General features: G+C 51.6%; 52 protein-coding genes, 1 tRNA gene and 3 pseudogenes (1 of these 56 cut by a window edge). 23 read left to right on the top strand and 33 right to left on the bottom strand.

Annotation, left to right across the window (positions count from 1 at the left end; all coding sequences use genetic code 11):
* From DTHIO_RS17140 to DTHIO_RS20110, 3 genes are all read right to left on the bottom strand, one after another.
* Positions 1–249, bottom strand: a 249-nt coding sequence (locus DTHIO_RS17140) for an Rpn family recombination-promoting nuclease/putative transposase (RefSeq protein WP_040418913.1), incomplete at its 3' end; no start/stop codon positions are given.
* 411 nt (positions 250–660) lie between these two features.
* Positions 661–1,671, bottom strand: a complete 1,011-nt coding sequence (locus tag DTHIO_RS17130) for an Rpn family recombination-promoting nuclease/putative transposase (RefSeq protein ID WP_008871514.1) — start codon at positions 1,669–1,671, stop codon at positions 661–663.
* A gap of 200 nt (positions 1,672–1,871) precedes the next feature.
* Positions 1,872–2,873, bottom strand: coding sequence for an Rpn family recombination-promoting nuclease/putative transposase (locus tag DTHIO_RS20110; protein WP_008871513.1), 1,002 nt, complete (start codon positions 2,871–2,873; stop codon positions 1,872–1,874).
* 187 nt (positions 2,874–3,060) lie between these two features.
* On the opposite strand from DTHIO_RS20110, the pseudogene DTHIO_RS22540 reads away from it, so the two are divergent.
* Positions 3,061–3,324 (top strand): annotated as a pseudogene (locus DTHIO_RS22540) (site-specific integrase); the annotation flags it as partial.
* Here DTHIO_RS22540 and DTHIO_RS17120 read toward each other — a convergent pair.
* The 9 genes and pseudogenes from DTHIO_RS17120 to DTHIO_RS22530 form a co-directional block, all read right to left on the bottom strand.
* Positions 3,243–3,632, bottom strand: coding sequence for a tyrosine-type recombinase/integrase (locus tag DTHIO_RS17120; protein WP_040418908.1), 390 nt, complete (start codon positions 3,630–3,632; stop codon positions 3,243–3,245). The pseudogene DTHIO_RS22540 and the gene DTHIO_RS17120 sit on opposite strands and share 82 nt — an antisense overlap.
* A gap of 623 nt (positions 3,633–4,255) precedes the next feature.
* Positions 4,256–4,423 carry a hypothetical protein gene (locus tag DTHIO_RS21510; protein ID WP_153305078.1) on the bottom strand — a complete coding sequence of 56 codons (168 nt, stop codon included), beginning with the start codon at positions 4,421–4,423 and terminating at the stop codon, positions 4,256–4,258.
* A 130-nt stretch (positions 4,424–4,553) separates the two neighbouring features.
* On the bottom strand, positions 4,554–4,835 hold the full coding sequence (locus tag DTHIO_RS17115) for a hypothetical protein (protein WP_008871512.1): 282 nt from the start codon (positions 4,833–4,835) through the stop codon (positions 4,554–4,556).
* Positions 4,836–4,883: 48 nt separating this feature from the next.
* Entirely contained in the window at positions 4,884–5,570 is a 687-nt protein-coding gene (locus DTHIO_RS17110; protein WP_008871511.1) for an Rpn family recombination-promoting nuclease/putative transposase, read from the bottom strand.
* A 202-nt stretch (positions 5,571–5,772) separates the two neighbouring features.
* Positions 5,773–6,027, bottom strand: a complete 255-nt coding sequence (locus tag DTHIO_RS23025) for a PIN domain-containing protein (protein ID WP_050775232.1) — start codon at positions 6,025–6,027, stop codon at positions 5,773–5,775.
* A gap of 117 nt (positions 6,028–6,144) precedes the next feature.
* Positions 6,145–6,414 (bottom strand): PIN domain-containing protein, encoded by a 270-nt coding sequence (locus tag DTHIO_RS23125; RefSeq protein ID WP_492207316.1) that lies wholly within the window; start codon positions 6,412–6,414, stop codon positions 6,145–6,147.
* Between the two features lie 2 nt (positions 6,415–6,416).
* Positions 6,417–6,677 carry a UPF0175 family protein gene (locus tag DTHIO_RS17100; RefSeq protein ID WP_008871510.1) on the bottom strand — a complete coding sequence of 87 codons (261 nt, stop codon included), beginning with the start codon at positions 6,675–6,677 and terminating at the stop codon, positions 6,417–6,419.
* Positions 6,678–7,004: 327 nt separating this feature from the next.
* Positions 7,005–7,280, bottom strand: a pseudogene (locus tag DTHIO_RS22535) (flagellin); the annotation flags it as partial.
* A gap of 1,599 nt (positions 7,281–8,879) precedes the next feature.
* A pseudogene (locus tag DTHIO_RS22530) lies at positions 8,880–9,416 on the bottom strand (flagellin N-terminal helical domain-containing protein); the annotation flags it as partial.
* Positions 9,417–9,728: 312 nt separating this feature from the next.
* Here DTHIO_RS22530 and DTHIO_RS17085 point away from each other — a divergent pair.
* Complete coding sequence (locus DTHIO_RS17085; RefSeq protein WP_008871508.1) at positions 9,729–10,097, top strand: four helix bundle protein; 369 nt, start codon at positions 9,729–9,731, stop codon at positions 10,095–10,097.
* An 849-nt stretch (positions 10,098–10,946) separates the two neighbouring features.
* On the opposite strand, the gene DTHIO_RS17075 is transcribed toward DTHIO_RS17085, so the two are convergent.
* The 4 genes from DTHIO_RS17075 to DTHIO_RS21505 form a co-directional block, all read right to left on the bottom strand.
* The gene (locus DTHIO_RS17075) at positions 10,947–11,177 is read right to left on the bottom strand and encodes a DUF433 domain-containing protein (RefSeq protein ID WP_008871507.1); all 231 of its coding nucleotides are present in this window, start codon (positions 11,175–11,177) and stop codon (positions 10,947–10,949) included.
* A gap of 166 nt (positions 11,178–11,343) precedes the next feature.
* Positions 11,344–11,625, bottom strand: coding sequence for a hypothetical protein (locus DTHIO_RS17070; protein ID WP_008871506.1), 282 nt, complete (start codon positions 11,623–11,625; stop codon positions 11,344–11,346).
* A complete protein-coding gene (locus DTHIO_RS17065) occupies positions 11,610–11,876 on the bottom strand; it encodes an AbrB/MazE/SpoVT family DNA-binding domain-containing protein (RefSeq protein ID WP_208596433.1) in 267 nt (88 codons plus the stop codon). The genes DTHIO_RS17070 and DTHIO_RS17065 overlap by 16 nt, the downstream gene beginning before the upstream one ends.
* Before the next feature lie 130 nt (positions 11,877–12,006).
* Positions 12,007–12,366 carry a hypothetical protein gene (locus tag DTHIO_RS21505; protein ID WP_153305077.1) on the bottom strand — a complete coding sequence of 120 codons (360 nt, stop codon included), beginning with the start codon at positions 12,364–12,366 and terminating at the stop codon, positions 12,007–12,009.
* A 250-nt stretch (positions 12,367–12,616) separates the two neighbouring features.
* Between DTHIO_RS21505 and DTHIO_RS17055 the strand changes: the two genes are divergently transcribed.
* From DTHIO_RS17055 to istB, 4 genes are read left to right on the top strand one after another with little or no spacing between them, the layout of a single operon-like run.
* A complete protein-coding gene (locus tag DTHIO_RS17055; protein WP_008868686.1) occupies positions 12,617–13,006 on the top strand; it encodes a helix-turn-helix domain-containing protein in 390 nt (129 codons plus the stop codon).
* The gene (gene istA, locus DTHIO_RS22525) at positions 13,003–13,707 is read left to right on the top strand and encodes an IS21 family transposase (RefSeq protein WP_244156393.1); all 705 of its coding nucleotides are present in this window, start codon (positions 13,003–13,005) and stop codon (positions 13,705–13,707) included. The genes DTHIO_RS17055 and istA overlap by 4 nt, the downstream gene beginning before the upstream one ends.
* A complete protein-coding gene (locus DTHIO_RS22520) occupies positions 13,590–14,477 on the top strand; it encodes a Mu transposase domain-containing protein (protein WP_244156392.1) in 888 nt (295 codons plus the stop codon). Before istA ends, DTHIO_RS22520 begins: the two co-directional genes overlap by 118 nt.
* On the top strand, positions 14,474–15,235 hold the full coding sequence (istB, locus tag DTHIO_RS17040; RefSeq protein ID WP_008871504.1) for an IS21-like element helper ATPase IstB: 762 nt from the start codon (positions 14,474–14,476) through the stop codon (positions 15,233–15,235). Before DTHIO_RS22520 ends, istB begins: the two co-directional genes overlap by 4 nt.
* A gap of 420 nt (positions 15,236–15,655) precedes the next feature.
* On the opposite strand, the gene DTHIO_RS17035 is transcribed toward istB, so the two are convergent.
* The 5 genes from DTHIO_RS17035 to DTHIO_RS17015 all read right to left on the bottom strand — a co-directional run bounded on the left by DTHIO_RS17035 (position 15,656) and on the right by DTHIO_RS17015 (position 18,483).
* A complete protein-coding gene (locus DTHIO_RS17035) occupies positions 15,656–16,156 on the bottom strand; it encodes a ribonuclease toxin HepT-like protein (protein WP_008871503.1) in 501 nt (166 codons plus the stop codon).
* Complete coding sequence (locus tag DTHIO_RS20100; RefSeq protein ID WP_161598698.1) at positions 16,125–16,514, bottom strand: nucleotidyltransferase family protein; 390 nt, start codon at positions 16,512–16,514, stop codon at positions 16,125–16,127. Before DTHIO_RS20100 ends, DTHIO_RS17035 begins: the two co-directional genes overlap by 32 nt.
* Positions 16,515–16,572: 58 nt before the next feature.
* Complete coding sequence (locus tag DTHIO_RS17025) at positions 16,573–16,794, bottom strand: YgiT-type zinc finger protein (protein ID WP_008871501.1); 222 nt, start codon at positions 16,792–16,794, stop codon at positions 16,573–16,575.
* A 1,036-nt stretch (positions 16,795–17,830) separates the two neighbouring features.
* A complete protein-coding gene (locus DTHIO_RS17020) occupies positions 17,831–18,040 on the bottom strand; it encodes a hypothetical protein (protein WP_008871499.1) in 210 nt (69 codons plus the stop codon).
* Complete coding sequence (locus DTHIO_RS17015; RefSeq protein WP_008871498.1) at positions 18,037–18,483, bottom strand: PIN domain-containing protein; 447 nt, start codon at positions 18,481–18,483, stop codon at positions 18,037–18,039. The genes DTHIO_RS17020 and DTHIO_RS17015 overlap by 4 nt, the downstream gene beginning before the upstream one ends.
* A gap of 661 nt (positions 18,484–19,144) precedes the next feature.
* On the opposite strand from DTHIO_RS17015, the gene DTHIO_RS17010 reads away from it, so the two are divergent.
* Positions 19,145–19,480, top strand: a complete 336-nt coding sequence (locus DTHIO_RS17010) for a hypothetical protein (protein ID WP_244156391.1) — start codon at positions 19,145–19,147, stop codon at positions 19,478–19,480.
* Positions 19,481–19,575: 95 nt separating this feature from the next.
* Positions 19,576–20,034 (top strand): toxin-antitoxin system TumE family protein, encoded by a 459-nt coding sequence (locus DTHIO_RS17005; protein ID WP_244156390.1) that lies wholly within the window; start codon positions 19,576–19,578, stop codon positions 20,032–20,034.
* A 129-nt stretch (positions 20,035–20,163) separates the two neighbouring features.
* Here the strand turns inward: DTHIO_RS17005 and DTHIO_RS20095 are convergent, their stop codons facing one another.
* The gene (locus DTHIO_RS20095) at positions 20,164–20,790 is read right to left on the bottom strand and encodes a coiled-coil protein (protein WP_008871495.1); all 627 of its coding nucleotides are present in this window, start codon (positions 20,788–20,790) and stop codon (positions 20,164–20,166) included.
* A 583-nt stretch (positions 20,791–21,373) separates the two neighbouring features.
* Here DTHIO_RS20095 and DTHIO_RS16990 point away from each other — a divergent pair.
* From DTHIO_RS16990 to DTHIO_RS23020, 3 genes are all read left to right on the top strand, one after another.
* Positions 21,374–23,308: a tetratricopeptide repeat-containing sulfotransferase family protein gene (locus DTHIO_RS16990; protein WP_008871493.1), complete on the top strand. Its 1,935-nt coding sequence runs from the start codon at positions 21,374–21,376 to the stop codon at positions 23,306–23,308.
* A gap of 944 nt (positions 23,309–24,252) precedes the next feature.
* Positions 24,253–24,486 (top strand): addiction module protein, encoded by a 234-nt coding sequence (locus DTHIO_RS16985; protein ID WP_008871492.1) that lies wholly within the window; start codon positions 24,253–24,255, stop codon positions 24,484–24,486.
* Positions 24,476–24,769, top strand: a complete 294-nt coding sequence (locus DTHIO_RS23020) for a type II toxin-antitoxin system RelE/ParE family toxin (RefSeq protein WP_008871491.1) — start codon at positions 24,476–24,478, stop codon at positions 24,767–24,769. The genes DTHIO_RS16985 and DTHIO_RS23020 overlap by 11 nt, the downstream gene beginning before the upstream one ends.
* A 78-nt stretch (positions 24,770–24,847) precedes the next feature.
* Here the strand turns inward: DTHIO_RS23020 and DTHIO_RS16975 are convergent, their stop codons facing one another.
* Positions 24,848–25,384 carry a PD-(D/E)XK nuclease family protein gene (locus DTHIO_RS16975; protein WP_008871490.1) on the bottom strand — a complete coding sequence of 179 codons (537 nt, stop codon included), beginning with the start codon at positions 25,382–25,384 and terminating at the stop codon, positions 24,848–24,850.
* A 113-nt stretch (positions 25,385–25,497) separates the two neighbouring features.
* Between DTHIO_RS16975 and DTHIO_RS16970 the strand changes: the two genes are divergently transcribed.
* Positions 25,498–25,797: a type II toxin-antitoxin system HicA family toxin gene (locus DTHIO_RS16970; RefSeq protein ID WP_208596432.1), complete on the top strand. Its 300-nt coding sequence runs from the start codon at positions 25,498–25,500 to the stop codon at positions 25,795–25,797.
* Complete coding sequence (locus tag DTHIO_RS16965) at positions 25,794–26,123, top strand: type II toxin-antitoxin system HicB family antitoxin (RefSeq protein ID WP_008871488.1); 330 nt, start codon at positions 25,794–25,796, stop codon at positions 26,121–26,123. Before DTHIO_RS16970 ends, DTHIO_RS16965 begins: the two co-directional genes overlap by 4 nt.
* Before the next feature lie 327 nt (positions 26,124–26,450).
* Here DTHIO_RS16965 and DTHIO_RS16960 read toward each other — a convergent pair whose 3' ends face one another.
* Together DTHIO_RS16960 and fliD are read right to left on the bottom strand one after the other, a co-directional pair.
* Complete coding sequence (locus DTHIO_RS16960) at positions 26,451–26,831, bottom strand: hypothetical protein (protein WP_008871487.1); 381 nt, start codon at positions 26,829–26,831, stop codon at positions 26,451–26,453.
* A gap of 308 nt (positions 26,832–27,139) precedes the next feature.
* The gene (fliD, locus tag DTHIO_RS16955) at positions 27,140–28,873 is read right to left on the bottom strand and encodes a flagellar filament capping protein FliD (RefSeq protein WP_008871486.1); all 1,734 of its coding nucleotides are present in this window, start codon (positions 28,871–28,873) and stop codon (positions 27,140–27,142) included.
* Positions 28,874–29,180: 307 nt separating this feature from the next.
* Between fliD and DTHIO_RS16950 the strand changes: the two genes are divergently transcribed.
* Positions 29,181–30,242 (top strand): IS110 family RNA-guided transposase, encoded by a 1,062-nt coding sequence (locus DTHIO_RS16950; protein WP_008871485.1) that lies wholly within the window; start codon positions 29,181–29,183, stop codon positions 30,240–30,242.
* A 593-nt stretch (positions 30,243–30,835) separates the two neighbouring features.
* Here the strand turns inward: DTHIO_RS16950 and DTHIO_RS16945 are convergent.
* From DTHIO_RS16945 to DTHIO_RS16930, 4 genes are all read right to left on the bottom strand, one after another.
* Complete coding sequence (locus DTHIO_RS16945) at positions 30,836–31,891, bottom strand: glycosyltransferase family 9 protein (protein ID WP_008871484.1); 1,056 nt, start codon at positions 31,889–31,891, stop codon at positions 30,836–30,838.
* Positions 31,878–32,912 (bottom strand): glycosyltransferase family 9 protein, encoded by a 1,035-nt coding sequence (locus DTHIO_RS16940; protein ID WP_008871483.1) that lies wholly within the window; start codon positions 32,910–32,912, stop codon positions 31,878–31,880. The genes DTHIO_RS16945 and DTHIO_RS16940 overlap by 14 nt, the downstream gene beginning before the upstream one ends.
* Before the next feature lie 35 nt (positions 32,913–32,947).
* Positions 32,948–33,544: a D-glycero-alpha-D-manno-heptose-1,7-bisphosphate 7-phosphatase gene (locus DTHIO_RS16935; protein WP_008871482.1), complete on the bottom strand. Its 597-nt coding sequence runs from the start codon at positions 33,542–33,544 to the stop codon at positions 32,948–32,950.
* 102 nt (positions 33,545–33,646) lie between these two features.
* Positions 33,647–33,739 (bottom strand) — tRNA-Ser (locus DTHIO_RS16930).
* A 187-nt stretch (positions 33,740–33,926) separates the two neighbouring features.
* On the opposite strand from DTHIO_RS16930, the gene DTHIO_RS16925 reads away from it, so the two are divergent.
* The 4 genes from DTHIO_RS16925 (at position 33,927) to DTHIO_RS16910 (ending at position 38,322) form a co-directional block, all read left to right on the top strand.
* Positions 33,927–35,096, top strand: coding sequence for an aminotransferase class I/II-fold pyridoxal phosphate-dependent enzyme (locus tag DTHIO_RS16925; protein WP_008871481.1), 1,170 nt, complete (start codon positions 33,927–33,929; stop codon positions 35,094–35,096).
* A gap of 30 nt (positions 35,097–35,126) precedes the next feature.
* Entirely contained in the window at positions 35,127–36,425 is a 1,299-nt protein-coding gene (locus DTHIO_RS16920; protein ID WP_008871480.1) for a homoserine dehydrogenase, read from the top strand.
* Positions 36,426–36,685: 260 nt separating this feature from the next.
* Positions 36,686–37,882, top strand: a complete 1,197-nt coding sequence (locus DTHIO_RS16915; RefSeq protein WP_008871479.1) for a cofactor-independent phosphoglycerate mutase — start codon at positions 36,686–36,688, stop codon at positions 37,880–37,882.
* Positions 37,879–38,322 (top strand): acyl-CoA thioesterase, encoded by a 444-nt coding sequence (locus tag DTHIO_RS16910; RefSeq protein ID WP_008871478.1) that lies wholly within the window; start codon positions 37,879–37,881, stop codon positions 38,320–38,322. The genes DTHIO_RS16915 and DTHIO_RS16910 overlap by 4 nt, the downstream gene beginning before the upstream one ends.
* A gap of 14 nt (positions 38,323–38,336) precedes the next feature.
* On the opposite strand, the gene DTHIO_RS16905 is transcribed toward DTHIO_RS16910, so the two are convergent.
* Together DTHIO_RS16905 and DTHIO_RS16900 are read right to left on the bottom strand one after the other, a co-directional pair.
* Positions 38,337–38,561, bottom strand: a complete 225-nt coding sequence (locus DTHIO_RS16905; protein ID WP_008871477.1) for a hypothetical protein — start codon at positions 38,559–38,561, stop codon at positions 38,337–38,339.
* 162 nt (positions 38,562–38,723) lie between these two features.
* Positions 38,724–39,125: a PilZ domain-containing protein gene (locus tag DTHIO_RS16900; RefSeq protein ID WP_008871476.1), complete on the bottom strand. Its 402-nt coding sequence runs from the start codon at positions 39,123–39,125 to the stop codon at positions 38,724–38,726.
* Between the two features lie 265 nt (positions 39,126–39,390).
* On the opposite strand from DTHIO_RS16900, the gene DTHIO_RS16895 reads away from it, so the two are divergent.
* From DTHIO_RS16895 to DTHIO_RS16880, 4 genes are all read left to right on the top strand, one after another.
* A complete protein-coding gene (locus DTHIO_RS16895) occupies positions 39,391–40,449 on the top strand; it encodes a hypothetical protein (protein ID WP_008871475.1) in 1,059 nt (352 codons plus the stop codon).
* Positions 40,450–43,110 carry a cytochrome ubiquinol oxidase subunit I gene (locus DTHIO_RS16890; protein ID WP_008871474.1) on the top strand — a complete coding sequence of 887 codons (2,661 nt, stop codon included), beginning with the start codon at positions 40,450–40,452 and terminating at the stop codon, positions 43,108–43,110.
* 246 nt (positions 43,111–43,356) lie between these two features.
* Positions 43,357–43,908 (top strand): peroxiredoxin-like family protein, encoded by a 552-nt coding sequence (locus tag DTHIO_RS16885; RefSeq protein WP_279614635.1) that lies wholly within the window; start codon positions 43,357–43,359, stop codon positions 43,906–43,908.
* A gap of 119 nt (positions 43,909–44,027) precedes the next feature.
* Positions 44,028–45,695, top strand: a complete 1,668-nt coding sequence (locus DTHIO_RS16880; protein WP_008871472.1) for a two-component system sensor histidine kinase NtrB — start codon at positions 44,028–44,030, stop codon at positions 45,693–45,695.
* Positions 45,696–45,964: 269 nt separating this feature from the next.
* On the opposite strand, the gene DTHIO_RS23015 is transcribed toward DTHIO_RS16880, so the two are convergent.
* Together DTHIO_RS23015 and DTHIO_RS16865 are read right to left on the bottom strand one after the other, a co-directional pair.
* Entirely contained in the window at positions 45,965–46,315 is a 351-nt protein-coding gene (locus DTHIO_RS23015; RefSeq protein WP_040418893.1) for a transposase, read from the bottom strand.
* Positions 46,316–46,646: 331 nt separating this feature from the next.
* Positions 46,647–49,352 carry a bifunctional acetate--CoA ligase family protein/GNAT family N-acetyltransferase gene (locus DTHIO_RS16865; protein WP_008871471.1) on the bottom strand — a complete coding sequence of 902 codons (2,706 nt, stop codon included), beginning with the start codon at positions 49,350–49,352 and terminating at the stop codon, positions 46,647–46,649.
* A gap of 557 nt (positions 49,353–49,909) precedes the next feature.
* Between DTHIO_RS16865 and acs the strand changes: the two genes are divergently transcribed.
* On the top strand, positions 49,910–51,805 hold the 5' portion of the coding sequence (gene acs, locus DTHIO_RS16860; RefSeq protein ID WP_008871470.1) for an acetate--CoA ligase. It continues 132 nt past the right edge of the window; the window shows 1,896 of its 2,028 coding nt (coding positions 1–1,896); the start codon lies at positions 49,910–49,912; the stop codon falls past the right edge of the window.

Here is a 51,805-nt window from a genome sequence, read left to right as displayed (position 1 = left end):
TTTGTGCTCCAGGAGAAAAAATACCTTGGCTACATATGAACCGCACTTGGTCGGCACGCTGACAACCAGGTCGGAATAGTAACCCTGCAGGCTCTTGGGCAGATATGAGTCCTTCTCGTAATAAATCTTATTAAAATCAAGCTGTTTCACAATTTTTTCAGGAAGCATGGATTTTAATAAGCTGATGGCATTCAGCCGATCCGACAAAAAGTACTTGATGGTGCTGTCGTGAATATTTGTCGTGCTCATGCTGGTATAATACTCCCTTCAAGGCAGGCTGGCAAGCACTTTCACAAAGATCTCAACTTAGGATCTGTTACGATATAAGTGTTATATTTGTCTTATTGTTCCCACGCTCTGCGTGGGAACATTCCCTGGACGCTCAGCGTCCACAATGACCGCAGGAGCGGTCGGGCTACGCTCTCCCGCCCTGGCGGGACAGAGCGTGGGAGCGATAAACCCCCAGATTATGCAAGCATTATGTAACACTTATTTTATGACAAACCCTTACCAAAAATTGACATTCGGCAAAACCTTCCACAAAAAAAGGGCCGGGGAGGCCCGGCCCTTTTTGGGTAAAAGTTTGTCTGGTTTTGGTTTAGCCCATGAGTTGCATGGCCATCCGGGGCAGGGTGGCGGTTGCGCCCTGGGCACAGGTTATTACTGCGCTGCCTGATTTACGAGCTCGGTAAATTCTTCAAGGGACCGGGTTCTGATCACCTTTCTATTCAGAGCCCTTAAGTTCTCCAGAGATCTGATGGATTTGATCTTTTCGTAGAGTGACCTGGGTAAAGGGCCGTATTGCTCGGTGGCGGCATCTACAAGGGTTTCTTGCGTGGCCTTGAGTTCGGCTTGCCTCTCCCATTTATCCTTTTCCTGCCTGAACTCGTTATACGCCTCTTGCCTTATCTGCTGTGCTGCTGTCTGCATGGCTTCGTCACCTCCCGGCAATCGCCTCGTGTACTCACCAAGCCTTTCAAGGCTTATGGGGCCTTGTACGGCTACGTACTGAACAATTGCCTGTAAATATTGCTTAACCTTATCCTTGTCCGGGATAGTCTCCAATAAATCATATATTTCCTGTAGCTTGGTTTCAAGCTCAGGGTAGTGAATATACTTAAAGAGCAAGTGAAAAATCTCCAAAATGGCGGTCGTCTTAAACTCATCATCCTCCATGGAGGAGATGTCGTGGATCATGTGCTTGAATTCCGGTACAAATGGCCTGAGCACTTCGGATGGCAAGTCGAACAGGTCTGAGAACTTACGGCTGTAATTCCACCTGCCCTTTCCATGGTATATAACCACCGGGATGATCACAGGCAAGTACCCTTGAAGCTGACCTTTTCTTTTTAGATCCATCCATTTCTGCACTTCGTAATTCAGAATCTGAAGCCTGGTCAAAAACTGTGGCGTGCTTTTGTGCTCAAGCAGGATATAGATATTTACATTTTCAGTGTGGCCCTTGATCTGCACTGTGACCATTACATCGGCGTAATACTCCCTGTGCTCCTGGGATACAAATCCGCTCAAATCAACCTGCAGGGTATCCAGATCGAGTAGAGAGCAGATTTCTTCAGGGATATGGTACTTGATAAAAGCCTTTACAAACTCCGGGTCCTTGAAAAAATCTTTGAAGCACGCATTATGTGGATTGGGTATTTCGAATGACATAGAAGGACCTTACACCTGTCTTGGGTCGTATGCAAGAGGTTGGGCATACACAGGTAAAGACGACTATACGCTATGCTCACCTGGCGGATGAGACCTTGGCGGAAGCGGTAAACACAGTGCCTTTGAGGAATGTAGCTTAAGGTAAGGAATTGCTGGGCCACCTTGGGGGATGCTCTCAGGGTAGCACTGGGCACAGGTTATTACTGTGCTGCCCTGTTTACGAGCTCAGTAAATTCTTCGAGGGACTGGGTTCTGATCACCTTCCTGTTAAGCGCCCTCAAGTTTTCCAGAGATTGGATTGATTTGATTTTCTCGTGGAGCATACCGGGTAGAGGGCCATATACTTCTGTGGCGACATCTATAAGGTTTTCTTGAGAATTCTCCACTTTGGCTTGCTTCTGCCAATAAGGCTTTCTTGTTTGTTCAACCCGTTCCTCTATTTCTCGTGCGGCTACACCTATCATTTCCTCACCCCCTGAAAAACGTTTGGTATGCTCAAGCAATCTTTTCTCTGGAATAGCACCAGAAGCCATAACGTATCTGACAATAATGAACAGGTAATCAGTCAGCTTATCGTTATCGGGCAATTTCTCCAAAAGGTCATAAATTTCATGGATTTTAGTATCCAGCTCAGGATAATATATGTATTTCAAGAGCAGATGGAATATCTCCATTATGGTGGTCGTCTTGAATGAAGCTTCATCCATCTGCCCGATATCGTGCAAAATATGCCGGAACTGGGGAATGAAATCCTTGAAATGCTCAGATGGCAGCTGAAAAAGGTCCTCAAACTGAACACTGAAATTCCACCCCTTATAGCCATTATAAATAACCACCGGAACAATGATTGGCAAGTACTGGTCGAGTTTACCATCCACTAAAAGCCGCATCCATTTCTGCACCTGGTAATTCAGGGTCTGCAGTATGGTGAACCTGTACGGTTTGCTTTTGTGCTCAAACAGGAAATACAGTTCCAGCTCATGAATCCTGTCCTTGAAATAAACCTTGGCTACCACGTCTGAATAAAATTCTTTAAATTCCTCAGACAGATAACCCTCCATATCAATCTCAATGATTGTCAGGTCCAGGTGCTTTTTGACTTCCTCAGGAAGATAGTACTGGATGAAGTCCCGGACAAAATCCTCTCGGCTGAAGAAACTCTTAAAACAGAGGTCGTGTGCATTTGGAATCTTCTTGCTCATAGGGGTTCACCCTATCTGAAAGGAGAAAGGCAGGCAAGATGTTTTTTCATCCACACTCAAACACAGCACGAACATATAAGCACTGCCCCCAAAAAGCCAACTTTTGACTAAAAGTTGATATTCGACAAGACATCCTTAAAATATGCAATAAAGACAGCATCCTAAACTACACTACTCTCACATCTACTTCAAGAGCAGAAAAAGCGTAAAGGCCATCTCGGTAGAACACGCTAATCGCATGGTGAAAAACTGGTGCAGGCAGATTAACCTGAGAGGTGACTACGGGACCCATACGCTGCGTAAGACATTCGGGTATATCCAGAGGGTGCATTATGGTGTCGGCTACGAGCTGCTGTGCAAGAGGTTCAATCACAGCAGTCCCTCGGTTACAATGCGGTATTTGGGGATAGAAGAGAGCGAGGTTAATGATATCTTGATGAATGAAATCTGATTGACAGAGAAATACTTATTGCCCTTGTTCCTTGCGGCTGGGATTCTCCAGAATCCCTTTTCCATATCCAGCTCCTCCAAGCGCATTCCAACAACCTCGGATTTTCTTGCACCAGTCAGAAGAAGCATGCGGATAATATCCGCCACTATTGTACTGCGGCAGTTATCCAGGGCATCGAGTACCCGGTAGAGTTCTTCGTCTGTCAGGTATCTCTCGCGTCTGTCGGGGTCGCTTAGCTCTCTGGCGTTGCGGGTAGGGGCCTTGTCAATCACCTGCCAGCGTTCGGCCAGGTTGAAAAGGCGCATCATGCGCAGCTCGTAACTCTTCAGGGGGGAGATATGTCAATTTGCCTGTCTGCCAGGCGGGTAATGCCTTGCTTGGTCTCTTTATTCTTCAAAACCGTGTGTGCGGAGCACCTGTGTGAAGCCTGAAGGCTTCCCGTGCCAGAGAAGATTTTTTTGGCACCCCAGTTGAATGCCCTGCGGGCTAGCTCATTGAGCTATTCAACGGGGCAGGCTGGCAACTTCGTTGCACACGGGCGGCTCTGCCGCTCACGGTTGAAGAGGGGTGCCTGTCCTGAAGGCGGTTTTTGCCTGACAGGGTGCCTGGGTTCTTTGTTCTTAAGCCGTGTGTGCGGAGCACCTGCCTGCCCGGTATAATTCCGAAGGACAGCGAAAGCGTATTATACCCGGGTGTGAAGCCTGCAGGCTTCCCGTGCCGGAGAAGATTTTTTTTTGGCACGGGCAACTTCGTTGCACACCCCGGTGAAACCCGCTGCGCTGACCCAGCACTCACTTTTTCATTTGATTGTTTGTGATGAAACCGAAATTATTAAAGTGAGTGCTGGGCAGGCGGGCGGCTTTGCCGCTAACGGCTGAGGAGTACGCCTCGGGCCTATTCCCGGTGGTTATTGCTTGCACCCCTTGAATGGTTACCGCAGCTCGATCATGTTCTGGTCCTGGTCCCAGCTACGTTTGTATGTCTTGGCGTAGGGCAGGTACTGCTGGTAGACGAATTCCTTGAAGGTAGGAACAGCGCGCTGTTTTTCATATTCAGCCGCGGGGTCGAAGCCTATTGCAGCCCGGCTTTGAAAGCACAAAAAAAGGGCCGGGGAGGCCCGGCCCTTTTGGGGTAAGAGGTTTGTCTGGTTTAGCCCATGAGCTGTATGGCCATCCGGGGCAGGGTGTTGGCCTGGGCCAGCATGGCGGTTACGCCCTGGGCACAGGTTTTTACTGTACTGCCCGGTTCACGAGCTCGGTAAACTCGTCAAGGGACTGAGTCCTGATCACCTTTCTGTTCAGAGCTCTTAAGTTCTCCAGAGATTTGATGGATTTGATTTTCTCGTGGAGCATACCGGGTAGAGGTCCGTATTGCTCGGTGGCGGCATCTATGAGGGTTTCTTGGGTAGCTTCAAGCTTTGCGTGCTTTTCCCATTTCGGTTTTTCTTGATAAGCAGTATCATATCCTCTCTCATACCCTTTCTTTTCCAACATATCTGCTATGGTTTCCATATTTATACCTCCGCTTGATTCTTGCTGGATTATCTCATTGATGACCTATTATTCTTCGCTACCCCTCGTGAAGTATAGGTATTGGGCCAGTGCTATGAGAAAATCCCTGGGCTCCATCTCCGGGTAGGCTTGACGGAGCATTCTATAAACTTCCCTGACTATTTCAAAGAAATTTGGCCTGTGTGCATATTTCCATAACATGAACAAGGACTTTAGCTCAACCTCCAGGTCGTAAACATTTAGATCTTCCTGGATACAATCAAAGAGCAGGTACTCAAAGTCGGGCAGATAGGCCTTGAAAGGCTCACCAGGGATATCCACTACATCACTCAGCCTGGCTTTCTTCCAGCTTCCCTCGGCATGGGTGACGACCAGAGGAATTATTAAGGGCAGCTTAACGTGCTTGTGCTGTTTTCGGTAATGGGTCCATATCTCCACAATATAGCGTAGTAGCTGCAAAGGCAAGTCCGGATCAGAAAAACTCTTATGCTCGAAAAGGAAATACACCTTCACTGACTCGTCTGAATCTATCAGGGGGATGGTGACCAGGAGGTCTGAGTAGTAGCCTTTCAGTTGTTTTTGAACAAAGGTGTCCTTTTCATAGACCATTTGCTTAAGGTCCAGGCGGTTCAGAATATTTGCAGGCAGAAAATTCCCCAGAAGATTCAGGGCGTTTTTTCTGTCTGCAAATACATTCTTGAATATCTTGTCGTGAGCTTGCTTAATTTTAGACATGATTTCGTTTGATAATACAGCTCAAGATGCCTGGCAAGAACAATCTGGAAATGCCTACTTTTGTGTTAAAGTTGATATTAGACAAAACCTTCCTAAAATCTACTATAAAAACAGGCAAGGGGACTGTCCCCAGTCACTTATATTGGGCATTTGGGAGCGCTTATTGGGAGTCTCGAACATGCTCAAACCTGAGGATAGGTTTCTAATATTTAGCATAGTGCTTGTTTAGTAGAGTGGATAATAAGTGAGGAGAAATACGAAAATTTGTTCTGGTTAACTTTTGGACTGCTTCCTTGAGATTTAGCATGTTCTTGGTAGCCGCCATATCTAAGATTCCAAGGAGCCCAGCTACTCTTAATGACCTTTCAGAAGCTACACTACGAGCAGATTTTTCATCTAAAAGTATCAAATCTGCTGAAAGATCCTGAGCTAAACGTATCTGTTTAGCGCTTTGCATGTGGCATGGGGACTGGCTCTTCCGGGACCCACTTGTCCCAAAAAATGAGATGTTTTAAGCACAAAATGATGCTCAAGTGGGTCCCGGAGTGCCTGTCCCCTGCTTTCCTTAAAAGAGCTAAACAGATACAGCTAAACAAATAGCTTCTCTCTCACCGGGATGCAAACGAAATAAGTAAGGGTCTGAAAGAATGTTTGCTGTATGTATATTTAGCCACGCAGGATATTCTTTTGTCCATCTTCGCAGGTTTAAGGGAGCATTTTCATCTCGTAGTTCCTCATAGACTGCATTTGGTATATGTACCTCTCCAAAAAGACTTGGCAACACCTCAATTTGGTTGATCAAATACAAATAACAAATCGGGGAAGTGTTAGAGACGATTTTCAAAGCTAAACCACTTTTTCAAGATTTTTTATATCCTGCTCTAAATCTTCCTCGGTATAATATAGATACACCTTGTTCTTCTTTAAAAATTCTTCAAGCTCCCACCTGGAAGAAATATTCAGTATCTTTTGAATTTCATATTCTGTTATTATTCCGTCATTATATGCTGCCAGTGCAAAAGACTCTAAAACTCTGCCGGGGATATCTTCCCATCTGTCTTGCACCTTCTTTGCTACATCATCAGGTATAGGAATTGTATATTCCATATATCCTCCCTAAACGAATGGTTTTGAGCTTAAATTTTGACCTAAAGGAAACCCTTGGGACTGTCCAGATCCTTGAAGATCTTCAGGAACATTCCTTCATGTGGGGCTTGCTCTTATTTAGTCGTCATGCTGGTAATATAGGATATATGGGGACTGGGGGCAAGGGGCAATTCTGTAGGGACGCGCCGGTTACTTGAATGTCGGCACAGAGCGCTTTTTTCATTCTCAGCCGCCGGGTCGAAGCCTATTTCAGCCCGGTTTTGAAAGCACAAAAAAAGGGCCGGGGAGGCCCGGCCCTTTTGGGGTAGAGGTTTATCTGGTTCAGGTCTAACCCATGAGCTGCATAGCCATCTGCGGCAGGGTGTTGGCCTGAGCCAGCATGGCGGTTGCGCCCTGGGAGAGGACCTGGTTTCTGGTGAACTGGGTCATTTCGTGAGCCACGTCCACGTCGGAGATGCGTGATTCCGCGGCCTGCAGGTTTTCAGCCTGGATCTGCAGGTTGCTCACGGTGTTATCCAGGCGGTTCTGGTAGGCACCGAGATCGGCGCGGATGCGGTCCTTGATCTCAATGGCCGCGTCTATCTCCTCCAGGGCGTTTTGAGCGTAGAGAGTAGGCTTGACTTCATTTATATGATTGTCAAACTCTTCTGCATCCTCCTGCAGGTTTGGATCCACCAGCGTGGCGCTGGGGTTGTTTATTTCAATGTCACCATCTAAGCGATCGGAAGCCTGTAGCTCAGCCCAAGTTTCACCAGATTCAATGTTGCTGTCCTGTAGTACTATTACTCCCTCATCTTCATCAAAGTAAGCATCGTCTATATGGTCGTCGACACTTATCTGTTCTGCCAGAGCACGCATGATATCTTCATAGTCATCTCCGTCCTGGACTGTGTACTCATATCTTTCAAGGTTGTCGACACTACCTGATCCTACATCCAAGGCATACACAGCTCCTTCCCAGAGGGGACCGTCGGTAATCTCTACAGTGTTCTCTCCAGATTCTCCACTATCAACTGTGTAAGTTACTTCATCTGATGACAGTTCATATACAGCAATGTCGCTGGTGGCAGCACCCTGGATTGTCATTTCATCGTCGTCTGAGTCATAGCTGGCTGTATAGGTCTCAGATTCATTGATTGCGTCAACAAGGCCTTCAATAACGTCCTCATCAGTATCACCACTTTCTGTAGTGTAAGTAAAGGACTCACCATTGATATTGATATGGAATGTTTCATTGCCGGATGCATCTGGATTTATTTCATTAGTCAGATTTTCAATGGTACGTTCTTCGTATACCAGGCTTTGGGAATGGTAGAAATCTATAGCATTAGAAACATTCTCACCCTCGATTGTTATTTGTCCATCCTCACTAGAACTGTAGGAGGCTTCAAGATCAGTCTCATCGTTTATTTGCTGGGTCAGGGCTCGCATCACATCCTCAAGGGTATCGCCCTCCCGGGCTACGTAGTCTATGTTAAGGTTTTCATCGAGTCCTGCTCCATCAGCACCGCTTTCAATCTCCAGCCGGTACAACATGCCCTCTTGCGGTTCAGGACCCTCAATTGTTAAATTGGTGTCTTCACCATCATGACTAATCTCTAATGCAGTATCGCCGCTACCTTCTTCCAGTTCGTAAACACCAACCTGGCCAGCGCCGTAGACCACCAGGTCGCCATTTTCCACCCGGGCATCATAGTCGTCGGACTGATTGATTTCATATGCAAGACCTTCCAGTACGTTGCTTGCACTGTCGCCACTGGCAGCCTCATACTCAAAGACCTGGCCGTCAACAGTTGCGTGGTATGTTATACCTCCTGAAACTTCTCCTGCCAAGGCATCACCCAGACCTTCCACGACACGTTCTTTACCTTCCAGGAACCTTACGGCACTGGAAATGTTTTCATCGATACTCTGCCAGTCTATGTCGTCGGAATTTTCATACTCGCCAATGGCCTGGTCCAGCTGGCTTATGGCATTTTCGATACCGTCCTGAAGCTGTTGGAATTCCTCGGTCACCTTCTCATCCTCGTAGGCAGTGAGCAGGTCATCGCGCATTCCTTCCAGGGAGTGGCGGATGCTGTCCAGGTTATCCATGAACTGGTCAGGGTTGTCGGGCTCTTCACGGTTGATCTGGTCGTTTAACTGAGTCAGGCTGTTTTTGTTATCTGCCAGCCTGTCCTCCATGTTGGTCTGCAGATAGGTGTTTTCGATGTTGAGTCCCCGGGCGGTGGCATCACCCATGTCCACATAGTAGAAGTCCTCTCCGTCATTATTGCGGGGGCCGAAGTGGACCTTCAGGGAATTGTCTCCGGAGAGATTGCCATTAATCAGCTTTTGCTGGTTGAACTCGGTCTGGTTGGCGATGCGGTTGATCTCAGCCTTCATCTGCTGAAACTCGCCATCGATGACGTCTCTTTGTTCCTGGGTGTAGGTGCCGGTGGCGGCCTGCTCGGCAAGCTCTTTCATACGGATGAGCTTGTTGTCGATGACCTCAAGAGAGCCGTCCGCGGTCTGAATGGCGGAGATGCCGTCATTGGCGTTACGCACGCCCTGGTTCATGGCGGCGATGTCCGCGCGCATGAGCTCGCGAACAGCCAGGCCGGCTGCGTCGTCGGCTGCGGTGTCCACGCGAAGACCCGAGGAGAGCCTGCGGGTAGAGGTTGCCAGGTCGCCGTAATGACTTTCCAGATTGCGCTGGGCATTCATGGCCATTGGGTTGTGATTGATTGTCAGTGACATAACTTTTCCTCCTTGAATTTTGGTTTACAATGGCTTCCTTGCCACTGTTTGGGATTTGACTCTTTTATCGACTGGGGTGGGAAATACTTTAGGAATAATTTGGGATTGGGGGATTTAGGAATTTAGGAATTGAGGAATTGAGGAATTGGGGGATTGGGGAATTTAGGGATTGGGGGGATTGGAGAATTGGGGATTGGGGAATTGGGGGGATTTAGGAATTTAGGAATTTAGGGATTTGGGAATTGGGGGGATTTTGTTGTTGATGTGTTGGGCAGGGAGGGGTAGTAGGCAAAAAAACATAGGAGGATCAGGATGGGATACAAGTATTTTGAGGAACTGCCTTGCTGGCAGGTTGCCAGGGAGTTGTGCCAGGAGGTGCAGCAGATTATTCATCAGGAGAGATTCAGAAGGGACTTCAGCCTCAAGGATCAGATATCCAGGTCTTCGGGCTCCATCATGGATAATATTGCCGAGGGCTTTGATGACGGGAGCTCCAGGGAGTTTGTCAGGTTCCTGGGGTATTCACAGAGATCTTGTGGGGAGGTACAGTCCCAGTTGTACAGGGCCTGGGATTGCCAGTATCTGAACAGGGATCAGTTTTCCAGGGTGTACCATCTGGCCGGGGAATGCCGGAAACAGATCAAGGGGTTCAGGAGGTATTTAAGGGAGAATTCGTTTTGATTTAGGGGGTTGGGGGATTTGGGGATTTGGGGATTTAGGGATTTAGGGATTGGGGGATTGGGGAATTGGGGAATTGGGGAATTTAGGGATTGGGGGTGTGGGGCATAGGGCATGGGGCATGGGGCCCAGGTGAAACCCCTGTCTACGACAGGGAGCCCTTTGGGCTGTTTCACGGGGCAGGCATGGGGCATGGGGAAGAGGGCATAGGGCATGGGGCATGGAGCGTAGAGCAGGGGGAAAGAGGGGGAAACATCCGAAATAAGGAAGGGATCGGTTACAACCACCCCCGGCCCCTCCTTGGTTAAGGAGGGGAGCTACACCGTGACCTGGATTTAATGAGGGGGTGGAAGTTTAATCACGATCCAGATGGAGTGTTTGACAGATGCATGCGACAGAGTGTTGCCGTGCCTCGATGTGCTCCCCTCCTTGGCTAAGGAGGGGAGTTACACCGTGACCTGGATTTAATGAGGGGGTGGAAGTTTAATCACGATCCAGATGGAGTGTTTGACAGATACATGCGACAGAGTGTTGCCGTGCCTCGATGTGCTCCCCTCCTTGGTTAAGGAGGGGAGCTACACCGTGACCTGGATTTAATGAGGGGGTGGAAGTTTAATCACGATCCAGATGGAGTGTTTGACAGATGCATGCGACAGAGTGTTGCCGTGCCTCGATGTGCTCCCCTCCTTGGTTAAGGAGGGGCTGGGGGTGGTTCGATAATCAGCCACCTTCCTTTCCCGGCCCTTCCCAGGCTAAGGAGGGGAGTTTACGCCGTGCACGTAAGCCTATTCAGGGGGCAGGATGTCAGAAAAAGTTACCAACATGTTGGTTTGAAATGTACTAAGCACCTGATCAAGCAACCTCCAAACGAATTGCCCTGTCGTCCAGGGTGCTTGCTGCAAATTCAAGTGCCTGCCTTATGTCTTCTGTCTCCAACTCAGGGTATTCTTTCAGGACATCCTGCCAGTCAGGGTAAAGTGCCGCCGCCTCCACCACCCTGCGGACAGTAAGGCGCATGTTCCTGATGCAGGGCTGGCCGTTCATAAGTTCCGGGTCTATTGTAATTCTGTCGAATTTTTTCATGAGTCGGACTCCTTTAACAGGAAGATGTCTGGTTGCTGTTTGGTTCAACTGGGGGCTTTCCTCCAATTATGCATGCTGCTGAATACAGGTGAGAGAGTTGGAAATTTGGTGTTTGGGATTTGGAATTTGTTTGGGGCCTTGGTGCTTGGCAGCGTTAGAATGCAAGTTACTTCCCTGATTCACGCAACAGGATGTCATGGGTCCCAATAGCCCTGAATACCACCAAATCCCCCTCGACATGAAAAGTGAATCTGTACTTCATAGTTACGGAACCTTCCCATCGGTTTTTGGTTCCCTGAATTTTTTTAATGCGAAGCGAAGGATGATCCATGTCTTCAAGGAAAAGGGCGAGCTTGGTACGAAAGCTTTTTTTAATTTCAGCGGGCAATCCTTGGTACTGTTTTTTGAAGGTGTTGCTGAAGCGATAAGCACTTACTCTTCGAGCCACTTCAAACCCTCTTCTGCACTATAGAAGGTCTGCGATACCTGATTGTTATCGACCTCCTCATCTACTTTGACTTCTGTGACCTGCCAATCCGGGGTCCAGTACCAGGACTGGGAAGGATCAATCAATTTCCGGGGCTTCATGATTGCCTTGCCAGACTCCAAATCGATTTCTATGTAGTCCCCGGGACCGATGTTAAGGGATTGCATTATATTCTTGGGAATCTTGATCTGTCCCCGGGCATTGATTTTCATGGTGGCAGACATTTTGGACATCCTCCCTTGTTTGCAGTGTATATTTTGATCAGTATCTCCGGGAAGTTTTTAAAGTGTGAGCGCCAACCTGAATATGTCTTAATTATGCCGGTTTGAAATTGTTTATATCTTATTCTTGTATCTTCTTCTGAAAGAGAAAAGAAAAAATATTTTTTATTTTGTCTTCTTTTCTGTCCTTCTTTTTCTTCCTCTTCTTCTGTCTTGCCGTTACTGCCTTCTTTGCCTGTCTGAGGCAAAGGAGGGTAAGTTCTTGGGTCGCAAACAAAGCCAACAAGTTGTCTGCCTGCACTGTGGCGAAGCCTTTTGTCCTGACTATCGAAACAGGGGCAAGCAAAAATACTGCTCCAAAGTGCCTTGTCGGGCAGCCAGTAAGAAAGCCAGTCAAAAGGCCTGGCTGGATAAGCCTGAAAACAGGGATTATTTCCGGGGACCGGCCCATGTGGACAGGGTCCGGAACTGGAGAAAGCAAAATCCCGGATATGCCAGGCGCAAGACCACTGCTCCCAGGAAAACGTTACAAGATCACTGCCTCCAAAAAAGCGTTGAAAATCAACGTGTTGAGGAAACGTTACAAGATCACTGGATCACGCAACCATCTGTTATTATAGGACTAATCTCCTCCTTATGCGGGAGTGCGTTACAAGATGACATCGTCAGGGCCGCCCGGCAGATGTACACCCTGGGCTGTGACGTCATCAACAACCCCAAAGGAGGATTTCATGTACCAAAAGTATCCGATTCATCCCCAGAGACTGCGCAAGGTTCCCAGACAGTTCAGCTGGGTGGACCACAGGCTGGTTCGTGACGGTCATATTGAGAGGTTAAGCCATGCTGCAGCAGCCTTGTACCTGTTCCTGGTGACCGTGGGCGATCAGCAGGGGCTTAGCTACTACTCCGACCCCATTGTCATGCAGCGCCTGGGCATGGATGAAGTCACTTTGCAGCAGGCGCGCTTCAATCTGATCCAGGCTGACCTCATTGCCTGGAAGAAACCGCTTTATCAGGTTCTATCCATCCAGGTCCCACCCGTAAATCAGGCCAGGACAGCACAGGCCGGGCCTGTGCACTTCTCAGACGTTCTCAAAAAACTTGCCGGGGGTAACACATGATTGATTATGAGCTTTATGCCAGAATAAAGCACTACCATGAACAAAAAGGACTTACCCCGGCCCAGATAGCAAAAGAACTGCAGCTGGATCCGCGTACAGTGGGCAAATGGCTCGAAGCAAAGCAGTTTCATCAAAGAAAGTCAGTAACAAGACCAAGCAAGCTTGATCCCTTCAAGGATACCATCGTCAGGATGCTGGAGGAGCACCCCTACACAGCCGTCCAGGTTTTGCGCAGCATCAAGGAGCAGGGCTATACAGGAGGCTCCTCCATTCTCAAGGAATACATAAGCAAAGTCAGGCCCAAAAGGTCCAGGGCCTTTTTAAGTCTGGCCTTTGCCCCAGGAGAGTGCGCCCAGGTTGACTGGGGAAATCACGGCTCCATCCAGGTGGGAGACAGCAGGCGCAATCTCAGCTTCTTTGTCATGGTCCTTTGCTACAGCAGGATGATGTATCTTGAGTTCACTGTCTCCCAAAGCATGGAGCACTTCCTGGCCTGTCATCAAAACGCCTTTGACGCATTCGGGGCGGTCCCCAGAAAAATCATGGTGGACAACCTGAAATGTGCAGTGCTCAAGCACCCCCTTTGGCCAAAACCGGTTCTAACCCCAAATATCTTGACTTTGCAAGGCACTGGGGTTTTGAGATCAGTGCCTGCGGAGTCAGAAAGCCCCATGAAAAAGGCCGGGTGGAGAATGCCATAGGTTATGTCAAAAAGAACTTGCTGGCCGGCCTTGAACTGCCGGATTACCGGGCCATCAACCATTACGCCCGCCACTGGTGCAGGGCAACAGCCAATGTGCGTATCCATGCCCAGACCGGCAAGAAGCCGGTGGACATGCTTGAAGAAGAAAGAGAGCACCTTTTGCCCCTGCCTGTTAACACCTATGATATCGGAGTCTTAACCCAGGTCCGGGCCTCGTCGCAGTTCCGGATCACCCTGGAGTCCAACCGCTATTCCGTGCCAGCCAGGTACGCAGGCAAACGCCTGACCTTGAAGACTTATCCTGATCGCTTATGCATCTATGACGGCAACAATCTTGTGGCCAGGCATGTCCGCAGCTTTGATAAAAAAAGGGACATTGAAGACCCCGATCATGTCCAGGAGCTTATTGCCCAGCGCCGGGCAGCCAGGGATCAGCAATTGTTTTCCCGGTTCCTGGCTTTGTCCCCAAGAGCAAAGGATTACTTTTTTGAGTTGGAGAAAAAGCACTTGAACATCAAACACCATGTCCAGAAGATTGTAGCCTTAAGCGAAATCTATGGCTCTGAAGCCGTGTCCAGGGCCATGGACGACGCATTCACCTACAGTGCCTTCTCCTGTGAGTATGTAGCCAACATCCTGGAGCAAAGAGCCAGGACCATGCCCGCACCAGGAGCCCTGCATCTGACCAGGCGAGAGGATCTGCTGGATATTGAAGTCAAAGACCCTGATCTAAGTATTTACGACAAACCCAAGGAGAAAAACCCATGACCAACAAACACCAAAGTGAGGTGCACAGGCTGGAAGAAAATCTCCAGCTGCTCAAGCTAACCTGTATAAAAGAGCAGTACAGGCCGGCGGCTGACAAGGCTGCCAGGCAGAACTGGGATCATCTGGGCTATCTGGCCAGGCTGGTCCAGGCAGAAGCAGATGCCAGGCATGATCGCTCCATCCAACGCCGTATCAGGATGGCCCGTTTCCCAGGCATAAAAACCATGGAGAACTTCGACTGGACATGGCCGACCAAGATCAACCGCCCGGCCATCCAAAACCTCTTTCGCCTTGGATTTATGAAGGACAAGGCCAACATAATAATCCTCGGAGGAGTAGGCCTGGGCAAATCACACATAGCCACAGCCCTGGGTTACAGTGCATGCCTGGAAAAGCATTCTGTGCTGTTTGCCACCACCATAGATGTCATAAACACCCTCTCGGCCGCACAGGCTGCACACAAGCTCAAAATAGAGCTCAAGAAATATGTAAGTCCTGAACTGCTCATTCTGGATGAGCTTGGCTACCTGCCCATAGACAAGCAAGGTGCAGACCTGCTCTTCCAGGTCATAAGCCAGCGCTACGAACAAAAATCAACCATCCTGACCACCAACAGAGCCTTCAAGAAATGGCCCGAGGTGTTCAACAACGACAGCACCCTGACCTCAGCCATGTTGGACAGACTTCTGCACCATGCCGAAACTATCCTCATTGAAGGCAAAAGCTATCGGATGAAAGACCAGGTTCAGGAACAATAGCTCCGCATAGGCAACCGCCGGCATCAACCTTTATGTCTGGAGCTGGCGGTTGCTCCAAAACAACATTTTTAAACCGGCGTTTTATGGCATCTTCAAGCCGGCGCTAACATAAAGCATACAAATAAGAATTATTGTCTGGCAAGGGGGGCTTGTTGTCAAGAGATTATAAAAGAAATTGGGGGATTGGGGAAAGTATGGGGGTATGGGAGTGTGGGAGTGTGGGAGTATGGGAGTAGGGGAGTATGGGAGTGTGGGAGTATGGGAGTAGGGGAGTATGGGAGTGGGGGAGTGTGGGGCATGGGGCATGGGGCATGGGGGAAGAGGGTATGGGAGTATGAGAGTGTGGGCGTATGGGAGTGTGGGGCTGGGGAGTTTGCAATTTCCTGATTGATTTAAGTCCCAGGATAACCGGGTTCTGGACTACAGATCATCCGCCTCAAGTCCATCCAGACTGTCCAGCCTGGACATGAACACGGTCAGTTCTTCCTGCATGAGTTGAAAAGCTTTATCCATTTTTCGGGCCACAACCTTTTCCCGCTCCCAGTCCAGCTCAAAGCCGTAGGAATGTCTGAAACGGTGCCTGAACCCCCGGAAGTCATCAAGGCAGGCGTAGAGTTCATCAGAGATTACTCGTGGCCTGTATCCGGTAATTTCCAGCCTCATGCGCCTGAGCAGATCTTTATGCCAGCTGCCCGTGCCCAGATCGTTTTCAAAAAAAGCCGCCACGGATCGAAAAATATTTTCGCAGCCATTGTAAAAGCTGTGCAGAAGGTAACCTACAACGATTTTGTCGTAATTGCCCATTTCATCGTCTTTTAAGTCCAGTTTGGGAGCAAAGGACTTAAATTCGTTGTAGACCTTTTCGAGCTTGCTTAACTCGTCCTGGATATCAGCTTTCAGCAGGGCTGTTGCCGCTTTCATAGATCAGCTTTCCTCTTTGTTTGATCTTCCGGGTAAACACGGGGTCATCCCGGTCACAGTAAAGGTCAATGTTTTCGCCTGTCCGGGTCTCCAGGTCTCTCCACAGTTTCCAGAAATCATCAGGGGTTACTGCCTCCACGTACAGATCAATATCCGAATCCCTTCTGCAACTCCCGGTATGAACCGAGCCAAAGACATAAGCGCACGAAACTCCGTGCTTTCGAAAGACGGAACTAAGACCCTGGAGTTTTTCTTCTTTGAGTTTCGCCTCAGATGCGGCCCTCCGGGCCAGGTCTTTTTTGCGGCGAATCAATAAGAAAAAATCGCGGACATTGGAAAAACTTTCAGTGTAGACCATAAACATGTTGAGGGAGACATATTGGGGACAGTCCTGAAGCCGCTTATACAACGGTCTGCTATGCTGCGAAACGCCTTACTTCGAGTTCAATTCCTGAATCAACGGAGTCCAGGAGACAATCAAGATATTCCATTACCGGATCTTGAATCAAAAATTCGTAGCAAGATTGGCATTGCTCAACCGGCATATCTTTCACAACAATAATTTTGTGCTGGTCCAGCTTAAAGGGCAGGTCGCTACGGATACTATCCATGCGACCACCGCATACATGGCATTTCATTTTTTGTCCTTGTGAGTCCGGTAGTGAGTTACTCCTGAAATCCTGTCATAAAGAACAAGAAACTTAGACAGGATTAACAGGCTTAACAGGATAAGCAATCAGCGGCCCCGGTGAAATCAGCTGCGCTGTCCTTCGGAATTTCACAGGGCAAGCCGGAAGCTGCAGATTGCATTTTTTTCTTTATCCATCTCTTAATCCTGTTAATCCTGTCAAATAACTCTTTTCTTTATTGGGTTGCGGGCAAAGCCCGCGTTAGAGTCTCCTGGCTTTGACGCAGCTTTTAATGAATTCAATGGGGTTTTCCGGTAAGTTATGCATCTATAAAAATATACTATCTAGATTATCTCATGACAAGCAGTATTTTATGGGTAAGCACTTTGGGGGAAATGCATAGGGTCTAACCTTTGAGGGGGGGCTGGAACCATGCTGGGTTGTCTGTCTGGCAGGCGGGAAAAGCTTTTATGGTGATCATTATTCTTCAAAACCGTGTGTGCGAAGCACCTGTGTGAAGCCTGCAGGCTTCCCGTGCCAGAGAAGATTTTTTTGGCACGGGAGGTTTGAGAACCTCACACGGGCGGCTCTGCCGCTCACGGTTGAAGAGGGGTGCTTGTCCTGAAGGCGTTTTTTGCCTGACAGAGTGCCTGAGTTCTTTATGCTTTTAAACCGTGTGTGCGGAGCACCTGTGTGAAGCCTGTAGGCTTCCCGTGCCGGAGAAGATCTTTTTGGCACGGGCAACTTCGTTGCACACCCCGGTGAAACCCGCTGCGCGGAGACAAAAGTCTGTTTCACGGGGCGAGCGGGCGGCTTTGCCGCTAACGGCTGGGGAGTACGCCTTAAGGCTTCTCTCGGTGGTGATTACTGGCACCCCCTGAATGGTTACAGCTCGCTCCTGCAGCGCTTGGGGCAAAAACGCAAGACTATGCATATTTATATACCGGGGTTTCTATCACCCGATGTGGGGTCTTTTCATCCCGGATCATGGAATGAATACGCTCCACAGTTTCCGGTGTAAAGAATTCTTCCCAGAACAAATATGTTAGGCATAGCCTTCATTTTTCATTTCTTGCACAAGGTCTTGTACGGTTTTATCTTTGAAAATTTCTTTGCGTAATTCACAATAATTTCCATAACCTTTTTCGTAGTCTAAAATGAATTGTAATGCTCCATTGGGACCCAGTTTTTTTAAAAGTACATCCCAACCAATACTTCTAATTTCTTTTGGAGTGAGCTGTGTTGCTTCTATCATAACTTAAAAATCTCCCTATAAATAAAATCAATGGAATCATAGCAAGCTATTTTTAAATTCATTGTCTTTTTTAGCTGCTTGATCAATTTGTCATCACAAGTAATAAAATAATCGACATTGGCATATTCAGCGCATGCAATATGCAGGGCATCCATGCTCATAATTCCATTTTTTTCAAGCGTTATGGATCTGGTCACAATTTTTTCATCATATTCTATGTAATCCGTAGCATAGCTTAATAAACTGGATACCTTGATCTTATTTTCCAATTTCGGGTTTTTGCTGTTTTCAAATTCCAAAGCAAATGAATTTACCAGGTGAGCTTTACCAGTTGAGACATAGCCCAACAAAATGATTAAAATGTTAGTTTCAAGTTTAATCCTTTCATTACTTTGATCGTCAAATGATCTATAAAATAAGCATAAATCAAGATATAATTTCATATAGTGAGTAAGTAAAGCAGGAGGCAGGTACCCCAGCCCTTTTTTTGATGTAAGAAAACAGGTTTAAAAAACAAGGCCTGAGAGAGTCAGTCCCCGTGCCGCATGCAAAGTGCTAAACAGATACCTCTCCATGAATCTGCAAACAAAATACAAATAATAAATATTATCTGGCAAGGGGGGCTTGTTGTCAAGAGATTATAAAAGAAATTGGGGGATTGGGGAATTTAGGAATTCAGGGAGTTAGGGATTGGGGGATTCAAGGCATGGGGCATGGGGCATGGGGCATGGGGGCATAGGGCATGGGGCATAGGGCATGGGGGAAGAAGGCATGGGGCATAGAGCATAGAGCAGGGGGCATGGGGCCCCGGTGAAACCCCTGTCTACGACAGGTGGCCCTTTGGGCTCCCGGTGAAATCCGCTGACGCTCGTACTGCTGTACATTTCACAGGATAAATGATTCACGGGGCAGGCATGGGGCGGGGGAGGTTTGGGGGCTGCACATCCCAGTGAAACCAGCTGCGCTGACCCGGCACTTACTTTTCCATTTGTTTGCTTGTGATGAAACAGAAATTATTAAAGTGAGTGCTGGGTGTTTTATGGCGCTCATGGCTGGACCGGGAGGTCCGAGATTGACTCAGACATAAGTGACAGCTATATTCGAATGCACAAAAGAATAAGTTATAAAGGGAGGGATTCTTTGATGAGTGAGTTGAAACTTAAAGCAGAGCACCCGGAAAAAGCCAGTGAAATTTTATTTGATGCCCTGACCATGGAAAAATCGAGGTTGCAGTACAGCCTTGAATTGAGCCGAAAACGTCTGGCAGAATTTGAGAAAAAATACAATGTGTCATCTTTGGATTTTTTGGAAAACTGGTCTGCTGAAGACCTTGAAGGGCAGGACATGGAGTATGTGAAGTGGGCAGGAGAATACAGGCTGGCCTCTTCTTTGTTGCAAAGAATTGATATCTTGAATGGAATAACTCATGCAAATACATGATTATTTAGTTTTCATCCGGAAACGGTTCTTTTTCCCTTTGGCGGCGTCAATCTGCACAATTATTCGTCAACGTATTAAGATACGCCTCCTCATAATTGCTTGATTTCCTTGCCAAAAGAAAAAACTCCTCGTTTCCGGAAAGAAAACCATCAGTTTCAGCATCCGGAAATAAAGAATTTCCGGATGGAAACTATTTACATGAGGTTCGAAGCGCCATTGAGCGAATGGACCTTTATGGATTCGCTGATGTAATTGATATCCAGGAGGAATTGAGAGCGGGAAAGCAGGCTGTAATTCAGGCCAGCGTTGTCTTGGTGGACGGCAGTTCTTTACATGTCAGAGAGTACATTGATGCAGCATATGGCATCAAAAAAGTGAGCTATGGGTATCATTATCAGGACAGGCATGGAAAATTAGTTTTTCGGTATGATAACGCCCGTCACAAACCTGCCTTAAAATCCAAAGAGCATAAGCATTTGAGTGATAATTCAATAGTTGAGGCTGCAGCTCCTTCAATTTCCGAGCTTGTGGAAGAGGTAGTCAGTTTTTTGTAGGTTATATTACTTTTATGGGGCGGTTTCAAAACCGTTTGTGTGCGGAGCACTTGCTTGCCCGGTATAATTCCGAAGGACAGCGATGGATCTGGTCAAAATTCTTGAGTCACTCCAACCTTTGGACCGGCATCAGGCGGCCCTGGTTTCCAGCCTGCCCACGCGCTCAACAAGATCCTGGACAACAACCTTGTCGCTCAGGGCCTTGTTCAGGTCTCCTCTTACCTCAGCCACTTCCCTGGTCAAATTGTCGATTCGCGTGTTGATGTGATCAATTCTCTCGGTGTTCTTCTGGATCTCGGTCTTTAGCTCCGCCCTGGTTTCATCAATGCGGGTGGTAAGTTCTGCTCTGGTTTCGTCGATGCGTCTGTTGGTTTCATCGATTCTCTCGGTGTTTTTCTGGATCTCGGTCTTTAGCTCCGCCCTGGTTTCGTCGATGCGCCTGTTGGTTTCGTCGATTCTTTCTGTGTTTTTCTGGATCTCGGTCTTTAGCTCGGCTCTGGTTTCATCAATGCGGGTGGTAAGTTCTGCTCTGGTTTCGTCGATTCTTTCTGTGTTTTTCTGGATCTCTGCCTTGAGCTCGGCTCTGGTGTCATCGATACGCCTGCCCTGATCCACCAGGTGGGCCTTCATCTCGTCCAGCCTCTTGTTGGTCATGTCCAGAGTAGTTTTTATGTTTTTGTAGTCCTCCCTGATGCTGTTCAGCTCAGGGAGCATCCATTCCTTCATGGCTGAGAGCATTGCTTCCTTGGCGTCCATGAGATCCTCCTGCTGGTTTGTTTAAGGCTATTAAGCCGCAATGCTATGTTTTTGTCAAGGAGGTATTCAGGGATTGGAGAATTTAGGAATTTAGGGATTGGGGAATTGGGGGATTTAGGGATTGGGGGATTGGGGCATAGGGCATGGGGCATGGGGGGAAGAGGGCATAGGGCATGGGGCATGGGGGAAGAAGGCATGGGGCATGGGGGAAGAAGGCATGGGGCATGGGGCATGGGGCATGGCGCATGGGGAAGAAAGTATGGGAGTGGAAGAGGATGCATAGGGCATGGGGCATGGGGGAGGAAGAAAAGATGAATGATGAAAAGTGAATAAGGGCGAGAAGGAGGGGGGATTTTTTGGCATGGGAGGCCTGGGGGCCTTACATTCCAGTGAGACCCTGCTTCGCGGGGCATATCGTACATTTCATCATGCCGGGGGTGTGAAAGGCGGGCAGGGCCCGTTCAAGGCTGGGGGAAAGTGATTTTCGGTTCTTTATCAGTATCAGCCTGTTTTTGAGAGTTGCTGTGGCATGGACATTGCTATCTGTGCAGGGTAGTTGTGAACTTCAAACAGGAGAGAATGCATGAGCGCTTCAGGAAATAATGGTTTAAATGCTTACGCCGAAGCCCTGAAGAAAAAGGATTTTGCCCGGGCGGAAAAGATTGCCCGCAAGCTTCTGAAGAAAAATCCGGGGGACGGCCGGATGCTCAAGTACCTGGGCACGGTCCAGGCCATACAGGGGAAAAACGCCGAGGCCCTGCCCCGCCTGGAGCAGGCGGCCGGGCTGCTGCCCGGTGATGCGGAACTGCTCAAGAACCTGGCTCAGAACCTGGAGGCCATGGGCCGGGATGAAGAAGCCGCCCGGAGGTACCTGCAGATGCTGGACATCAGCCCGGACAGCCCATCCATTCATGTGCGGCTGGCTGCCATATTCGGACGGGCAAAGAATCTGCACCAGGCCAGGGATCACGCCCGCCGGGCCTCTGAGCTGGACCCGCACAACTGGGACGCCCTGATGAAACTGGCCCGGGCCCACCACGAACTGGAGGAACCGCAAAAGGCCAAGCGCCTGTATCAGAAAGTTCTGACTATGAACCCGGAGCACCCTCCGGCCTACAGCAGCCTGGGCAGCGTCTGCAGGGAACTGAACAATCCGGAAGAGGCCCGGGAACATCTGCAGAGGGCCCTGGAACTGGAGCCGGATTCGGCCCTGCATCACACACGCATGGGCAGCGTCTGCAAGGACCTCAAACTCTATGAAGAGGCCAGGGATCACTACCTGAGGGCCCTGGAGATTGATCCGCATTTTGAGCACGCCCATTCCCGCCTGGGCAATGCGTACAAACATCTGGGTCAAATAAGTGACGCCCTGAAGTCTTACCGCAGGGCCCTGGAACTTGATCCTGATTCGGTCCAGGCCCACTACGGCCTGTCCGAGCTGACCACTTTCGACGATCCGGACGATCCGGCCATAAAGCGTCTGCAGGCAAGGTTCATGGACAGCGAAACAGATCCGCACGACAGGGCACTGGCCGGATTTGCCCTGGGCAAGGCCATGCTGGATCAAAAACGCCTGTCCGAGGCATTTGACTGCTATGACCAGGCCAACAGGATCATGTATCCGCTGCGCGAGGGCGGCCCGGACTGGGATATAAGGCCGGCGAGGTATCAGAGGCTTTTTTCCGGAGAATTCATGGCGCGGGCCGGTGATTTCGGCCTGCAAGAGACGCCGCAGGTGTTTGTGGTGGGCTTTTCCCGCAGCGGCAAGAGCTTAGTGGAGTCCCTGATAGCCTGTCACCCCGATATTGAGCCCTGGGGAGAGGATCAGAAGTTCCACCGTTTCTGCCGGGGCAAGGGTAAAAATTACCTGCAAAAACTCACACCGGAAAAAAGTCGCCAGGAGGCCCGCAATTATATACGTGAACACCAGTTCCCCCCTGGCAGAGGCAGATGCGTGACCACTCTGCCGGGCAATATTACTGTCCTTGGCTACCTGGGGCTTTATTTTCCGGCGACGCCCATTATCTTTGTCCAGCGTGATCTCAAGGACCTGGGCGTATCCTGTTATTTCAAGCATTACGCCCGGGGCAACAGGTACGCTTTCGACCTGGAACACCTGGGACGGGAAATCAGGCTGTACCGGGAACTCATCAAGCACTGGACACAGGTGCTGCCCAATCCCATGCTCATGCTGAGCTACGAGGAGCTGACCCGCAATCCTGATGGGATGTGCTCCATGCTTTACAGCTTTCTGGGGCTGGAGTGGAAGAAAGAGTATTTCAAGGTTCTCAAGGAAAGAAGCAGCCACGTACTGGACCTGGGCCCGGCCCACTCCCTGGACCTGGCCATGCCCATAAGAAAGGATTTTGTGGGTTTCTCCGAGCCTTTTCGGGACAGGCTGGGGCCGTTGCTGCAGGGATACAGAAATGCTTTGCAGGATACCCGTTATGACCAGCCGGCGGGAAAAGTGCTGGCCGCAGGCAAAGCTGCAGGCAGGAAAAAAATGGCCATGGCTTGAGCCTCTGGCTACTTCTGGGGATTTGGGGGATTGGGGCATAGGGCATGGGGCATGGGGCATGGGGGAAGAGGGCATAGGGCATGGGGCATGGAGAAAAGAGGGATGGGGCATGGGGCATAGAGCATAGAGCATAGAGCATGGGGCATGGGGGAAGAAGGCAGGGGGCATGGGGTATGGGGCATGGAGGAAAGAGGATTGGGGGATTCTAAATCAAGGGTCAGAGGTCAGAAGTCGGAAGTCAGAGATCAGAAATCAGTAGACGTTGGGGATTTAGCGACTTTAGTGGCTTATTCCTGAAATCCTGTCAGAAAAAACAAGAAACTTAGACAGGATTAACAGGATTGACAGGATAAGCAATCAGCGGCCGGAAGCCGCAGATTACATTAGCCATCCGGCACTCACTTTCTTCCGGCATTCATGAGTACCGGACAGTACTCAGTAAAGCTTCCGGCCCATAGGGTCTACGCCCCGGTGGGATTACTCCGAAAAAGTGAGTGCCGGAGTGATTACCTTTTGGCCTGGCTTCCGGCCAGGACAAAAATGGTTTTCTCTTAATCAATCTCTTAATCTATGCCTGCCACGCGTCTTTGGCGTGGTTAATCCTGTCAAATAGCTCTTTTCTTTATTGGGTTGCGGGCGTAGCCCGCTTTGGCAAGAGAGCGAGGGAGTTACTTGGTAAGTGGGAGATGGTGTGACGGAGCAATGATGAATCAACATAAAGGGCTTGTCCTTAATTATTTAAAAATGACCTTAACTTCTCAGAAGAACAAGGCGTTATAATGAGAACAAATTGGTGGTAGTGGGGCTGAATAGAGCTTGACAATCTGTCCTTACCTACCTACTTAGGCTTAAAGAAAGTTACCATTTTAATTGGATGGTTATATAAAAAACAGGTGTCAGCCCCGGGGCTATCGTTGACACATATTAATCCGAGGAAATGTACCATGAAAGTTGCTGAGTTGGCCTCTGAAGCGCTACAACTCGACCCGCATGATAGAGCTTTGCTCGCAGAGGCGATATGGGAGAGTCTGGAAGATCCATTCGTATCCGGAAGAGAATTATCGGATGTGGAATCAATCCATCTTGCCATTCGGCGGGATGAAGAAATTGAGCGAGGCGAGGTTAAGCCTTTATCTCATTCGGAACTAATGAGCAGGCTTCACAGGAATGAGGGTTGAATATCATCCTGCTATTGAACAAGAGATTCAGGAAATAGTTGACTACTACAATAAAGTTGTAGACGGCCTCGGCACCGAGTTCCTGAAGGAATTCGATAAGCAAGTAGCCAAAATTGTGGACATGCCTTATCGCTGGAATGCAGTAGAGAAAGGTATTCGACGGTCACTCATGCGACGATTTCCTTATGTGATCTACTTTCGGGTGGTTAGTAAAGACCTGCTCCGTATAACAGTAGTCAAGCATCAGCGTCGGCATCCCAGGTTAGGAGTTGGTAGAAAATAATGTCGAACAAGGCGCTTCAACTGACACTGGGGACTGTCCCGCTCACGGATGGGCTGATGTCAAAGCTCAGCCGGGGATTTACCTTGCGGGCACGTCGTATGAATGGGAGTAGACTTCAATGCCAAGTTTTTTGGCCAGTTCCATGGCGCTGGGGTCAACCATAGGGGAAATAACCATCCTGCGGGTAGCTTTGCGGTTGTGATGCTTTTCATAGAAGGTCGCCTTACGATCAAAAAAGTGTACATCAGCTTTGCTGATGGAAGACTTGATTTCGCATAGTATCAAGGTCTGGTTGAAAATTATAACGTCCAGCTCCACCTGGTCCGGCCTGCCGAAGACCTCGCCTGCATCATCGTACTCTGTCACATTAAGGACCTTCACCCCGAATGATTCCTCCAGGATGGCTTTCAGAGCATTACGGAAAGACTGTTCCTTGTGAGGCCCCCACTGGCAACTGATACTGCTGTCATGCTTGTCCAGATGTTTTTTTATATCGGCAAGCATTTGGTATATCACCTTTTGATTTTCCTCCCACTTGCGGTTATGCTGTTCCCATTTACGCTCAGATTCGGCTCTGGATTCAGCCCGTCTACGCTCTGACTCGGGGATGTCCATTTCTTACTCCATTTAAGCATTTCTTAATCTGTCTCTTTAAATTTAGGAAATCAGCGGGCAAAAAGCAAGCTTGGGGTTCATGGATACGCCTGCAAAAAAATCCTTGAGAGATTATGATTGACAGAGAAATGTATGCAACTATAATTAGTTGCAAGGTAAGCACTATGACGAGACAAGCCAAGTTGATCAAAAAGCTGCAGGATCCAAAGGCAGCCTGGACCTGGGATGAGTTGTGCGCTTTACTTCGCGGACTTGGCTACCAAAAGCTGGAAGGTTCAGGCTCAAGGGTAAAGTTTGATAATGGCAATCCCGGCAATCTGATCAACCTGCATCGACCTCACCCGGACAATCAGGTCAAAGCTTATGTTATCCGACGCATCAGGGAAAAACTCCAATCCGGAGGCAAATTATGAAACTAATGCAATACAGAGGATATTACGGGAGCATCGAAGCCAGTGTCGAAGATGCCGTTCTGCATGGTAAACTGGAGTTCATCAACGCTCTGGTTACTTACGAAGGTGAAACAGTAAAAGAAATCAGAAGAGCGTTTGAAGATGCGGTGGATGACTACTTAGCCTACTGCAGCGAACGCGGTTACGAACCGGAAATTCCATGCAAAGGGGCATTTAATGTGCGGGTGGGTCATAAAACCCATCTCAAGGCAGCCCTGGCGGCCCGGGAAAAGGGCATCAGTCTCAACGAGTTCGTGCGGCGGAGCATCGAAGGCAGTGTGGGGTGAGTCTGTTTTTCAGGACCTTGGGTGCTGAGCACCTGCCTGCCCGATAGAATTCCGCAGGACAGCAAAGCGTATTTTAGTCGGGTGTACGCCTGCAGGCTTCCTGTGCCGGAGAAGATTTTTTGGCACCCCAGTTGAATGCCCTGCGGGCTAGCTCATTGAGCTATTCAACGGGGCAGGCTGGCAACTTCGTTGCACATCCCAGTGAAACCAGCTACGCTGACCCAGCACTCACTTTTTCATTTGATTGCTTGTGATGAAACCGAAATTATTAAAGTGAGTGCTGGGCAGGCGGGCGGACAAGGCCCGCTCACGGTTGGGGTTGGTTTTTTACATTAGTCCCACCCCGAAGATCACGGCTATGATGGCCGCAAGCTGGGCAAATAGAAGACCGGTGGTCCAGCGGAGGATTTTCTGGTTGCCGAAAGCGATTTCTTTACTGGTGTCTGCCCGCAGCTTCTCGATTTCCCGGATAAGTTCTGTTCGGACCTTCTCGATTTCTTTTGACAAATCTGCGCGGACCTGCTCGATTTCTTTCTGCAGACGCAGTTCGGACTCACGCACCCCGCTGGCGGTGGCCAGGTCCTTTAGCTCCGGATAGCGGTCTTCCAGGCGCTCGAAGGCCCCGGCGATAATCCGTGCCCTGGCCCGTTCATCCTCCGCTGCCAGGAGGCTGTCGTAAAGGTCGATAACCGAGGCCGGCTGAGTCATCCTAGATCTCCTTCTGGGTTGAAATTCAGGGTGGCTGTTTAAGATATTAAGCCGCAATACTATGTTTTTGTCAAGGAGGTATTCAGTGAGACTTGTTTCGGGGCTTAAAGCTCGCAAGGGTAAAAAGGTGGTCCGCCACGTCGGACATTGACAAGCCTTCTCATGGAAGGATTGGGGAATTGGGGGATTGAGGATTCAGCATAAAGACTAACAGCTAAATGATTGAACTGAAATTGAAGATACCTGCAATATCAACAGGCATGCTGCAAAATGCAACCAGGAAGGAATGGAGTGCCCAGTGGCCGGGTTTAACCCAGCTGCTGCCGCATCTGGAATATTGACTGCTGCATGCCCTCGTAGCGGCCGAGCATTTCCTCTGTCCGGGCAAAACGGTTTCGCAGGTGGCGCTCATAACTCGAAAGCCTGCTCTGCTCGGATTCGATGCTTCGCTCCAGGCTCTGGATGGTGCTTTCGTAACCCCGTTCCATGATTTTGAAGGTGCCGCTCTCGGGGTCGGTCATTTCCCGGACCGCATCCGAGAGTTCTCCGGCCTTGCCCTGCTTGAGGCGGACATTGCCCTGGTATTCACCGTCTGATAGATTGTCCACCCGAATGACCAGCCCCCGCGAGTCACCTGACCTGGAGCTGATGGTCATTTCCTGGTTGTCGAAGCGGGCTTCTTCACCGTCAATATAAGCGTTCGTAATCTCTCCATTTTCCATGGTATAGCTTACATCGTACAGCCCGGGCCTGGTGGTGCCTTCGATCTGGGAGGCAAAGCGGAAATCAGAGGTGTCTGTGGATGGTTCGTTGTCCGCGCTGAATATCTCGGCCACGGCCTGGGGGTCTTCGTCCAGGACTTCATCCAGGCGGGATTCGTCAAGGCGCAAAAGCCCGTAGTCCTCTTCCTCTTCGTCGGTCACAGTACTGATGCCGATGCTGCCCAGGTTGGGAAAGGGGTCGTCATCACGGTCAAAGCCGACTCCGGCTGAGGCCAGGACGTCCCTGATGCGGTCCTGGACCATGCGCACCCCGTAGTTGCCGGTGAGAAGGGAGGTCTGGGGACCGGCCATGTCATCATCCTCGGCTTCCTCGTCCTCCTCGATCCTGGAGACCCCCTGCATCATGGCCAGGACATTATTGACGCTGTCCACGAATTCCTGCACCTGCTCCTTGATGGCCTCGTGGTCATCGGAAACTGTTATCTGGGTCTCGCCTGTTTCATAAAGGTTCAGGGTCACGCCTTCGATAACATCGTCCACGGAGTTGGAATCGCGTTCTATCCAGCGCTCTTCAGTGACCTCTCCGTCTTCGTCAACTTCATCCCGGGGCCAGCCGTCCACCTTGATCTTTGAGTTCTGGGCCTCCTGGCTGGTATCGAAATCGTCTGCTTTAAAGCCATCCAGGTCCGTTTCTTCATCTTTTATCTCTACCTTGTAGTCAGCCCCCTGATCCATGCCCTTCAGCTGCAGAAAATATTCGTTGCCGTCGTTGATCAGGGTAGCCCGGACCCCGGGGTTGTCCGGGTCCTCGTTTATGAGTTCCACCAGGCCCTGCAGGGTGGTGCCCTCCGGAACCTCCAGATCTACACGTTCATGGGCGTCCTCGCCTTCTTCGGGACCGTACTGGTAGCTGAAGGTTCTGGTTTCACCTGAAGAGTTGACCACATCGTCGGTCTCTTCAAAGCCTTCATTGCTGAACATGATATGGTTGCGGGCCAGCTGGCCTACTTCCAGGTTGTATGAGCCTTCTTCGGCGCTGCTGTCCGCCGAGGCCGAGGCCACGCTCTCCTGGCCGGATTCGGCACTGCGGATGAAGAAATCATCCAGAGTGTTCATGGAATCCATCTCGGAACGCATGGAGACCATGGAGTTCTGCAGTTCCTGGGAGGCCTCCATTTTGACCTGCTCCTGCTGCATGTCCTGCTGCAGTCTCTGGATGCGGCGGCCTTCAATCTGGACCATCTGGTTGACGATCTGGTCAAAGTCCATGCCTGAGCCCAATCCGTCAAAGCGTATCTGTCCTGAAGTCAGATCCGGCATTATCTGCCTCCTTGGCTTGGTCTTGTGCGAAAAATGCGGAAAATTATTCCCGGCAGCATTCCGGGCCAGGGCTTTTTTGTGCCTGGAAGCTGCACGCCCGGAGGATAACTGTGATCCCCGGTGGTTGCTGCTTCTGGTTAAAGCAAAATTGGTGCCTTATTGTAAGTATCGGCTGTTTTGCTGATGGCTTTAGGTTTATGATTCAGGTAGGATGAGAAGGCTGGACCTCCTTGCGAGCTATGAGTTAATCATGCTCACTATAAAATAAACGCAGTCAATGTGCTGCAAAGATTAAGGAGGACCAGCCATGAGTACAAATGTAGCAAATTTTACCATTGGTGTCGACCTGGGAGATAGGCAGAATGTGGTATGCGTTCTGGATGCTTCCGGAGAGGTGGTTAAGATTTTCAAGGTATCTAATACCAAAAAAGCCATGCACAAGAGTTTTGAAAAGTACTCCGGGTCTTTGGTGGCCATCGAGACCGGGACACATTCCGGTTGGGTCAGCAGGCTGCTGGAAGAGTTGGGCTGTGAAGTTTTGGTGGGTAATACCCGCAAACTCAGAGCCATCTGGCAGGATCCGGTCAAGACGGATTACCGGGATGCAGAGATGCTGGCCAGGATTGCCAGGGTTGATCCCAAGCTTTTGGAGCCTATACAGCACCGCAGTGAGCAGTCCCAGGAGGATCTGGTTCTTATTCAGTCCAGGGATATGCTGGTCAAGAGCAGGTCTAGCTTGATCAATCATGTTCGCGGCATTGTGAAATCATTTGGTGAACGGATTCCATCCTGCAGTGCTCCCAGTTTTCACAAAAAGGCCTACGAGCATGTTCCCGAGAGGCTCAAGTTCGCGCTTTTTCCTCTCATAGAGCAGATAGAGAGTCTGACCAAGCGTATCAGGGAATACGAACAAAAGATCGCAGAAGTAAGCCAAAAAAGTTACCCTGAAACAGATGTTCTAAGACAGGTTCCTGGCGTGGGTCCCATAACTGCCCTGGCCTTTATATTGACCTTGGAGGACAGCAGCCGTTTTCACAAGAGCCGGGATGTGGGTCCCTTTTTAGGCATGGTTCCCAAGCGGGATCAATCTGGAGATATGGATAAGCAGCTAAGAATAACCAAGTGTGGTAATAAGGATTTACGTCGATTATTGATCAACGCTGCTCATTACATATTAGGACCATTTGGTCCGGATAGTGAGCTTAAGAGGCATGGAGAGCGCATTTCCCAGCGCGGAGGCAAGATATCCAAGAAGCGAGCGATTGTGGCTGTAGCCCGAAAGTTGGCTGTCTTACTGCATAGGCTTTGGGTAACAGGAGAAGAATACGATCCGTTTTACAATCAAAGTGTAGTCAGGCAAGCGGCATAAGTTAAGTAGAGTGATGGTATTGGAGCCGGCCTGGGGATTGCGGACACGACCAAGGTCACCCGCAATCCCCAGGCCGGCTCCTCCGAAACCTAGCCAGGAGGCCTGATCAGGATCCTGCGGCAAAAACAAGCCCTTTTACAATGAAGTCCCGTTCGGAAGACTGCGGCCAATTCCTAGGCCCAATTGCTTGCCGGCAATGATAAAAGAGGCCGAGATTCAGGTGGTCAGCTTCCAACAAGCGAAACTCACTGAGACACCGGGCCTGCCGGCAAAGGCCCCTAAAGAGTGCGAATGGAAGTGAGACTTGTTTCGGGGCTTAAAGCTCGCAAGGGTAAAAAGGTGGTCCGCCACGTCGGACATTGACAGGCCTTCTCATGGAAGGGATTGGGGAATTGGAAGAAGGCATGGGGCATGGGGCATGGCGCATGGCGCATAGGGAAGAAAGTATGGGAGTGGAAGAGGATGCATAGGGCATGGGGAAGAAAGTATGGGGCATGGCGCATGGGGGAAGAAGGCATAGGGCATGGGGGAAGAAAGTATGGGGGTGTTTGGATGGAAGGGGACGAGAGATAAAAAATATCTTCTCTGAGCAGTTAATCCGTGTTAAGCGTACTGGAGCCGGAAGTAATCCGGTTCAGGGCGTCCAGGACCCGGGAGGGGGTGATGTGGTGCATGCAGGGGGCGGTGCAGGTGTTTTTGAGTCTGCCGTGCAGGGAACAGGGCCGGCAGGGCAGTTCTGATTCCAGGACCAGGCTGTTTTTTGCTGCGGGGAAAAATCCCCATTCCCGGGTGGTAGGCCCGAACAGGGCCACCAGGGGGGTATGTACGGCCCGGGCCAGGTGCATGGGCCCGGAATCCCCGGTGACTAAGGCGCAGCAGTGCTCAAGCAGAGCGCAGGTCTGGCGGATGTCTGTCCTGGAAGTCAGGTCCCTGGAGCTATCCGGCAGAAGGGAGTAATTTTCCCGGCCAATGATTACCCAGTCCATGCCGCGGTCTTCCAGCAGGGTGGCCAGGGCCAGCCAGTTGTCCGTGGGCCAGGCCTTGGCCGGGTGGGTGGCATAGGGGTGCAGGGCGATAAGGGGTCTGGACGGCGTATGCTGGCTGGCAAGAGTGATTCCGGACCGGGACAGGGTCTCCCGCGCCTCGGCCTTTTCCGCAGAGGACAGGTGAATGCGGGGCTCAAGAGTGTCCCGGGCTGGAGGCCGGGGATACAGGGCGCGGAAGTAGCGCTGGGGGATATTGGATTTTAAGAGCTCGCGCCCAAACAGATCCATGCCGGTGAGGCCGAACATCCGCCTGTGCAGGGCCATCTTGGGGTAGGCAAAAGTCCGGCAGGGCCACATGGCCCTTAGTATCCTTGAACGCAGGCTGCAGTGAAGATCAATGAGCTGCAGGTCCCTGAACCGGCGGGCCAGCAGGCGGCAGAAGTTCAGCCACCCGGGAGTGGTCAGATACTTGCCTGGAACAGTGATGATCTCCTTTATGGCCGGATGTTTTTCCAGGACCGGGGCAAAGGCCTTTTTGGTGACAAAGATAAAGCGTGCTCCAGTGCGGGCATGCCAGGCCTGAAGCACTCCTGTGGTCAGGACAACGTCTCCCAGGGAGCCCAGGCGAATCACGACGAAATTTTCAGGTTCATTGCCGGGCATGGATTTTTTCCCTGATGACATCAAATACTTTTTTGGGCGTTAGGTCCAGCATGCAGCGGTGATGCCCCTGGGGGCAGCTTTTGCTCCCGTGCAGTCCACAGGGCCTGCACTCCAGGTCCGTTTCCAGGACTGTGGAGTGCTCTCCCCGGGGGAAGAATCCCAGGGACCTGGTTGTGGGGCCGAAAAGGGCCGCAACAGGGGTATTTTGAGTCCAGGCCAGATGCATGGGGCCGGAGTCGTTGCACAGGTAGCAGTCCAGGCCCTGCAGGAATGCGGCCAGGCCGGGCAGGTCCAGCCGGCCGGAAAGATCCAGGAGCAGGTCCTGGCGGCGGACCAGGTCTTTTATTTCCCTGGCGGCCTTTTCTTCGCCTGGACCGGCAAAGAGCATGACCTGCATGTCCAGGTTGTCGTGGACCATGTCTATGACTTCAGCAAAGTATGCGCCGGGCCACTTCTTGGTGGCCCAGGTGGATCCCGGGTGCACTCCCAGAACAGGACCGGTTGTGTGTTTTGCCCGGAACTCACCGGCCTTTTCCCTGGCCAGGGGGTGGAGATGAAGCCCTGGCCAGGTCTCCAGGGCGGGGACGCTTATGGGGGATAAAAGCTGGAGCACGCGTTCTATTTCTTCGAGCTGGTCAAAACGTCTGCTGCAGGTATGAGTGTAGGCGGCCCGGTTGAACCGGGGGGAGTCGTAGCCGATGCGGGTGGGGATGCCCGAGAAGGCGGAAATCGCCGCGCTTCTAAAGCTTGTATGGGGAGATACCCACAGGTCGAACCCCTGCCTGCGGATTGAGGCCAGGGTGCGAATCATGCCCAGGGGGCCGCTGTCGCGGCCGTATTTGTCCACTTCCTGGACCTGCAGGCCTGGATCTGGCTCAAAAAGAGGGCCCAGGCCCTTGCGTACGAAATAGGTCATGTGGGCCCCGGGAAACGCCCGGGCCAGATTCTGCAGCAGGGGCAGGGTCAGTACTGCATCGCCAAGAAAGGCTGTCTGCCAGATTCCTATACGCCTGAAACTCATTTATGTCCCGGGTGAAGAATTATCCATAATACGCATCAGCCATACCTTTGCTGCAGCCACTGCCAGGCAGAGGGGAGATCCATGGCCACTGCCGCAGGCATGCCGGGAAGATCAGGGGCCTCGGGCTCCATCCACCCGGCCGGAAGAGGGGGGATGCCGAGGCCGGCCATGCTCTTTTCTCCCTTGCCTGTGCCAAGCAGTATGCTGGCGGCAAAGCCGCAGTTCCGGCCGAAAGAGATATCTTCCTGCTTGTCTCCGAGCATGATGCTTTGATTCGCCTGCAGAGCGTGCCTGAGGCTGATTGTCTCCCACATGCCGGTGCCCGGCTTGCGGCAGGAACAATCAGCTTCTGGAGCATGGGGGCAGAAGGAGCAGTCTTTCATGAATACATTTTGCTCTGCAAGCATCTCAAGCAGGGCCTGGTGAACAAGCTGGTAGTCGGCCATGGAAAAGTAGCCGCGGCCGATGCCGCTCTGGTTGGTGACCAGAAACAGGCTGCAGCCTGCGGCCTGCATGGCCTGCAGGGTCTGCACAACCCCGGGCAGAAAGACGATTTGATCCGGGCTGGACAGATAGTGCCTGTCCTCGATGATGGTCCCGTCCCGGTCCAGAAAGATGTTCTTGATGTCCAAAGCAGGGTGCCTTCAGGGATGCAGGGATAAAATCTGTGCTCCCGGTTGAAGAAGCGGGGCATAAAAAACTCCCAGGCCTTGAAGCCTGGGAGTTGTTGACTGTGGCGGAGAGGGAGGGATTTGAACCCTCGAAGGACGGTTAAGCCCTTACTCGCTTAGCAGGCGAGCGCCTTCAGCCGACTCGGCCACCTCTCCTGTTGCTGACCTGGATTTGATCCATGCCTTGCGTTATTTGGAAAAAATAACCAAAGTAGCTGCAAGCGTCAACCTAAATATTTGACATTTGACAAGTACGCCCATTACAATAATTATTTGTGCCCGCGGCGGCGGATGTTTCGTGTGTTTAAGTTTATCCAACCAATTTACGTTGCAGGAGTTTTGAATGGCTGAATTTGCTCGTATTAACAGGCTCCCCCCTTATGTTTTTGCCATCGTCAATGACCTGAAGATGCAGCTTCGCCGTCAGGGTGAAGATATTGTGGACCTGGGCATGGGCAATCCCGATCTGGCCACGCCCCAGCATATAGTGGACAAGCTGGTGGAGGCCGCCTCCAAGGGGGTCAATCACAGGTATTCCGCATCCAAGGGTATTCCCAATCTGCGCAAGGCCATCTGCGACTGGTATAAAAGGCGCTATGACGTGGACCTGGACCCCGAGACCGAGGCCATCGCCACCATGGGGGCCAAGGAAGGCCTTTCCCACCTGGCCCTGGCCATGCTCAGTCCCGGAGACGTGGTCTTTTCCCAGGACCCCACATACCCCATTCATCCATATTCAGCCATCATAGCCGGTGCAGACGTGCGCAGGGTGCCCATCGGTCTGGACCGGGACTTTTTCGAGGACCTGCTCACCGCCACCAGGCAGACCTGGCCCATGCCCAAGCTGCTCATCATCTGTTACCCCCACAATCCCACCACGGCTGTGGTTGACCGGGATTTTTTCCAGAAGATCGTGGATTTCGCCAGGGAGCACAATATCCGGGTCATTCACGACCTGGCTTATGCTGATCTGAGTTTTGAGGGCTACACCCCGCCCAGCATGCTGGAGATCCCCGGGGCCAGGGATGTGGGTGTGGAGTTTTTCTCCATGTCCAAGAGTTATTCCATGCCGGGGTGGCGTATGGGCTTCTGCTGCGGCAACAAGGACATGGTGCACGCTTTGACCCGCATCAAGAGCTACCTGGACTACGGCATTTTTCAGCCCATCCAGATTGCATCCATAATTGCCTTGAACGGTCCCCAGGATTGCGTGCAGGACATCGTGAACATCTACAAGGACCGCAGGGACGCTCTGGTGGAGGGCTTAAACCGCATCGGCTGGAAGGTGGAAAAGCCTAAGGCCACCATGTTCGTCTGGGCCAAGATTCCAGAGGAATTTCGGAAAATGGGTTCTGTTGAGTTTTCCAAGCTGCTTTTACAGGAAGGCAAGATGGCCGTGTCCCCTGGACTGGGTTTCGGCCATTACGGGGATGACCATGTGCGGTTCGCCCTGGTGGAGAACAGGCACCGCATCAATCAGGCCCTGCGCGGGGTCAAGAAGGTCCTGGGCTAAAAATCAAGCATCAGTTTCTGGAGGGAGTAAGTGAAGAAAAAGGTTATCAACCTGGGTCTGGCCGGCTTTGGAACCGTGGGAACGGGCCTGGCCAGAATAATCCAGGAAAACAGCGACTGGATAAATAGAAGGCTGGGCAAGGAACTGAAGATTCAGAAGGTCCTGGTTCGGGACCCCGGCAAAAAGCGTTCCGTGATCCCCGGTCCCGAGACTGCAATAGTGACCGATCCCCAGGATCTGGTGCATGACCCGCAAGTGGACATGGTGGTGGAGCTCATGGGCGGCCTGGAAACAGCCCACAGCCTGATTAAAAGCGCCCTGAAGGAAAAAAAGCACGTGGTCACCGCCAACAAGGCTCTTCTGGCGGAAAAGGGCAATGAGCTCTTCGCCCTGGCCCAGGAGCAGGGAGTGGGTCTATATTACGAAGCAAGCGTGGCCGGGGGAATACCCATAGTGCAGACCCTGAAAGAAAGCCTTTCCGGAGACCGCATCCGGTCTTTGACCGGGATTTTAAACGGCACAGCCAACTTTATCCTGAGCGAGATGACCAGGAAAGGACAGGATTTTGAAACCGCGCTGCAGGCGGCCAAGGATCTGGGGTATGCCGAGGCGGACCCATCCCTGGATATCGACGGCCTGGACGCGGCGCACAAGCTGGTGCTGCTCATCCGTCTGGCCTACGGCGTGGATTATCCTTTGAATATCCTGCCGGTACAGGGCATATCCGGGGCCAGCTCCATGGATATCGCCATGGCCGCTGAATTCGGCTGCACCCTGAAGCTCATCGCCCAGGTGCGCGAAAAGTCCGGCCACCTGCAGGCCGGGGTCTTTCCGGCCCTTCTGCCCAATGACCACATCCTGGCCAAGGTGGAAGGCCCATATAATTCCATACTGATAGACGGCAACGCCGTAGGCCAGGTGATGCTATACGGCCAGGGAGCGGGCGATCTGCCCACAGGCAGTGCGGTGCTTGCGGATATCCTGGCCCTGGCCCGGGACAATGCCGTTCCCAACAATACCGGGTTTCTGGAAAAGGTGCTGCCCAGGGCAGAGGTCATCAGGCCGGAGCTGGCCGTAAGCAGGCATTATTTTCGTTTTACCGCCCAGGACAAGCCCGGGGTGCTGGCGGCTGTGGCCGGGGTCATGAGTGAGCACAACATCAGCATCGCCCAGGTGGTGCAGCGGGAGTCCCAGCCCCAGGGAGGCGGGGTGCCCATTGTATTCTTGACCCACAAGGCCCAGGCCGAAGCCGTGCACAAGGCCCTGGGGGAAATCGACAGGTTTGATTTTACCATCGCCCCGGCTGTGCATTACAGGATACTGGGGTAGATGGGGTTCGGAATTTAGGGATTTAGGAATTTAGGAATTGGGGGATTTAGGAATTTAGGAATTGGGGGATTTAGGAATTTAGGAATTGGGGGATTTGGGAATTTGGGGATTGGGGATTTAAGGCATGGGGCATGGGGCATGGCGCATGGGGCATAGGGCATGGGGAAGAAATGACAATTCCTCAATTCCTCAATACCTTAATCCCTCAATCCCCTAATCCCCTAATCCCCTAATCCCATAATCAATAATCTGGATGGATCATGACCAAGGTTTTGCTGCTGGTGGGCGACGGTATGGGGGACTGGCCCCTGGACGAGCTGGGTGGGAAAACTCCCCTGGAGGAAGCAGATACTCCGGGTATGGATTTTCTGGCCCCCATCTCCAGAGTGGGGCTCTGCCAGACAATCCCGGAAAATATGCCCCCTGGTTCGGACATAGCCAATATGACTCTTCTGGGTTATGAACCCGGGCGGTATCACACGGGCAGAGGTCCCATAGAGGCCGTGGCCATGGGCCTGGAGACTGCGGAGGACGACCTGGTCTGGCGCTGCAACCTGGTGAATGTAAGCGATTTTTCACAGTCCGGCACCATGCTGGATTATGCGGCAGGGCACATAGGCTCCCGGGAGGGAGCAGAACTTATGCACGGCCTGCAGAAAGAACTGGGGAGCTCCGAGTTTTCCTTCCATGCCGGAGTGCAGTACAGACATATCCTGGTGCAGAAAAAGGGTCTGCCGGGCAGGGCGGCCGGTCTGGACATAACCCCGCCGCACGACCTCCTGGATCAGAGCCTGGCCGGGGATTTGGAAAAATACCAGGGCTACCCGGCTCTTTGGGACCTGGTGCGCCGGGCGGCAGAAATTCTGCAGGAAGGGGGCAATGACACCAGTGCCCGGGCCATCTGGCCATGGGGGCAGGGCGGGCCTCTAAGGCTTCCTGCATTCAAGCACAGGTATTTTCTGGAAGGTGCGGTCATATCCGCAGTGGACCTGGTCAAGGGACTGGGCCGGGCAGCCGGCATGAGAGTGGTGGACGTACCCGGGGCCACCGGACTTCTGGATACCAACTATCAGGGCAAGCTCCATGCCGCCAAAACCTTTCTGGAAACAGGAGATTTCGTCTTTGTCCACCTGGAGGCTCCTGATGAATGCGGACACATGGGAAGTATCCGGGACAAGGTGGAGGCCATTTCGCGTTTTGACCAGCAGATAGTATGGCCTCTGCTGGAGCATTTAAGGGGCGAGGACGTGATAATAATCACCTGCTGCGATCACCTGACTCCCATCAAGATCCGCACCCATGCCCGGGATCCTGTGCCTTTCCTGGTCTACGACAGCCGGCAGCAGGCCTCCGGGCCGGAAACATTCAGCGAGAAAGAAGCACGCAGCACCGGGATTTTTCTGGAGCATGGCCACGATCTGCTGCCTTTCGCCCTGAACAGAAAAGGTGATGCGTGAAGCCCGTCACTGACTTTCCCTCCCCTGAAACCAGGCATCCCCACCGGGTCTCCTACGGCGAGACAGATGCCATGGGTGTGGTCTACTACTCCAATTACCTGCACTGGTTTGAAAAGGCCCGCAGTACATATATCCGGGAACGGGGCATAGGATACACCGAGATCGAGGCCAGGGGTGTGTATATGCCGGTGACCGAGGCCTGGTGCAAGTACCTGCATCCCTGCAGGTTCGACGAGTTGATATATATCCGGGCAGCCATCTGTGACTGGGGCAAGGCCTCTTTTTCATTTAAATACGAGGTGCTCGGCCCTGACCAGGACCGGGTGCACACCCTGGGGCGCACTGAACACGTGTGCATGGGGTCCAATGGACGTCCGGTACGTGTTCCTGCATGGCTCAAGGAGATGTGCATGGACAGGCCGACGGAGGCCAGAGGCTGACCCTGTACAGGGCGTTACTCCGCAACCGTGAGCGGCAAAGCCGCCCGCTTGTCCCGTGAAACAAACGTAGTTTCAGTGTAGCTGGTTTCACTGGGATGAGCAACGAAGTTGACCGTGCCAAAAAAATCTTCTCCAGCACGGGAAGCCTTCAGCTTCACGCGGGTGCTCCGCACACACTGTTTTGAAGAGTAAAGAGTTCTGGAAGGGTTTTCCTGCCTGTCACTCAGGATGCTTTGCATGCTTCCTGCTCTCTGAAGGGTTACTGTGTCCACGGGTGGATACGCCTTCTATGCAGTGAAGGCCGCGGCCTGTGTTGATCCTGGTATTGAAGAAGACAGGTTGAACCAGGCCCCTGGTTTGCCGGGTCCAGCCGCAGTCGTGCGGGGTTGTGCAGGGCTGGACTAATGCCCGCGGTAGCTGTTTTTGAGCTGCTCCAGGGTGGAACTGTCAAAGGCCGGAGTGAGCAGTTCCCTTTCCACCTGGTCCGGGTCAGTGGAATACAGGCGGACCACGTTCAGCAGGTGGTAAAAGCTTTCCTCGTCCATCTGGACGAAATCCACGGCAGTGCCCCGCTCCGGACTGGAGTAGACTACTATCCCGGTTATGCCGATCTCCAGGCCGGAGCTTAGATGTATAACCAGCTCACAGGGTTCATTGACGGTGAAATCCGGATGGTAATCAGCCAGAAGACCCTTGAGGCTCAGGTTGCTGGTCTTTAATAAGCCATGCACGTCATTTTGCTGGATACTCACCGAAAGCTGAAGTTCGACGCGGCTTCGTTTGCGCATATCCTGGTCAGGCATTTATTTTTCCTCCTGCATAGAGTGGAAGGATTATAGATGTGTATATTGTACTCAAGTATCTGTTTATACAGAAGTTCTAAGAGAGTCAGTCCCCATGCCACATCCTGATCGCTCAACAGATTTGATCTGAAAAAAAAGTTGCACAAAGGACAAGGCCTGTGTATTAATAATTGCGCTTTTCAGCTTGATACAATCAATATACCTGGACCTGCAAAGCAGAGCAAGCCATTTTTTCCTTCAACACAAATAATATCGAGGGAGCATTATGGATCCATCCGCCCTGATCCCCGTGTCGGACACCATTCCCACCGAATGGGGCTGGTTTTATTTTTTTCTGCTTCTCACCTTCATCATGCACCTGCTTTTAATGAATTCCATGCTGGGCATGGGTATTATGGCCTTAGTCAAGCATATCAAAAGCGGGGACAAGCACTGTCCAGTATGCAAGGACATCTCCCTTAAGCTTCCCTATACCATTGCCTTTACCATCAATTTCGGGGTGGCCCCTTTTCTTTTTCTGCAGGTGCTCTACTCCCAGTTCATCTACACAAGCTCCGTACTCATGGGCATGTACTGGCTGCCGGTGATAGCCCTGCTCCTGATATTCTACTACAGTGCCTACATCTATGATTTCAAGTACGATTCCCTGTCCCGGCTCAAGCTCTTGTTCCTGGCGGTGACAGTGATCTTCGGCCTGATCATCGCCTTTTTGTTCACCAACAACATGACCCTTATGCTCAATCCCGAGAAGTGGACGGGTTATTTTGAAAACCGCTCCGGGACCATGCTCAACCTTGGAGATCCAACCCTTATCCCCAGGTACCTGCATTTCGTGCTGGCCTCCATTGCCGTGGGCGGTCTGGCCACAGCCATCATCTGGAGGTTTAAAAAGGATCCCAGGGCCACGGAGTATATCCGGGAGGGACTCAGCTGGTTTTCCTACGCCACCCTGGTGCAGGTGGCTGTGGGTGTCTGGTTTCTAATCTCCCTGCCCACGGACATTATGCTTTTGTTCATGGGCGGCAGCGCCCTGCATACGGCGATATTTCTGGTAGCCCTGGCCGGGGCGGGCTTCAGCCTTTTTTTTGGATTCAAGGAAATGCTCTGGCCCACCACTGCAGCACTTTTGGGCACGGTGGTGTTCATGGTCCTTGTGCGCGACCTGGTCAGACAGGCTTACCTGGCCCCGTATTTTCATCCCCGGGACCTTGAGGTGGTTCCTCAGTATTCGCCGCTTTACTTTTTCATCGTATTCCTGGTTCTGGGGCTGGCAGTGGTCTTTTACATGCTCAAGCTGGCTTTCGAGGCCAAAAGGGAGGCCTAAATGAATTATCCGGTGTGGGAACTGTTTACCTTCAGCGGAGGGTTCTGGATTGCAACTATCGCCATTGTGCACGTGTTTGTGGCCCATTTCGCCATCGGCGGCGGGCTGTTTCTGGTTCTCACGGAAATGAAGGGTTACCGGGAAAACAATCCCGGCATCCTGGAATATACCAAGAAGCACGCCAAGTTTTTCATGCTCTTGACCCTGGTCTTCGGAGCGGTAACCGGTGTAGGCATCTGGTTCGCCATTTCTCTGGTAAGCCCGGGGGCCACGTCCATGCTCATACATACCTTTGTCTATTTCTGGGCCATTGAATGGGTCTTTTTCATGGCCGAGATTATCGCCATATTCGTCTACTATTATACATTCGGCTCCATGGAGCGCAGAAAACACCTGCTCATGGGCTGGCTGTACTTTATATTCGCCTGGCTGTCTCTTTTTGTTATAAACGGGATTATTGCCTTCATGCTTTCTCCGGGGCAGTGGCTGGAAACAGGTAATGTCTGGCACGCATTCTTCAATCCCACTTTCTGGCCGGCCCTGTTCTTCAGGACATTTATTGCGCTTATGCTGGCCGGTCTTTACGGTTTTGTCACCGCATCCTGGATCAGGGATGCGGACCTGCGCGAGCAGATGATCCGCTACTGCGCCAAATGGCTGCTGGCACCCTTTGTATTCATGCTCATCAGCGGCTACTGGTACCTGCAGTCTGTTCCCGAGGGGGCACAGGCCATGATCCTGGGCCGCTCCCCGGAGATTGTGCCTTTTTTCCAGGCCTTTATCTGGCTCTCGGTGGTTATCGTCATCGGCGGGCTGATTATCTCCATCCGCATGCCAGGCAGCATCAAGAGGCCGATAACTATCATATTTCTCATGATCGGCCTTCTGTATATGGGCAGCTTCGAGTGGATCCGCGAGGCCGGAAGACGCCCCCACGTCATTTATGAGCACATGTATTCCAGTTCCATCCCGGTGGAAATGGAGCAGGAAATAAACGAAAAGGGCATGCTCAAGATGGCCAGGTGGACCGAGCATGACCAGGTCACAAGCGAGAACAAGTTAGAAGCCGGGCGCGATCTGTACAATATCCAGTGCTCAGCCTGTCATTCCCGGGGCGGGTTCATGAACGATATCATCCCGGTGACTGAGAAATTCGGCCAGTTCGGCATGGACTCCATGCTGGACGGCATGGGCCATGTATATGACTATATGCCCAGATTCATGGGTACCCGGGAGGAGCGCCAGGCCCTGGCGGCCTTCATTGTCCAGGAGATCCAGGGAAAAGAGCCGGAAAAGCCAAGAACCGTGGATGTCCCCGAGTTTGACTTTGACATCCCGCCTTTTGATCCCGATGAGGACGAATACGTCCTCATGGCCTGGAATACCCTGGGGCTTAAATGTATTACCGACTGCGACGACTACTGGTCCATGCTGCCCCCGGGCAACACCATCTTCGCCCAGCTGGTGCGCCGGGATTTTATGCCCGAGATTGTCACTCAAGGGGTGGAGCTTACTTTCCGTCCGGAGGAGGGCTTTGAGAACCCGGCAAACCACGTGAGCTACTGGGACAACTCTCAGTCTCTGGCCGGCAGGGAACTGCCCGAGAATATAAGCGCCAAGGGCCTGGGCATGCAGGGGGAGATGACCCTCAACGAGGATCTGTGGACCTTTGTGGCTGACGGCATACCAGTGGTGCCATACAGCGACGACGGGAGCATAAACCCGTATCCATTCTTTTACATAGAGGCCAGGGACAAGGACAGCGGGGAGCTGCTGGCCGAGACCAAGGTGGTGGCTCCGGTATCCGCGGAAATGGGCTGCAACAACTGTCATGGCGGAGATTGGAGAGTAGACGGCAAAATGGGCATTGCCGCAGAGACCGCCTCGGACGTATTAAAAAACCACGACAGAAGACATGATACCAGTCTCATGCCCAGGGCTGAAGCCGGAGAACCGGTACTCTGCCAGAGCTGTCACGCTGATCCGCTTTTAAACGCACCCGGGGATCCGGATATTTTAAACCTGCCCGCGGCCCTGCATGGATTTCACGTTCATTACCTCTCGGACCGGGAAGGGGCGGAGGCCTGCAATGCATGCCATCCAAGCGACCCGGATCTCTACACGGACTGCAAACGCGGGGTGCACGCCACCAGGGTGGATCTGGACTGCACCTCCTGTCACGGTACCCTGGAGGATCATGCCCTGACCCTTTTAAAAGGCGAGTACGAAGCCGGCAAGACCAAGCAAGCCTCGCGGCATATGAGCCTTATTGAGCCAAGGCTGGTGGATTCCACCGAAGAGATAAACCCCAGGATCCCCTGGGAGCAGCAGCCGGACTGCCTGACCTGTCACCAGGATTTTCAGCAGCCTGAAAGTGACCAGGTATCGGCCTTTAATGTCTGGAACGAGGAGGTTGACGAGCTGTACCGCATGCGCACGGATTATATGGGGCTTATGTGCCAGTCCTGCCACGGGGCCACCCATGCTGAATATCCGGCTGAAAACAAGTTCGGCCAGGACAGGGACAATGTGCAGCCGCTGCAGTATCAGGGCGAACCCTACGCCATCGGAGCCAATAACAACTGTTCGGTGTGCCATACCATGGAGATGGACTACGAAGCCCACCATCCCAATATGCTGTCCGGGACCAGGAATCGGTAGGATTCTGGATTCTGGAATTTGGGGATTAAGGGATTGGGGGATTGGGGAATTGGGGAATTGGGGCATAGGGCATGGGGCATGGGGCATGGGGAAGAGGGCGTGGGGCGTGGAGAAGAAAGGGGGGATTTAGGGATTCTGGGATTGAAGGATTGAGGGATTCGGGGATTCTAAATCAGAGAGCAGAGATCAGTAGATGTTCAGGAAACTTTAGATGCAACTGGCTGAACAGGGGATAAGAAAAATATTATGACAGGTTCCAGGGATCTAACTGGAAAGCCGGCTCTGGATTTTACTCTTAAAGACAGCCAGGGCCGGCAGCACAGTATGCAGGAATATCTGGGGAGCTGGGTGCTTCTGGTGTTTCATCGCCACCTGGCCTGACTGGCCTGCCAGAAGCATCTCCAGCAGTTGCAGGAGAAGGAACAGTTCCTTGATGATCTCGGGGTCAAGACAGCGGTGGTCACCTTTGAAGCCGGGTTTATGGCCAGGGCCTATGTGGAGGACACAGGCCTCAAGTGGCCGCTTCTTGTGGACGAGGACCGTGCCCTTTACCATGGTTATGGAATGCTCAGTGCCGGTATCCGCGAGCTCATAGGGCCGGCAACCCTGTGGCTTTACCTCAAGGAGGCCCTGCGGGGCAGATTGCCCAGAAAGTCCACCGGGGACGTATCCCAGCGGGGCGGAGACGTACTCATTGATCCCGGCGGAACCGTCCGCCTGCATTACATCGGCAAAACACCCGCAGACAGACCTGGTGTTGAATCCATCCTGAAGATTGTGCAGGAGTCCCAGCTGTAAAGTAAATTTGCTGTGCTCTTTTGCCTGCCTTGATTTACATGTCCGGGAATGTATTCTAAAATCCTGCCCGGCTTAGGTGATCAGTCTCCCCTATCCCAGTTTTTATTCCGGAGTACATAGTGGATATACGTCTGGACCGCAAAGAGGTCAGCACAGCCCTGGTTTTCGGGCTTATTTTTGTTTTGCTCGGTGCTGGGCTGTTTTTTCTTACCTGGCAGAACCTGCGCCAGCAGCAGGAACAGGTCCGGGAGCACATGGCCCTGAGTGCCCAGTCCATCGGTCGCGGTATAGAGGCCAATCTGTACCGGGGAGCAATGCGCGGGATGGGCGGCCGGAGGTGGGCCGACGAACAGGACTTTATTCCCGCTGCAGAGGATCTTTTAAAAGAACTGATGCAGGACGGGGATGTGGTTTTTCTGGGCCTTTATGGACCGGAAGGGGAGGAATTTTATGCCAGCCGCGATATCCTGCCGGTGGATTTCAGGCCCGGGCCGGAGATGCTTGAGAAGGCATCCAGGGAGGTATGGAATGCTGAACTGGTGCTTGACGGACAGCAGGTTTTTGTTCAGGGCTTTCCCTCCAGGCGAATGGGGCATATGAGAGGCCGGATGCTTCAGGAAAATGATCCGGGCAATGGTTATGGGAGCCTTTTTATCGCCTTGGATATGTCCGGGCACCTGGAGGCCTACAGCGGATACAAAAGAACCATATCAGTTCAGGCCGTTTTTACCTTTACTGCTTTGTTCATAATTGGACTGCTGGCCTGGGGGTATGTGCGAAAAAAGGAGCAGGGCAGACAGTTTGTACGCCTGAGCAGCTTTCATTCCAGGCTGTTGGACAACATGCCGGACGGACTTATAAGCGTAAATTCCCGGATGGAGATCACCGCAGCTAATCCAGCCGCCCAGGAACTTCTGGACCAGAATAGAAATATTGTAGGCAGCAGCCTGAGCGAGGTCCTGCCCCTGGAAATCGACCTGGAGCAAAGATCAGGCTGGCATGAGCTGGAGATGGGGAACAGGAGCATAGAGGTGCTGATACTGCCCATTGGGGAGGAAGAGGATTTTCTGGTTCTGCTCCGGGACAGGACCCGTATGCGCGAACTGGAAAGCAGTCTGGAGCATTCCAGGCGTCTGGCCGCGGTGGGGCGGTTTGCAGCCGGGCTGGCTCACGAGATACGCAATCCCTTGAGCTCGCTTAAGGGCTTTGCCCAGTATTTTCAGCAGAAATTTTCCGGAGAGGAACCTGCATCCGAGTATGCCCGGACCATGGTGTCCGAGGCGGACCGCCTGAACCGGGTGATAAATGATCTTATGTACCTGGCCCGGCCCAGGTCCCTGCAAAGGGTAGAGTTGAACCTGGCAGATCTTTTTCAGGAGGTTCGGACGCTACTGGAAATGGACCTGAGATCCGGAAGTGTTCAGCTAATTCTTGAGCCGGGTGAAGTAGAAGTAAAGGCTGACAGGGATCTTATCAAGCAGGCGGTTTTGAACCTGGTGCTGAACAGCCTGCAGGCTTCCAGGCAGGGCGGGGAGATAAGTCTTAGGGCCACCCGGGAAAAGGACCGGGTACGCATTGAGGTACAGGACCGGGGTTGCGGTATGGACGCCGCCACCCGGGAAAAGGCTCTGGAGCCATTTTTTTCCGCCCGGGAAAAGGGCAGCGGGCTGGGGCTGGCCATAGTGCACAGGATTGTCCAGGATCACGGCGGCGAAATCGAAATTGATTCCATGGAAGGCAAGGGGACCAGGGTTGCCCTGCTTCTGCCGGATACAAGCGATGGATAATCTTCAGCGGGTGTCGTAATCGGCCCGGGGGCAGTCCACGGTCACGCCCTGAGGGCTATTTGTACTGCGTAATGTCCGAGTTAATCCGTCCCTCAAAATCACGGCCATAAATTCCCCAAGGCCCCAAGAACTGTGGCAACTTATGCCCTCAATTGACTGGTACTCAAAAATATGCAAATTGAATATGATGAAGATGCGTCTGCAAAAAGTCGCTTTTTTGCCAGATCAAGATTAACGGTCAACAATTCGTGTTACGATTTTTTCGATGATCAGCTGAAAATTTTCGGGCGCAGGCCCGAGGCGATCAAAGTTTTGCGAAGATATGAACAGAAAAGCCATATAAAAAACAAAAGTATGCCTGTATCCGGTTCAAAATCTTTATTTTTTCGAGTTCTGGGCCCACTACTGCCGCCCTTCATCCAGTTGAAAGTTCTTTTGATGTTTAAGGCCGTGACCGCCATGATAATTTTAAACTTTGATTTCACGGATCCCAGGCATCGCAATCTTCTCAGGCCATGATGAACCTTGAGCTGGGAAAAGCCGGCTTCACCTCCGGCCCTTTGTTTGAAAAGATTGATTAGTTTCTGATCTTCTTGAAAGGCATGTCTTCTGGCTTCCAACGCGAGGTTTGCTCCATTGCCATTCCACCTTTGCCTTGCGCTTGGTGATTTTTATTGGACAGTCCTTGGAATGCGGGCATGCTCGACATTGTTCGGGGTCAAAGTATGAAGCCGTCTTTTGGTTTTTTTGATTGATTTTGTTTTCAAGACAGGCCTGTCCCATGGGGCAGGCATGAATGGATTGTCCATTTTCCTGAAGTTCAAAGTCCATGACTCCAAAGCCTTCAGGCGGCTTTCCGGTGGGAGGTGCTATGCGATCAACGCCTTTTTCCTGCAGGGCCTGATGGTTTGCATCGGACTCAGTCTTTGAAACTGGTTGAAAAACAAAATCTTAGACTGGAGGATGAATAATGCGGGGGGTCATTTCCAGCTTCAGTATGGTTATTTCCGGGTCCTCTGGGTCGGATTCCATCCTGAATCCGAATTTTTTGGCCAAAGCGTGCATTCCGGTATTTTCGCGCAGGGCAAAGGCAGTCAGCTCCTTCAGCCCCCTTTGCCTGCAGTACCTGATCATCTTGTCCATGAGCAGGGTCCCCAGGCCCCTGGACTTTAAGTCGCTGCGGACCACAATGGCGAATTCCGCATTGGTGTTGTCCGGATCGAAAAAACAGCGCACCACCCCCAGTGTCTCCTTCCAGGCTCCATCCTCGATGGCGCCGGCAATAAAGGCCATTTCCCGGTCATAGTCTATCTGGGTCAACTGGGCCAGCTGGGAATGGGAAAACTCATGCACAAACCCCATAAAACGCATCCTCAGATCCTCTGCTGACAGCTTCTCCACAAAATCCTGATGGCTGCGCTCATCTTCGGGACGAATGGGCCTGAGCAGGAGCCGGAGCCCAGAGGGAAGCTCAGCATGTTCTTCCAGGTATTTTGGATAGGGTCTGATGGAGAGCCTTTCTTCACCGGCTGATGCGGTAGATGCGATACTGATCCGGGCATCCAGTACCACTGCTCCGCCGGCATCCGCCAGTATGGTTTTTAGATTCACCTCCTGAATTTCCGGCAAATCAATTACCAACTGCGAGAGCTGAACCAGGATCAATCGAAGGGCCTGCATGTCGATTGCTGGTCTGTTTTTGCTGTCTTCCAGCAGGCTGGAGATTCTGGTGTTCTGAATGATTTCCCGGGCCAGGGTCATATTCAAAGGCGGCAAGCCGGCTGCCAGATCCTTGTAAATTCTGCCTGCAGTATCGCCCTGGCCAAAATAAAGCACAGGGCCGAAATCAGGGTCCTGGGTAACGCCTGCAGTAAGTTCGTGGGCTGTGGGTCGATGGACCATTTTCTGCACGATAAAGCCTTCCAGACTTGCTTGCGGGTAGCCGGCAGCAAGCCTGGCCTGCATGGCTGCAGCTGCTTTCAAAACGTCCCCGGAAGATTCCAGGTCCAGAGCCAGCGCACCAGAATGTTTTTTGTCCTGAATGTCCGGGGAAGAAATTTTCAAGGCCAGAGGAAATCCCAGTTCCCTGGAAATCAGGGAGGCTTCCTGGGCATCGGCTGCCTGTCTGGTGGGCACTACTGGAATAGTATAAATGGACAGGACTTCATTTGTTTCTGGCGCACTTAAAAAACTTCTGTTTTCATCCAGGGCGTTTTTGATGATGGCCCTGGCCGCCATGGGATCTGGGCTGAAGTCGCTGGGCACTGAGTCCGGAGTTTCCATGAGCAATTCCTGGTTGCGGCGATAGCGAACCATGTCCATGAAGAGCCTGGCAGCCTGGTCCGGAGTCTCGTAAGTGGGTATGCCGGCCAGGGCAAACATCCTCCTGGCCTGAGCCGCATCCTTTTCCCCCAGCCAGACAGTGATCACATTTTTTCTGGTTCTGCCCAGGCTGTTGATGACAGCACCTGCTATGTCCTGGCTGCTGGCAAAAGCGGTGGGCACATGAATAACCATGATGGCATCCACGTTTTGATCCTGGATCAGAATTTCCAGAGCCCGGGAATATGTCTCGCTGGAAGCATGGTCAATGATGCGGACAGGTTCCTGATGGGATAATTCGGCCTGCAAACCATGCTGCAACTGTTGTCTGGTCTGCTCCGAGAGTTCAGCCAGGCTGCCGCCCCGGGTTTTCAAAACATCCCTGGCCATCATGGCTGGTCCGCCGCCGTTGCTTAATATGGCCAGTCTGTCCCCGCGCAAAGGCTTGTATCTGGCCATGGCCTCCACTGCATCAAATAGTTCCGCCAGATCAAAAACCCTTAACATACCCGCCCTTCGAAATACTCCATCGTATATATCGTCCGTACTGACCGGGCTGTCTATGTATGATGCATCCCTTACTGCAGAGATATTGAATTTATCGCCTTTGATCACCACCAAAGGCTTGTTCCTGGAAGCGGAACGGGCTGCGGAAATAAACTTGCGGGCATTGCTTACGCTTTCCATGTACAACAAAATGGATGTGGAGTGCGGATCACCTTTAAGATAATCGATGATATCCCCGAAATCTATGTCCAGGCAGTCTCCCAGGGATATGAAGTGGGAAAATCCTATGCCCTTGGACCCGGCCCAATCCAGAACAGCAATGCCCAGAGCGTCTGACTGAGACACAAAAGCTATTTTGCCCTGGGCTATATCAGTATGTCCGAAGCTGGCATTGAGGCCTGACCGGGGGACAATTATTCCCAGGCAGTCAGGGCCCAGTATGCGCATTGAGTGCTCCTTGGCGGTTTTAAGCACTCTTTGCTGCAGGGTCTGCCCGGATTCGTCCAGTTGCTTGTTTAAGTCTCTGCTCATGATCAGTACTGTTCTTGTGCCTTTAATCCCCAGTTCCTGCATAAGCCCGGGTACAGTGTCCGGAGGGGTGCAGACCAGGGCCAGATCCGGCACCAGAGGCAACTCCCGCACACCAGGGTAGGCCAGTATGCCTGCTACTGCATCGTACCTGGGATTCACCGGAAGGATGGGGCCGGGCAATCCACCCCTGAGCATATTATGCATCACAACGGAGCCAATGCTCCCGGGCCTGTTGGAGGCGCCGATGACCGCGACTGATTTGGGCCGAAAAAGGGAATCCAGTTGCTTGAGACTCATCCCATTCCCCCTGGTATATTGATTTGAAACATCTTTTACCTGTATAAAGATGCACCTGCAAAAAGTCAGGAAATGAAGAATTCAGGAACAAACCAATTCCGTAACTCTTTGATTTTACTGGTTCCTGTCACCTGTCTCCTGACTCCTGTGAATGCAAAAATGACTTTTTGCAATTACATCATAAGAGATAACCCATAAGCAAGTGCATGTTTTCTATTAAATGCATCTGCAAATAGATGGTTATGTCCAGTTTTAGCAGGTAGTGGATAGCTACAAAATTATAAGCTCTTTTTGAAAAGTTTACAATTAATTTTTATGAGCTTTCGTTTAAAAAGGTGTTGTTTTTTAGAAAAAATATTGACATCAGCAACAAGCTTTGCCATAAGCTGATTATAAGTCTCTTCCAAATATTTTCCGGTATTGTCTGTTTTTAATTTTATGTTTTTATTTCGGCATATTAGTAACAGCTTAGTCTATTCCAGTGTGATGCAGGGACCGGATCTCCCTGTACTTGTTTTTCAAATAATTTGAAAATTTTTTATTAGAAAGGAGTGCATATGTCTAAGCAGGAACATGGGAGCAGCACCCACTACGCAGTACATTGGCAAGAAGAGCAATATTATTACCCCGGTCCGGAATTTATTGGTCAGGCCAACTGCACTGATCCAGAAATATATCAGCGCTTCAGTCTGGACAAGTTTCCTGAGTGTTACAAGGAATTTGCAGAGCTCTTGCACTGGGACCGGTACTGGCATACCACTCTGGATACCAGTGACGCTCCCTTCTGGAAATGGTTTGCAGGCGGCAGGCTCAATGCCTCGTATAATTGCGTGGACCGGCATCTGCAAAAGCACAAGAACAAGACAGCCATTCATTTTGTGCCCGAACTGGAAGACGAGCCCATAGAGCACATGACCTACCAGGAGCTCTATCGCCGGGTAAACGAAACCGCGGCGGTTCTTCAGGAGTTCTGCGGCTTGAAGGCCGGGGACAGGGTCACCCTGTACCTGCCCATGACTCCGGAACTGCCGGTTACCATGCTGGCCTGCGCGCGCCTGGGGATCATCCACTGCCAGGTCTTTGCCGGATTCAGCGGAAAGGCCTGCGGAGACAGGATGTGGGATTCCGAAAGCGACATTCTGATCACCATGGACGCCTACTATAGAGGCGGCAGGCTCCTGAATCACAAGGCCAATGCAGATCAAGCGGTACAGGCAGCCGAAAGCGCCGGCCAGAAAGTAAGCAGGGTGCTTGTCTGGCGCCGCTTTCCTGGCAGATATTCATCAGCTGAACCCATGGTGGAAAACAGGGATTATTTTCTGGACGAGCTCGTCAAGCAGAACAAAAACGCTACCATCCAACCAGTATCCATGCCTGCAGAAGACATTCTGTTTCTCATGTATACCAGCGGATCCACGGGCAGGCCCAAGGGCTGCCAGCACAGCATCGGGGGGTATCTGTCCTATGTAACCTGGATGTCCAAGTACGTGCAGGATATCCATCCCGAGGATGTTTACTGGTGCATGGCTGATATCGGCTGGATTACCGGCCATTCTTTCATTGTTTATGGGCCGTTGTCCCTGGGAGCGAGCACGGTCATCTACGAAGGAGTTCCCACCTATCCGGATGCCGGCCGTTGCTGGAGGATCGCACAGGAACTGGACGTGAATATTTTCCATACTTCTCCAACTGCTGTCAGGGCCCTGCGCAAGGTGGGCGGAGACGAGCCGGCCAGGTACAATTATCATTTCAAGCACATGACCTCAGTGGGTGAACCCATTGAGCCGGATGTCTGGCGCTGGTACTATGAAGTGGTGGGCAAGGGCAGGGCAGTCATTGTGGACACCTGGTGGCAGACCGAGACCGGAGGTTTTCTCTGCAGCACCATGCCGGCAATAGATCCCATGAAGCCGGGCAGCGCAGGTCCGGGGCTGCCGGGGATTCATCCTGTGGTTTATGACGACGAGGGCAACGAACTAAAGCCTGGAGAGGGCAAGGCGGGCAATCTGTGTATCCGCAACCCCTGGCCTGGAGCCTTCCAGAGCATCTGGAAAGACAGGGAGCGCTATATCAAGAGTTATTACGGCAAATACAACAGGGACCCCCAGAGCAAGGACTGGAGGGACTGGCCATACATGGCCGGGGATGCGGCAGTGCTGGAATCCGACGGTTATGTCCGCATTCTGGGCAGGATAGACGATGTTATCAATGTTTCCGGGCACAGACTGGGGACCAAGGAAATCGAGTCCGCGGCCCTGTCTGCCGAGGGTGTGGCAGAGGCGGCTGTTGTGGCCATGCCTGATGAAATCAAGGGCATGGTGCCGGATCTGTATGTTTCCCTGAAACCGGGAATTGATCCCAGCCATGAGCTGGAGAAAAAGCTCATATCCACTGTGGCCGATGTGCTGGGCAAAATAGCCAGGCCTGCACATGTATATATAGTCCCGGACATG

Source organism: Desulfonatronospira thiodismutans ASO3-1 (assembly GCF_000174435.1).
GTDB classification, from domain to species: domain Bacteria; phylum Desulfobacterota; class Desulfovibrionia; order Desulfovibrionales; family Desulfonatronovibrionaceae; genus Desulfonatronospira; species Desulfonatronospira thiodismutans.
The sequence above is the reverse complement of the archived record's forward strand: the minus strand, read 5'-3'. Positions and strand labels throughout refer to the sequence as shown.

Excerpts from the sequence above, each read along its gene's own strand:
- DTHIO_RS17130 (WP_008871514.1), bottom strand. The coding sequence starts at position 1,671 with ATGTCATTCGAAATACCCAATCCACATAATGCGTGCTTCAAAGATTTT.
- DTHIO_RS20110 (WP_008871513.1), bottom strand. The coding sequence starts at position 2,873 with ATGAGCAAGAAGATTCCAAATGCACACGACCTCTGTTTTAAGAGTTTC.
- DTHIO_RS17120 (WP_040418908.1), bottom strand. The coding sequence starts at position 3,632 with ATGATGCGCCTTTTCAACCTGGCCGAACGCTGGCAGGTGATTGACAAG.
- DTHIO_RS17115 (WP_008871512.1), bottom strand. The coding sequence starts at position 4,835 with ATGGAAACCATAGCAGATATGTTGGAAAAGAAAGGGTATGAGAGAGGA.
- DTHIO_RS17110 (WP_008871511.1), bottom strand. The coding sequence starts at position 5,570 with ATGTCTAAAATTAAGCAAGCTCACGACAAGATATTCAAGAATGTATTT.
- DTHIO_RS23025 (WP_050775232.1), bottom strand. The coding sequence starts at position 6,027 with ATGCAAAGCGCTAAACAGATACGTTTAGCTCAGGATCTTTCAGCAGAT.
- DTHIO_RS17100 (WP_008871510.1), bottom strand. The coding sequence starts at position 6,677 with ATGGAATATACAATTCCTATACCTGATGATGTAGCAAAGAAGGTGCAA.
- DTHIO_RS17085 (WP_008871508.1), top strand. The coding sequence starts at position 9,729 with ATGGGATACAAGTATTTTGAGGAACTGCCTTGCTGGCAGGTTGCCAGG.
- DTHIO_RS17075 (WP_008871507.1), bottom strand. The coding sequence starts at position 11,177 with ATGAAAAAATTCGACAGAATTACAATAGACCCGGAACTTATGAACGGC.
- DTHIO_RS17065 (WP_208596433.1), bottom strand. The coding sequence starts at position 11,876 with ATGAAAATCAATGCCCGGGGACAGATCAAGATTCCCAAGAATATAATG.
- DTHIO_RS17055 (WP_008868686.1), top strand. The coding sequence starts at position 12,617 with ATGTACCAAAAGTATCCGATTCATCCCCAGAGACTGCGCAAGGTTCCC.
- istA (WP_244156393.1), top strand. The coding sequence starts at position 13,003 with ATGATTGATTATGAGCTTTATGCCAGAATAAAGCACTACCATGAACAA.
- istB (WP_008871504.1), top strand. The coding sequence starts at position 14,474 with ATGACCAACAAACACCAAAGTGAGGTGCACAGGCTGGAAGAAAATCTC.
- DTHIO_RS17035 (WP_008871503.1), bottom strand. The coding sequence starts at position 16,156 with ATGAAAGCGGCAACAGCCCTGCTGAAAGCTGATATCCAGGACGAGTTA.
- DTHIO_RS20100 (WP_161598698.1), bottom strand. The coding sequence starts at position 16,514 with ATGGTCTACACTGAAAGTTTTTCCAATGTCCGCGATTTTTTCTTATTG.
- DTHIO_RS17025 (WP_008871501.1), bottom strand. The coding sequence starts at position 16,794 with ATGAAATGCCATGTATGCGGTGGTCGCATGGATAGTATCCGTAGCGAC.
- DTHIO_RS17020 (WP_008871499.1), bottom strand. The coding sequence starts at position 18,040 with ATGATAGAAGCAACACAGCTCACTCCAAAAGAAATTAGAAGTATTGGT.
- DTHIO_RS17015 (WP_008871498.1), bottom strand. The coding sequence starts at position 18,483 with ATGAAATTATATCTTGATTTATGCTTATTTTATAGATCATTTGACGAT.
- DTHIO_RS17010 (WP_244156391.1), top strand. The coding sequence starts at position 19,145 with ATGCACAAAAGAATAAGTTATAAAGGGAGGGATTCTTTGATGAGTGAG.
- DTHIO_RS20095 (WP_008871495.1), bottom strand. The coding sequence starts at position 20,790 with ATGGACGCCAAGGAAGCAATGCTCTCAGCCATGAAGGAATGGATGCTC.
- DTHIO_RS16990 (WP_008871493.1), top strand. The coding sequence starts at position 21,374 with ATGAGCGCTTCAGGAAATAATGGTTTAAATGCTTACGCCGAAGCCCTG.
- DTHIO_RS16985 (WP_008871492.1), top strand. The coding sequence starts at position 24,253 with ATGAAAGTTGCTGAGTTGGCCTCTGAAGCGCTACAACTCGACCCGCAT.
- DTHIO_RS23020 (WP_008871491.1), top strand. The coding sequence starts at position 24,476 with ATGAGGGTTGAATATCATCCTGCTATTGAACAAGAGATTCAGGAAATA.
- DTHIO_RS16975 (WP_008871490.1), bottom strand. The coding sequence starts at position 25,384 with ATGGACATCCCCGAGTCAGAGCGTAGACGGGCTGAATCCAGAGCCGAA.
- DTHIO_RS16970 (WP_208596432.1), top strand. The coding sequence starts at position 25,498 with ATGATTGACAGAGAAATGTATGCAACTATAATTAGTTGCAAGGTAAGC.
- DTHIO_RS16965 (WP_008871488.1), top strand. The coding sequence starts at position 25,794 with ATGAAACTAATGCAATACAGAGGATATTACGGGAGCATCGAAGCCAGT.
- DTHIO_RS16960 (WP_008871487.1), bottom strand. The coding sequence starts at position 26,831 with ATGACTCAGCCGGCCTCGGTTATCGACCTTTACGACAGCCTCCTGGCA.
- fliD (WP_008871486.1), bottom strand. The coding sequence starts at position 28,873 with ATGCCGGATCTGACTTCAGGACAGATACGCTTTGACGGATTGGGCTCA.
- DTHIO_RS16950 (WP_008871485.1), top strand. The coding sequence starts at position 29,181 with ATGAGTACAAATGTAGCAAATTTTACCATTGGTGTCGACCTGGGAGAT.
- DTHIO_RS16945 (WP_008871484.1), bottom strand. The coding sequence starts at position 31,891 with ATGCCCGGCAATGAACCTGAAAATTTCGTCGTGATTCGCCTGGGCTCC.
- DTHIO_RS16940 (WP_008871483.1), bottom strand. The coding sequence starts at position 32,912 with ATGAGTTTCAGGCGTATAGGAATCTGGCAGACAGCCTTTCTTGGCGAT.
- DTHIO_RS16925 (WP_008871481.1), top strand. The coding sequence starts at position 33,927 with ATGGCTGAATTTGCTCGTATTAACAGGCTCCCCCCTTATGTTTTTGCC.
- DTHIO_RS16915 (WP_008871479.1), top strand. The coding sequence starts at position 36,686 with ATGACCAAGGTTTTGCTGCTGGTGGGCGACGGTATGGGGGACTGGCCC.
- DTHIO_RS16905 (WP_008871477.1), bottom strand. The coding sequence starts at position 38,561 with ATGCAAAGCATCCTGAGTGACAGGCAGGAAAACCCTTCCAGAACTCTT.
- DTHIO_RS16900 (WP_008871476.1), bottom strand. The coding sequence starts at position 39,125 with ATGCCTGACCAGGATATGCGCAAACGAAGCCGCGTCGAACTTCAGCTT.
- DTHIO_RS16895 (WP_008871475.1), top strand. The coding sequence starts at position 39,391 with ATGGATCCATCCGCCCTGATCCCCGTGTCGGACACCATTCCCACCGAA.
- DTHIO_RS16890 (WP_008871474.1), top strand. The coding sequence starts at position 40,450 with ATGAATTATCCGGTGTGGGAACTGTTTACCTTCAGCGGAGGGTTCTGG.
- DTHIO_RS16865 (WP_008871471.1), bottom strand. The coding sequence starts at position 49,352 with ATGAGTCTCAAGCAACTGGATTCCCTTTTTCGGCCCAAATCAGTCGCG.